Origin of the sequence: Blastomonas natatoria (genome assembly GCF_003201955.1) — a bacterium.
Lineage (GTDB): Bacteria > Pseudomonadota > Alphaproteobacteria > Sphingomonadales > Sphingomonadaceae > Blastomonas > Blastomonas natatoria.
This window is the reverse complement of sequence record NZ_QJJM01000003.1, coordinates 171128-227594: the sequence shown is the minus strand read 5'-3', so window position 1 is coordinate 227594 and position 56467 is coordinate 171128. Positions and strand designations below refer to the sequence as shown.

The 56467-nt window shown below is 64.7% G+C and carries 58 protein-coding genes (2 of these 58 cut by a window edge); 23 read left to right on the top strand and 35 right to left on the bottom strand.

Annotated features, from left to right (window positions below; translation table 11 throughout):
• The 3 genes from C7451_RS05280 to C7451_RS05270 form a co-directional block, all read right to left on the bottom strand.
• Positions 1-4144 carry part of the coding region annotated (locus C7451_RS05280; protein ID WP_167398425.1) for an MBG domain-containing protein on the bottom strand (this coding region is incomplete at its 3' end). Its footprint begins 8943 nt before the window's first position, so 4144 of the 13087 annotated nt are shown.
• A 38-nt stretch (positions 4145-4182) separates the two neighbouring features.
• Entirely contained in the window at positions 4183-5928 is a 1746-nt protein-coding gene (locus tag C7451_RS05275) for a ShlB/FhaC/HecB family hemolysin secretion/activation protein (RefSeq protein WP_110297906.1), read from the bottom strand.
• Positions 5929-6222: 294 nt separating this feature from the next.
• Complete coding sequence (locus C7451_RS05270; RefSeq protein ID WP_110297905.1) at positions 6223-6930, bottom strand: class I SAM-dependent methyltransferase; 708 nt, start codon at positions 6928-6930, stop codon at positions 6223-6225.
• A 152-nt stretch (positions 6931-7082) separates the two neighbouring features.
• On the opposite strand from C7451_RS05270, the gene C7451_RS05265 reads away from it, so the two are divergent.
• A complete protein-coding gene (locus C7451_RS05265; RefSeq protein WP_110297904.1) occupies positions 7083-7877 on the top strand; it encodes an enoyl-CoA hydratase/isomerase family protein in 795 nt (264 codons plus the stop codon).
• 38 nt (positions 7878-7915) lie between these two features.
• Here the strand turns inward: C7451_RS05265 and C7451_RS05260 are convergent, their stop codons facing one another.
• Positions 7916-9592, bottom strand: a complete 1677-nt coding sequence (locus C7451_RS05260; RefSeq protein WP_110297903.1) for an FAD-dependent oxidoreductase — start codon at positions 9590-9592, stop codon at positions 7916-7918.
• Positions 9593-9768: 176 nt separating this feature from the next.
• Between C7451_RS05260 and C7451_RS05255 the strand changes: the two genes are divergently transcribed.
• Both C7451_RS05255 and C7451_RS05250 read left to right on the top strand, forming a co-directional pair.
• Positions 9769-10944: an acyl-CoA dehydrogenase family protein gene (locus C7451_RS05255; protein WP_110298012.1), complete on the top strand. Its 1176-nt coding sequence runs from the start codon at positions 9769-9771 to the stop codon at positions 10942-10944.
• A 109-nt stretch (positions 10945-11053) separates the two neighbouring features.
• Positions 11054-12157, top strand: a complete 1104-nt coding sequence (locus C7451_RS05250; protein WP_110297902.1) for an acyl-CoA dehydrogenase family protein — start codon at positions 11054-11056, stop codon at positions 12155-12157.
• A 118-nt stretch (positions 12158-12275) separates the two neighbouring features.
• On the opposite strand, the gene C7451_RS05245 is transcribed toward C7451_RS05250, so the two are convergent.
• From C7451_RS05245 to C7451_RS05235, 3 genes are all read right to left on the bottom strand, one after another.
• On the bottom strand, positions 12276-13505 hold the full coding sequence (locus C7451_RS05245) for a threonine synthase (RefSeq protein WP_110297901.1): 1230 nt from the start codon (positions 13503-13505) through the stop codon (positions 12276-12278).
• A 90-nt stretch (positions 13506-13595) separates the two neighbouring features.
• Positions 13596-14396, bottom strand: a complete 801-nt coding sequence (locus C7451_RS05240) for a sterol desaturase family protein (protein ID WP_110297900.1) — start codon at positions 14394-14396, stop codon at positions 13596-13598.
• Positions 14393-15505: an alkene reductase gene (locus tag C7451_RS05235; RefSeq protein ID WP_110297899.1), complete on the bottom strand. Its 1113-nt coding sequence runs from the start codon at positions 15503-15505 to the stop codon at positions 14393-14395. Before C7451_RS05235 ends, C7451_RS05240 begins: the two co-directional genes overlap by 4 nt.
• A gap of 75 nt (positions 15506-15580) precedes the next feature.
• Between C7451_RS05235 and C7451_RS05230 the strand changes: the two genes are divergently transcribed.
• From C7451_RS05230 to C7451_RS05220, 3 genes are all read left to right on the top strand, one after another.
• Positions 15581-16501 (top strand): DMT family transporter, encoded by a 921-nt coding sequence (locus C7451_RS05230; protein WP_110297898.1) that lies wholly within the window; start codon positions 15581-15583, stop codon positions 16499-16501.
• Positions 16502-16528: 27 nt separating this feature from the next.
• Positions 16529-17206: a COQ9 family protein gene (locus tag C7451_RS05225; RefSeq protein WP_110298011.1), complete on the top strand. Its 678-nt coding sequence runs from the start codon at positions 16529-16531 to the stop codon at positions 17204-17206.
• A gap of 86 nt (positions 17207-17292) precedes the next feature.
• Positions 17293-17679, top strand: a complete 387-nt coding sequence (locus C7451_RS05220; RefSeq protein ID WP_110297897.1) for a limonene-1,2-epoxide hydrolase family protein — start codon at positions 17293-17295, stop codon at positions 17677-17679.
• A 16-nt stretch (positions 17680-17695) separates the two neighbouring features.
• Here the strand turns inward: C7451_RS05220 and C7451_RS05215 are convergent, their stop codons facing one another.
• The 18 genes from C7451_RS05215 to C7451_RS05130 form a co-directional block, all read right to left on the bottom strand.
• Complete coding sequence (locus C7451_RS05215; RefSeq protein WP_110297896.1) at positions 17696-18088, bottom strand: flagellar export chaperone FliS; 393 nt, start codon at positions 18086-18088, stop codon at positions 17696-17698.
• Between the two features lie 36 nt (positions 18089-18124).
• Positions 18125-19525, bottom strand: coding sequence for a flagellar filament capping protein FliD (gene fliD, locus C7451_RS05210; protein WP_110297895.1), 1401 nt, complete (start codon positions 19523-19525; stop codon positions 18125-18127).
• A gap of 60 nt (positions 19526-19585) precedes the next feature.
• Positions 19586-20728, bottom strand: coding sequence for an EscU/YscU/HrcU family type III secretion system export apparatus switch protein (locus C7451_RS05205; protein ID WP_110297894.1), 1143 nt, complete (start codon positions 20726-20728; stop codon positions 19586-19588).
• Positions 20729-20732: 4 nt separating this feature from the next.
• Positions 20733-21515 carry a flagellar biosynthetic protein FliR gene (gene fliR / locus C7451_RS05200; RefSeq protein WP_110297893.1) on the bottom strand — a complete coding sequence of 261 codons (783 nt, stop codon included), beginning with the start codon at positions 21513-21515 and terminating at the stop codon, positions 20733-20735.
• The gene (locus C7451_RS05195) at positions 21512-21784 is read right to left on the bottom strand and encodes a flagellar biosynthetic protein FliQ (protein ID WP_110297892.1); all 273 of its coding nucleotides are present in this window, start codon (positions 21782-21784) and stop codon (positions 21512-21514) included. Before C7451_RS05195 ends, fliR begins: the two co-directional genes overlap by 4 nt.
• A 129-nt stretch (positions 21785-21913) precedes the next feature.
• Entirely contained in the window at positions 21914-22804 is an 891-nt protein-coding gene (gene fliP, locus C7451_RS05190; protein ID WP_244181614.1) for a flagellar type III secretion system pore protein FliP, read from the bottom strand.
• Positions 22801-23154 carry a flagellar biosynthetic protein FliO gene (locus C7451_RS05185; RefSeq protein ID WP_110297891.1) on the bottom strand — a complete coding sequence of 118 codons (354 nt, stop codon included), beginning with the start codon at positions 23152-23154 and terminating at the stop codon, positions 22801-22803. The genes fliP and C7451_RS05185 overlap by 4 nt, the downstream gene beginning before the upstream one ends.
• A 75-nt stretch (positions 23155-23229) precedes the next feature.
• The gene (gene fliN / locus C7451_RS05180; protein ID WP_110297890.1) at positions 23230-23580 is read right to left on the bottom strand and encodes a flagellar motor switch protein FliN; all 351 of its coding nucleotides are present in this window, start codon (positions 23578-23580) and stop codon (positions 23230-23232) included.
• Between the two features lie 7 nt (positions 23581-23587).
• Entirely contained in the window at positions 23588-24514 is a 927-nt protein-coding gene (locus C7451_RS05175) for a FliM/FliN family flagellar motor switch protein (RefSeq protein WP_110297889.1), read from the bottom strand.
• A gap of 18 nt (positions 24515-24532) precedes the next feature.
• Positions 24533-25099, bottom strand: a complete 567-nt coding sequence (locus C7451_RS05170) for a flagellar basal body-associated FliL family protein (RefSeq protein ID WP_110297888.1) — start codon at positions 25097-25099, stop codon at positions 24533-24535.
• Positions 25100-25150: 51 nt separating this feature from the next.
• Positions 25151-27247, bottom strand: coding sequence for a flagellar hook-length control protein FliK (locus tag C7451_RS05165; RefSeq protein ID WP_110297887.1), 2097 nt, complete (start codon positions 27245-27247; stop codon positions 25151-25153).
• Positions 27244-27669: a hypothetical protein gene (locus C7451_RS05160; protein WP_110297886.1), complete on the bottom strand. Its 426-nt coding sequence runs from the start codon at positions 27667-27669 to the stop codon at positions 27244-27246. Before C7451_RS05160 ends, C7451_RS05165 begins: the two co-directional genes overlap by 4 nt.
• Complete coding sequence (locus C7451_RS05155) at positions 27666-28997, bottom strand: FliI/YscN family ATPase (RefSeq protein WP_208625145.1); 1332 nt, start codon at positions 28995-28997, stop codon at positions 27666-27668. Before C7451_RS05155 ends, C7451_RS05160 begins: the two co-directional genes overlap by 4 nt.
• Positions 28994-29674, bottom strand: a complete 681-nt coding sequence (locus tag C7451_RS05150) for a FliH/SctL family protein (RefSeq protein ID WP_110297885.1) — start codon at positions 29672-29674, stop codon at positions 28994-28996. Before C7451_RS05150 ends, C7451_RS05155 begins: the two co-directional genes overlap by 4 nt.
• Complete coding sequence (gene fliG, locus C7451_RS05145) at positions 29667-30695, bottom strand: flagellar motor switch protein FliG (protein WP_244181623.1); 1029 nt, start codon at positions 30693-30695, stop codon at positions 29667-29669. The genes C7451_RS05150 and fliG overlap by 8 nt, the downstream gene beginning before the upstream one ends.
• A 16-nt stretch (positions 30696-30711) precedes the next feature.
• The gene (gene fliF, locus C7451_RS05140) at positions 30712-32487 is read right to left on the bottom strand and encodes a flagellar basal-body MS-ring/collar protein FliF (protein ID WP_110297883.1); all 1776 of its coding nucleotides are present in this window, start codon (positions 32485-32487) and stop codon (positions 30712-30714) included.
• 3 nt (positions 32488-32490) lie between these two features.
• A complete protein-coding gene (gene fliE / locus C7451_RS05135) occupies positions 32491-32835 on the bottom strand; it encodes a flagellar hook-basal body complex protein FliE (protein ID WP_110297882.1) in 345 nt (114 codons plus the stop codon).
• A 22-nt stretch (positions 32836-32857) separates the two neighbouring features.
• Positions 32858-34168, bottom strand: coding sequence for a sigma-54 interaction domain-containing protein (locus C7451_RS05130; RefSeq protein WP_110297881.1), 1311 nt, complete (start codon positions 34166-34168; stop codon positions 32858-32860).
• A gap of 337 nt (positions 34169-34505) precedes the next feature.
• Here C7451_RS05130 and C7451_RS05125 point away from each other — a divergent pair, with 337 nt between their 5' ends.
• The 4 genes from C7451_RS05125 to C7451_RS05110 all read left to right on the top strand — a co-directional run bounded on the left by C7451_RS05125 (position 34506) and on the right by C7451_RS05110 (position 38291).
• Positions 34506-35339: a flagellin N-terminal helical domain-containing protein gene (locus tag C7451_RS05125; RefSeq protein WP_110297880.1), complete on the top strand. Its 834-nt coding sequence runs from the start codon at positions 34506-34508 to the stop codon at positions 35337-35339.
• A gap of 151 nt (positions 35340-35490) precedes the next feature.
• On the top strand, positions 35491-36306 hold the full coding sequence (locus C7451_RS05120; RefSeq protein ID WP_110297879.1) for a flagellin N-terminal helical domain-containing protein: 816 nt from the start codon (positions 35491-35493) through the stop codon (positions 36304-36306).
• A gap of 158 nt (positions 36307-36464) precedes the next feature.
• The gene (locus C7451_RS05115) at positions 36465-37283 is read left to right on the top strand and encodes a flagellin N-terminal helical domain-containing protein (protein ID WP_110297878.1); all 819 of its coding nucleotides are present in this window, start codon (positions 36465-36467) and stop codon (positions 37281-37283) included.
• Between the two features lie 159 nt (positions 37284-37442).
• Positions 37443-38291 carry a flagellin N-terminal helical domain-containing protein gene (locus C7451_RS05110; RefSeq protein WP_110297877.1) on the top strand — a complete coding sequence of 283 codons (849 nt, stop codon included), beginning with the start codon at positions 37443-37445 and terminating at the stop codon, positions 38289-38291.
• A gap of 177 nt (positions 38292-38468) precedes the next feature.
• Here C7451_RS05110 and C7451_RS05105 read toward each other — a convergent pair whose 3' ends face one another.
• The 8 genes from C7451_RS05105 to C7451_RS05070 all read right to left on the bottom strand — a co-directional run bounded on the left by C7451_RS05105 (position 38469) and on the right by C7451_RS05070 (position 44890).
• Positions 38469-39194: a sigma-70 family RNA polymerase sigma factor gene (locus C7451_RS05105; RefSeq protein WP_110297876.1), complete on the bottom strand. Its 726-nt coding sequence runs from the start codon at positions 39192-39194 to the stop codon at positions 38469-38471.
• Positions 39195-39239: 45 nt separating this feature from the next.
• A complete protein-coding gene (flhA, locus tag C7451_RS05100; RefSeq protein WP_110297875.1) occupies positions 39240-41351 on the bottom strand; it encodes a flagellar biosynthesis protein FlhA in 2112 nt (703 codons plus the stop codon).
• 5 nt (positions 41352-41356) lie between these two features.
• Positions 41357-42151 (bottom strand): lytic transglycosylase domain-containing protein, encoded by a 795-nt coding sequence (locus tag C7451_RS05095; protein ID WP_110297874.1) that lies wholly within the window; start codon positions 42149-42151, stop codon positions 41357-41359.
• Between the two features lie 242 nt (positions 42152-42393).
• Positions 42394-42702 carry a hypothetical protein gene (locus tag C7451_RS05090; RefSeq protein ID WP_110297873.1) on the bottom strand — a complete coding sequence of 103 codons (309 nt, stop codon included), beginning with the start codon at positions 42700-42702 and terminating at the stop codon, positions 42394-42396.
• Positions 42702-42989, bottom strand: coding sequence for a flagellar biosynthesis anti-sigma factor FlgM (gene flgM, locus C7451_RS05085; RefSeq protein ID WP_167398423.1), 288 nt, complete (start codon positions 42987-42989; stop codon positions 42702-42704). Before flgM ends, C7451_RS05090 begins: the two co-directional genes overlap by 1 nt.
• Positions 42990-43104: 115 nt before the next feature.
• Positions 43105-43653 (bottom strand): flagellar protein, encoded by a 549-nt coding sequence (locus C7451_RS05080; protein ID WP_110297871.1) that lies wholly within the window; start codon positions 43651-43653, stop codon positions 43105-43107.
• A 56-nt stretch (positions 43654-43709) separates the two neighbouring features.
• On the bottom strand, positions 43710-44192 hold the full coding sequence (locus tag C7451_RS05075; protein ID WP_110297870.1) for a hypothetical protein: 483 nt from the start codon (positions 44190-44192) through the stop codon (positions 43710-43712).
• A complete protein-coding gene (locus tag C7451_RS05070) occupies positions 44189-44890 on the bottom strand; it encodes a MotA/TolQ/ExbB proton channel family protein (protein WP_244181611.1) in 702 nt (233 codons plus the stop codon). The genes C7451_RS05075 and C7451_RS05070 overlap by 4 nt, the downstream gene beginning before the upstream one ends.
• Positions 44891-45128: 238 nt before the next feature.
• On the opposite strand from C7451_RS05070, the gene flgB reads away from it, so the two are divergent.
• The 13 genes from flgB to C7451_RS05005 all read left to right on the top strand — a co-directional run bounded on the left by flgB (position 45129) and on the right by C7451_RS05005 (position 55461).
• Positions 45129-45479: a flagellar basal body rod protein FlgB gene (flgB, locus tag C7451_RS05065; RefSeq protein ID WP_110297869.1), complete on the top strand. Its 351-nt coding sequence runs from the start codon at positions 45129-45131 to the stop codon at positions 45477-45479.
• A 3-nt stretch (positions 45480-45482) separates the two neighbouring features.
• Positions 45483-45887, top strand: a complete 405-nt coding sequence (flgC, locus tag C7451_RS05060; RefSeq protein ID WP_244181609.1) for a flagellar basal body rod protein FlgC — start codon at positions 45483-45485, stop codon at positions 45885-45887.
• On the top strand, positions 45884-46540 hold the full coding sequence (locus C7451_RS05055) for a flagellar hook assembly protein FlgD (RefSeq protein ID WP_110297867.1): 657 nt from the start codon (positions 45884-45886) through the stop codon (positions 46538-46540). Before flgC ends, C7451_RS05055 begins: the two co-directional genes overlap by 4 nt.
• A 53-nt stretch (positions 46541-46593) precedes the next feature.
• Positions 46594-47424, top strand: coding sequence for a flagellar hook-basal body complex protein (locus C7451_RS05050; RefSeq protein WP_110297866.1), 831 nt, complete (start codon positions 46594-46596; stop codon positions 47422-47424).
• Positions 47425-47473: 49 nt separating this feature from the next.
• Positions 47474-48217, top strand: a complete 744-nt coding sequence (locus C7451_RS05045) for a flagellar basal body rod protein FlgF (RefSeq protein ID WP_110297865.1) — start codon at positions 47474-47476, stop codon at positions 48215-48217.
• A gap of 24 nt (positions 48218-48241) precedes the next feature.
• The gene (flgG, locus tag C7451_RS05040) at positions 48242-49033 is read left to right on the top strand and encodes a flagellar basal-body rod protein FlgG (RefSeq protein WP_110297864.1); all 792 of its coding nucleotides are present in this window, start codon (positions 48242-48244) and stop codon (positions 49031-49033) included.
• A gap of 6 nt (positions 49034-49039) precedes the next feature.
• A complete protein-coding gene (locus C7451_RS05035) occupies positions 49040-49738 on the top strand; it encodes a flagellar basal body L-ring protein FlgH (protein WP_110297863.1) in 699 nt (232 codons plus the stop codon).
• 12 nt (positions 49739-49750) lie between these two features.
• On the top strand, positions 49751-50863 hold the full coding sequence (locus C7451_RS05030) for a flagellar basal body P-ring protein FlgI (RefSeq protein WP_110297862.1): 1113 nt from the start codon (positions 49751-49753) through the stop codon (positions 50861-50863).
• Between the two features lie 5 nt (positions 50864-50868).
• Entirely contained in the window at positions 50869-51222 is a 354-nt protein-coding gene (locus tag C7451_RS05025; protein ID WP_425266460.1) for a rod-binding protein, read from the top strand.
• A complete protein-coding gene (flgK, locus tag C7451_RS05020) occupies positions 51219-52550 on the top strand; it encodes a flagellar hook-associated protein FlgK (protein ID WP_110297861.1) in 1332 nt (443 codons plus the stop codon). Before C7451_RS05025 ends, flgK begins: the two co-directional genes overlap by 4 nt.
• 16 nt (positions 52551-52566) lie before the next feature.
• Entirely contained in the window at positions 52567-53430 is an 864-nt protein-coding gene (locus C7451_RS05015) for a flagellin (protein ID WP_110297860.1), read from the top strand.
• Between the two features lie 153 nt (positions 53431-53583).
• A complete protein-coding gene (gene motA, locus C7451_RS05010) occupies positions 53584-54447 on the top strand; it encodes a flagellar motor stator protein MotA (protein ID WP_110297859.1) in 864 nt (287 codons plus the stop codon).
• Between the two features lie 3 nt (positions 54448-54450).
• Entirely contained in the window at positions 54451-55461 is a 1011-nt protein-coding gene (locus C7451_RS05005) for a flagellar motor protein MotB (protein WP_110297858.1), read from the top strand.
• Positions 55462-55483: 22 nt separating this feature from the next.
• Here C7451_RS05005 and ribH read toward each other — a convergent pair whose 3' ends face one another.
• Positions 55484-55906, bottom strand: coding sequence for a 6,7-dimethyl-8-ribityllumazine synthase (ribH, locus tag C7451_RS05000; RefSeq protein WP_110297857.1), 423 nt, complete (start codon positions 55904-55906; stop codon positions 55484-55486).
• A 41-nt stretch (positions 55907-55947) separates the two neighbouring features.
• Positions 55948-56467: the 3' portion of an ABC-type transport auxiliary lipoprotein family protein gene (locus tag C7451_RS04995; protein WP_110297856.1), read on the bottom strand. The gene runs 74 nt beyond the window's last position; only the last 520 of its 594 coding nucleotides appear in the window; its start codon lies beyond the right edge, outside the window; it ends in the stop codon at positions 55948-55950.

Below are 56467 nucleotides of genomic sequence, written 5' to 3'. Positions count from 1 at the left end.
TATCGTTCAGCCCGTCATCGCCGCGCGCACCCACGACGAGCTGCTGCCCCCTGAGCGCCAGCGAACTGCCGAAAAAGTCCTCGTCGGTGGACCCGAGACCCAGGCCAGCGGGAGTGAAATCGAGGGTTCCGGGATAGGAAGCGCCGAAAATGGAATCGAGCGTGCCGCCGGAAAAATCGCTGCCCGCAAAGCTGAACAGGTAAGCGGCACCTGTATTGAAGAAATCGTCCTGGAAGCCGTCATCGCCAGGCGCGCCCACTGCGAGCCGCTGACCATCCAGGGACACTGCGCTGCCGAAACCGTCACCCGCGCCCAGATCAACCAGATTGATATTGCTGCCGCCATTATAGCCCAGACCGATCGTGGCGAGCAGCTGTGGCGCAAAAAAGCCCGGCTCGCCAATGTCGATGATATGGACCGCACCCGCACCGGGGATGGGCGACTGGGCATCGGCACCGCTGTCGCCGGTTGCTCCCACGGCGATGTCGATGCCTTGCAACGATACCGATGCGCCGAATGCGGCGCCCTCGCTGTTGATCGTGCCGGGCGCGAAGGACTCGTAATTGAGGACGCCCCTGAGAGCGCCGTTGTCGAACGCAAGGCTGTCGAAGCTGAAGACGTACACGGCGCCGGCATTGGATGCTGCATCGTTCGAACCGTCATCGCCGATGGCGCCAATGGCAAGCTGCAGTCCGTCGAGCGACACCGAGGTCCCGAACAGATCGCCCCCCTGCAGTCGATCCACCGCGATGTTGCGCCCACCGCTATAGCCGGCGCCGATGATGCCCTGGAGCGAGGGCGCGGCGAAACGCGCATCGCCGAAGGTGAAGAGATAGACCGCACCAGCATCGGCCAGGGTATTTTCGGCGCCGTCATCCCCGGGTGCACCCACCACGAGCCGGTTGCCGTCGAGCGAAACCGCCGTGCCGAACGCATCCTGCTGTTCCAGCCCCTTGCCGACCAGCGAAAATCCGCCAATCGGCATGTAATCCGCGCCCAGGGTGCCAACCTGACGCCCGCCGCCGAACCGGGAATCGGCAAAGCTGAACAGATAGACGGCGCCAGCATCGGACGCGCCACCATTGCGCCCGTCATCGCCCGACGCGCCAACAACCAGCCTGTTGCCGAAGAGGGAGACGCTCTGCCCGAAACCGTCGGCTTCCGAGAGCGTTTCCACCGCCAGATCGGGCGAAAGCGGATAGCCCCGGCCCAATCGCGCCTGAAGCTGGGGTGAGGAAAGATTGTCGGACAGCGAAAACAGATAGACTGCCCCCGCATCGTCAAAGACATTCTCGTTGCCGTCATCGCGCGGCGCGCCGACGGCCAGGCTGCTGCCGAACAGGGATAGCGAAAAGCCGAAGCGGTCGCCCGGATCGAGCACGCCGACATCCAGATCGTCCATGCCCATGTAACCGAGGCCGATCGTGCCACGCTGCAGACCGCCGTTGAAATCGATGTCGGCAAAGGTGAAGCTGTGCACGGCTCCGGCGCCGTCCGCGCTGTTGCCGGCGCCATCATCGCCCCATGCGCCGACCACCAGATTTCGCCCGTCCAGCGCCACGGATGCGCCGAACAGATCACCGACGTCGAGCGCGACCGAGAGATTCTTGGCCCCGGTATAGCCCGATCCGATAATACCTTCGAGATTGGGGCTCGAGAAGACGCTGTCCGCGAAGGAGAAGAGATAGACCGCGCCGCTATCGGTGTCACTGTCGCTGAAACCGTCATCCTGCAGCGCGCCGACCGCCAGCCGGTTGCCGCTCAGCGAAACGCCGCTGCCGAAAGCATCCTGCGCGGAAAGGTTGACGACATCGAACTCGCCAGGGCCGACAGCGGCCGAACCGAGGACTCCCCGCAACACTCCATTGGCAAAGCCTAAGTCGTCAAAGGTGAAGAGATAGACTGCGCCTGACCCGATCGCGCCGCCCCCCAGCGGCGAACCGCTCGCAAAAGGCGCACCGACAGCCAGCTGGTTATCGCTGAGCGAAACCGACAGGCCGAACCGGTCACCGTCGGCCAGCGCGTCGACCGATACGTTCTGGCCGCCGGTATAGCCCTTGCCGATGATCCCTGCGAGCGCCGGAGCGCCAAAATCGGGATTTGCAAAGGTGAAGAGATAGACCGCGCCGGTATTGACCTGCGCATTGTCGCCGCCGTCATCATTGGGTGCGCCGACCGCCAGGCGGTTGCCGTCCAGCGAAACCGCAGAACCGAACGCATCCTCCGTCGACAGACCCGATACAGGCGGGGTCGCGGCGGGGAAGCTGCTGGCAAAGGCCTGCAGCACCAGCGAATACTGGCTGGGGGCATTGCCGCCTTCGGCAATGATGATGTTCTTGGGGTCGAGCAGCAGCCTGCCACCGCGCTGACCATCGCGCGCAGTCTCCACCGTCCCGCGATAGATCAGGGTCTCCTTGCCGGAAATCTCGATATCGCCGCCAGTGCCGCCAACGAGTCCCCCTTGCGCGATCGCATTGCCGAGGAACGTGGTCTTCTCGTCCGACCAGATGACAATCTCGCCGCCATTGCCGCGCAGGCCGATCGCCGAAACGTCGATCGTCACCGCATCGGTTGCGACCAGCTTGAGCGCATTGGGCAGTTCGTCGGCGCTCAGCCCCTTGCCACCCTGGAACTCGCCGCCCAGCCGCACCCGACCGCCGCGAATGCCGCCCTGCGCATAGAATTGCGCCGAGAACAGGTCGAGCCGCGGCGCGCTGACATCGATGCTGCCGCCAAAGCCGTGGCTGCCCGATGCGCGGAACCTGCCCGACGAGATGATCTGGTCGTCCGAGACATAGCGGATAGATCCGCCATGCAGGCCGCTCGCATCGATGAAGGCATCGCCGGTGTCGAGCGCGCGCCGCGTGGTCCTGATGTCGACACTGCCGCCCTTGCCGAGCGCGGCATTGACCGTGATCCGCCCGGCGAGCGAGAAGCCGCCCGCATCGAGCTGGATCTTGCCGCCTGCGTCCACGCCGCTGGCCGAAAGGATCGAGCCGAAGGACAGGAAGTCGCTGCCGGTGATGTGCGCGGTCCCGCCGGACTTGCTGCCGTCGAGGTTGATCGTGCCGTCGAGGATCGTGCGCGCCGCGCTGATCGTCAGCGTGCCCCCTCTGCCATTGGCCGCCATCGCCTGGCCGGGCGCACCGCCATCGCCGTTCAGCGAACCCACCCAGCCGATATTGCTTTCGGCATTGTTGCCGCTCTTGTTGCCCTTGCCCTGACCGCTTCCGGTAGCAACGGCATTGGTTGCCGACGACAGATCCATCGCGACATTCCTGCCGACCTGAACCTCGCCCGGGGCAGCGATTGCCACTTTCGCAGCGACCAGCGAAACCTTGCCGTCAGCACCGACCTGCATGTTGGCCGCCTGTGGCGTGCCGATGCGCACCGACTGGTTTACCAGGTCGCGCGCTGCCGACGCCGTGATCAGCACCGATCCGCCGCGGGCATCGACCACTCCGTCAAGACCGACCAGCGCGCCCTTGTCGTCGAGCGTCGTCACCGCATCGCCGACCTGGAAGCGGATCAGATTGTCGCCATGCAGATCCAGCGTGAAGGCCTGCGCACCGCCGAAGGCAATGCGCCCCATATGCGCGGTGATGATGCCATCATTGGCGACCTGCGGCGCCACAAAGGCGGCGACGCCGGCATCGCGGACGGTGATCGTGCCATGATTGACGATCCGTGCCCCGGCGCGACCCGGCGAGCCGAAACGCAAGGCGCCCCCTGCCATGAACGCATCGTTGCCGATATCGGCGCTGGTAGCGATCAGGCCTGCGACATCGACCCTCGCATCCTTGCCGAAGACGATGCCATTGCCGTTGATAATGTAGATCTGCCCATTCGCGGTCAGATCGCCCATGATCCGGCTGATTTCAGGGCCGGTTACGCGGTTGAGTGCCACCGAGCGCGCATTGGGCTGGCGGAATTCCACCCCTTCGCCCAGATCGATCGAGAAATCGTCCCAGTTGATGATGACGCGGTCGCTCGACTGGTCGATCCGCATCCGGCCCGTGCCCTGGCCGGAAATGACGGCCTGGCCGCCGACCACCTGGCCGCCGCTGGGATTGGCATAGGCCGTCTGGGCCGCAACAAAGGCAAAGCCCGCAACGCCTGTCTTCAATGCGGCAGACCAGCTCATGCCAGCCTTCACCCCAGCCCGTCGCTTGCCCGGCATGGTCATCGTGTTGCCCCGATCGAGAAGAAGATTCGCGGATCGCTGCTGCCATCCGGCGTGAAGCGCGCCTTGCCGGGCCAGGCGGCATAGATTTCGCCGAACAGACCGTAGGGCAGCGCGATGCGCGATCCGCCGCCGGCTGACCACAATTCGGTCACGCGCAGTTCGGCAAAGTCCAGTGGTCCGCTCTGCCGCAGGATTCCGGCATCGACGAACAGGAACGGCTGGACGGTAACGCCGCCGATGCTCAGCCGATCATTGATTTCCAGCGCCACGTTGACGCAATGGTCGCCCCCTGCCGCGCCGTAATCATAGGCACGGCCAAAGCGATCCCCGCCGAAATTGCACTCGCGTGAGGCAGATGCACCGCCGTTGAGACCAATCTGCGCCTCTGCATTGACCCGGGCCCGCGCCGTTCCGATCAGCGGCGCCGTCCAGACCAGCGAACCATTGAGCGCGGTGAATTCCGGATCGCCCTGCGTGCGGCTGCGCAACGGATCGAACCGGCCCGTTGCACCAAGGCCGTTGATGCCCTGGCTGAGGCCCAGCCGGACGAGGCCGACACTGCCATCGGCAGCGGCCCAGTCGTAACTGCCGTAGAGTTCGTAGAAACGGCTGCGGTCGTCGACCAGCGTCACGCCGAAGATACCGCTCTGCGAGTTGATCGCGGTCCCCTCCAGCCCGACGATCAGGCTGGAGTTGCGCGTTCGACGCAGCGGATAGCTGAGCCCTGCACGGACGACCTCTTCCTCGCCGCGGAACTGCAGGATGGAGAGAAAACCGCGCACCGCGCGCGACCGTGCCCGCGAATAGCTCACCGTTCCGGTCAATCCGTCGTCGGTGATCGGCGCGCTGTACTGCACATAGCCCGAAACGAAGCCGTCGGTCGGTATCGTGGCGCGCACATCCGCCACCAGCTGGTCGCCGGGGACGAGCACCGAATTGGCGGTTGCCCCGGCCCGATAGCGACGCTCTCCCAGATTGTCACGGATCCGGTTGTCGAACTGCGCCTCGACCACGACCGGATCCAGACTGACCACGACCAGCAGATTGGCCGCGCCGGGCGTCGCTTCGGACGGACGCACGACCACGGAAACGTCCATGCCGCCAAGATCGCCGGTGGTGAGGATCGCCCGTTCGAGTTCGTCGACCATGACCGGCCCGCGCTTGATCAGCGGGGTGAACCGGCGACGGACCATCTCGGTCAGTCGCGTCTTGCCGACCAGTCCGGCGCTGGACTTGAGCTGGACCTCGAGCGCATCGACACTGCCTTCGACGACCTGCAGCACGACGACGCCGTCCTTTATCTCCTGTTCGGGCACGATCGCGAAGGAGAGAGCAAATCCGGCATCGGCATAGACACGTGTCAGCAGATCGGCGGCACGATAGATATCGGCCAGCGTCAGTTCTTGGCCAAGAAACGGCTTGAGCGGCGCCTGCAGCCGATCTTCATCGAGATAATTGAACCCGGTGATGCGGAATTTCGTGACCCGCACTTTCTGGGTATCGTCGACGCTGCTGGGGTCGGTGCGAGGACGATCGATGGTGAAGGGGGTGCGCGGGGTGGACAGCGGCGTATCGGCGTCGCGGTTTTCCCGTTCGAATGTGCCGGCAGGTGGCCGCACGGCTCCCGGCAGGGCCTGGGCCAGCACAGGCACGGGCAGAATCGCAACGAGAGCCGCAACCACGGCGCTGCCGAACACGGCATCGCGACCGCGCAACACATTCAATCTCCGCCAGATCGTCATGCGGTTTCAGGTTCCAGAACCCCGAAGGGATTGAGAGGGTGCGACCCCGTCTCGGAACGCCGGGAGTCAGTCTGGTCCCACCGCCTAGCAGCCAGCCAGGTCCGCCTTGTGCGACGGATCACAGCCAAATGCATCCGGACGCCCGGGCCACACCTTATCCCGCAAGGATAAACCGCTTCATTATGAAATCAGCAAACCTCGCCCCTGCATCCGGTTAAGCATCAGCGAAGAAAAAAGACAAGAGAATGAGGGTGATTTACAACCAATCTGGTGACGAATGGTGCCCTGCCCCCATCAGCGGCCAAGCGCTGCCGGGTTGCGCAGGACCAGATTGTCTACGCTGATGCCTTCGGCCCAGTGGCCGGACTTGCGGAACTGGCCGATGCAATGGGGCTCGAGATAGATGACCGATACCGGCTGGGCAAGCGCGGTCAGGCGCTCGGCCACCGGCGCCATCACGGTGTCATCGAAGGGATCGTAGAAGAAGCAGACGAGATCGAGATCCACAGGCGGCCGGTAGCGCGCCGCATCCATGCACAGGAATTCGACCGGTGCGGCAAGCGCGCCCCTCGCGGCCATGATCTCGCGGTTGCGCAGGGCAATGTCGACCAGTTCGGGCGCAAACTCGACCCCGATCACCCGCGCAAAGGGAAACCGCGCCGCCTCGAGCACGGCCCTTCCCTTGCCGCAGCCGTAATCGATGAATGCCGTGCGCGTGAAGTCCACGTTGAGATCCGCAAACCAGCTGGACATGTTGCCGCCATTGCTCGCCTGATAGCGCCGGGCATGGGCGGCCAGAGCGGGGTCCACGGTCAGCGTATGGAGCTCCCGCATTTCGAACGTGTCGGTGCCCCATTGTTCGTCAAAGGCGCGAAACTTGCGATTGCGGCGGCGCGCCTCAGGCGAAAGCTCGCGGGCATGATAGACGATATTGTGCCCGATCAGGCGGACGATCTCTCCGGCGGACCGGCCCTTGAGGCGATGGGCGAGGGAGGAGAGCATCGTTGCGGAATGCCTTTGACGGTTGACGAGGGGCAGCCAGGTTCGGCAGTCCGGTGCTCTAGCCCAGTCCGTCAGGGCTTAAAACCGGATTAACCACGATATGTCCGCCAAGCCTTCCGGGCGAATGCGCGGCCAGGCAGAGGATGCGAAACATGAGCGACCCCATTGTGATCACGTCCGGCGGTGCGGTGGAAACCGTCACGCTCAACCGTCCGGAATCCCTGAACGCCATGGACGAGCCGATGATCCTGCAATTGCAGGACTATTTCCGGGGGCTGCAGGACCGCGAGGCGGTGCGCGTCGTCATCCTGCGCGCCGAGGGCCGGGCGTTCTGCGCGGGGCTCGATCTCAAGGGCTGGCCGGTGCGCGAGGGCGAGGGCGCGGTGCATGGCGGCTGGCGCACCCAGCGCGCGATCGCCACGGTGATGCAGCTGATGCGTGCCTGCCCGCAGCCGATCATTGCCTGCGCGCAAGGTGCCGCGTGCGGCGGCGGCATGTCGCTGCTGCTGTCTAGCGACGTGCGCTATTGCACCCCCGATTTCCGCATGAACGCCGCCTATATCCGCATCGGCCTTGGCGGCTGCGACATGGGGTCGAGCTATTTCCTCCCCCGGCTGGTGGGCAGCTCGCTCGCCGCCGAGATGATCCTTTCGGGCCGTTTCGTCGGGGCCGAGCGCGCGTTCGCCGCCGGCTTCGTCAGCGAGATCGCCGCACCCGAAGAGATTGCAAGCAAGGCCGAGGCGCTCGCCGCCGACATGCTGCTCGCCAGCCCCATGGGCCTGAGGCTGAGCAAGGATGCGCTGGGCCGCAATATCGACGCGCCGGGCTTCGAAGCCGCGCTCGCGCTGGAGGACCGGCAGCAGATCCTGCTCAGCATGACCGAGGATTATGCCGAGGCGCGCCGCGCGTTCATGGAGAAAAGGGCGCCGGACTATAAGGACAGGTAGCCCACTAGAATCCTCCCCGAGCTTGTCTCGGGGAGGAATTAATTGTTTCCGCACCCCATCGCGTCGGTCTTTTGCCGTTCGATGAAGCGATGGACCGCCTGGATGACCACCGAACCCTCGCCGACGCCCGAGGCGACGCGCTTGACGGAACCCGAGCGGACATCGCCGACCGCGAACAGGCCGGGCCGGCTGGTCTCGAACGGCGAACAGCCATCGCCGGTGACGATGAACCCGGCATCGTCGAGCGTCGCACAGCCTTGCAGCCAGTCCGAGCAGGGCTGCGCGCCGATCATCACGAACAGCGCGCCTGCCTCGATCCGGGTCTCCTCGCCGCTGCGCCGGTCGCGCCAGACGAGCTCTTCCAGATGCGTGTCGCCCGACAGCGCGCAGACCTCGCTGAACGGGTGCAGCGTGATCGCGTTCGAGGCCACGATCCGGTCGATCAGATAGCTCGACATGGTCGCAGCCAGCCCCTCGCTGCGCACCAGGATGTGCACATGCGCGGCAAAGCGCGACATATAGACTGCGGCCTGGCCTGCCGAATTGCCGCCACCGACCACCACGACGGCTCGGTTCGCGCACAGCTGCGCCTCCATCGCGGTCGCGGCATAATAGATGCCCGCGCCCTCGAACCGGGCATAATCGGGCAGGTCGAGCTTGCGATAGCGCGCACCGGTTGCCGCCACCACCGCGCGCGCCTCGGCCACCGTGCCGTCCTCGAGCTGCAGCCGGAAATGGCCGCCGCTGCAATCCAGCCCGGTCGCAGCGCGCGAGACCGCAAGCCGCGCGCCGAATTTCTGCGCCTGGACCTGCGCCCGCCCGGCCAGCGCCTGGCCAGATATGCCGGTGGGAAAGCCCAGATAATTCTCGATCTTGCTGCTCGTCCCTGCCTGACCGCCTGGCGCGGTCGATTCGATGATCAGCGTGTCGAGCCCCTCGGACGCGGCATAGACGGCTGCGGCGAGGCCCGCCGGCCCCGCCCCCACCACGATCAGATCGTGCAGCCGCTGCTGGTCGATTGCCACCGCGACGCCCAGCGCATCGGCCAGATCGTGCGTGCTCGGATTGCGCAGGATCTGCTCTTCGGAAATCACCACCGGCAGGTCGGCAGCGCCGAGGCCGAAGCCTTCGAGGAACGCCGCCGCATCGGGATCGCTCGAAGAGTCGATCGTGCGGTGCGGATAGCCGTTGCGCGTCAGAAAGGCGTTGATCCGCACCGTATCCGCGCTGCGCGCCGGACCGACCAGAGTCACCGCGCCCTGCTGATGCTGCATCAGTGCAACGCGGCGCAGGATGAACGCGCGCATGATGATCTCGCCGATATCGGGCTCGGCGACGATCAGCCGCCGGAAATCGGCGCGGGGCACGCGGATCACCTCGGTCGGCCCCACCGCGCGCCCGCTGACCAGGATCTTGCGATCGTTGAACAGGTCGAGCTCGCCCGTGAACTGCCGTGCGCAATGGCGGTGGACGATGCCCTCCTCGCCATGATCGCCATGGTCAATGATCTCGATCTCGCCGGTCTGCACGAGGAAGAAATCGACTCCGCGCTCGCCGCGGTGGAAGACATGATCGCCGTCGGCCAGCGTCTCGCAATGGCCGAACCGCGCGATTCGTCCCGCCATGTCCTCGCTCAGCACCGGGAAGGTCTGTTCCAGCCGCGCATAGGGATCGCTGCTGTCGACCGGCTGCGCGTTCGGCGCCGAATTTCCCATGTTCCTGTTCCCTTCTGCCCGACCTTAGTGCGCCGTAGCGTCATCTCCGGTGCCGCATTGGCTAGCCTATCATGCTATCGCGGCAATGCGTCAGTTTCTTGGCGATCGCGCCTTGCATTTGGGTGGTGGCGGTGCAGATTAGCGTCAAATCAACCGTTCAGGACAAGGTGAGGATCATGACCGAAGACGAAGACCTGGAGAGCTTCCGCGCCGAGGTTCGCGCATTTCTCGATGCCGAGCTGCCGCCCGAAAAGCGCTTTGCCGCAGACGGCTTTGCCAATAGCAGCAAGGAACTGACCGCCTGGTGGCAGGGCGTTCGTGCCAAGCGCGGCTGGGGCGCACCCGGCTGGCCCAAGCAATATGGCGGCTGCGAATGGTCGCTCGCCAAGAAGCGCATCTTCGCCGATGAATCGACCAAGGCGGGTGCGCCTTCGTACAGCCCGTTCGGCCTGACCATGGTCGGCCCGGTCATCTACACCTTCGGCACCGAAGAGCAGAAGGCCGAGCATCTGCCGCACATCATCAACGGCACGCGCTTCTGGTGCCAGGGCTATTCGGAGCCCGGCGCGGGATCGGACCTTGCCAGCCTGAAGACGCGCGCGGTGCGCGATGGCGACCATTATGTGGTCAACGGCCAGAAGACCTGGACCACCCAGGGCCACTGGGCCGACTGGATTTTCTGCCTGGTGCGCACCAATACCGAGGTGAAGCAGCAGAACGGCATCTCGTTCCTGCTGATCGACATGAACACGCCGGGCATCGAGGTGCGGCCGATCCGCACCATCGACGGCATGCATCACCTCAACGAGGTGTTCTTCACCGATGTACGCGTACCGGTGAAGAACCTGGTCGGCAACGAGAATGACGGCTGGACCTATGCCAAGTTCCTGCTCGGCAACGAGCGCGCCGGGATCGCGGGTGTCGCCCGCACCACCGGCGACCTGATCCGCCTGCGCGAATGGGCAAGCTCGGTCGAGCATTTCATCAACCCGCCGATCAACGATCCGGTGATCGCGCAGCGGCTCGATTCGCTCGAACAGCGGCTCGCCAAGCTGGCCGCACTCGAGGCGCGTGCGCTCGAGGCACCGAGCCAGTCGGCCGAGGCGATGCGGCTGGTCGCGCCACTGAAGCTGCTCGGCACCGAGCTGTCTCAGGACGTGTCCGAACTGGCGCTGGATATCGCGGGCCCTGCCGCGCTGCCGCGTCCGGCGAACGATCCGGTCCATCCCTATGGCCAGGAAGGCGAGCACGCGATGTCGGTCTTCCTCTTCGGCCGGGCGCAATCGATCTATGGCGGCACCAACGAGGTGCAGAAGAACATTCTCGCCAAGATGATGGCCGCAGGGATCTGACGACCAGTCCCACCATCCGTTTGTCCCGAGCGAAGTCGAGGGACGTGCGCATCAGACCTGGCGCGGATCACCCGATCCGCGCCAGGCGGATATTCAGGATTTCACATCCATGTTCGCACCCAATGATGACCAGCAGTTGCTGATCGACAGCGCCCGCCGCTTCACCCAGAAACATTATGCCGATGATAAACTAGGCCAGATGGGCGAAGCTCCGCTCAACACCGCGCTCTGGGCCGAGATGGCCGAGGCCGGATGGCTGATGCTGCCCTTTGCCGAAGCCGATGGCGGCCTGCAGGCCGAGGGCCAGTCGGGCCTGGGCGATTGCGTCAGCCTGTTCGAAGTGCTGGGCGAAGGCCTGGTGGTCGAACCCGTGCTCGCCAGCACCATCCTTGCTGGCGGCCTGATCGCCGCGTCGCCGGAATCGCAGAGCCGCAGCGACCTGATCGAGGGCATCGTCTCGGGCGGCGCGCCGGTGGGCGTGGCACTCCACGAACCGCGCGCGCGGCACGACATCTGGTATTGCGAAGCCAAGGCCACGAAGAGCGCCGACGGCTGGACGCTCAGCGGCCACAAGTCGCTCGCCCATGGTGCGGCGGCGGCCGAAACGATCATCGTGCTCGCGCGGATCGAGGGCGAGCCGGGCAGCGGCTCGGCGGGCCTCGGCCTGTTCCTCGTTCCTGCCGATGGCGCGGGCGTCACCGTCACCCCCTATCGCTTGCGCGACGACCATTGGGTCGCCGATGTGAAGCTCGACGGCGCGACGCTGGGTGCTGACGCATTGCTGCTCGGCCCGGGCGCGGCGGCCGAGGCGCTCGAAAAGGTGATCGACAAGGCGCGGCTGCTGCTCGCGGCGGAAGGCACCGGCATCATGCGCCGCGTGTGCCTCGCCACCCAGGCCTATACCATGGACCGCAAGCAGTTCGGCGTGCCGCTCGCCTCGTTCCAGGTGCTGCAGCACCGCATGGTCGACATGCAGGTTGCCTTCGATCAGGCGCGTTCGCTGGTCTATGAGGCGGTCACGCACGATGCCGCTGGCGATGCCGCCGAAATGACCCGCGCCGCACGCGCCGCCTATCGCGCGGTCAGCGAAGATGGGGTCGAGGTCGGCAAGCAGGCGATCCAGCTGCACGGCGGCATGGGCATGTCGGAGGAACTGCCGCTCGGCCGTGCGCTGCGGCGACTTCTGGCGATCCGCCAGGCGTTCCCGCTATAACGATTTTAAGGCAATCCATGACCGTCACCCCCCCGAAGGCGGGGGTCCCGCTCCCGCGCAACGGTTGCAGGACAAGCGGGATTCCCGCGTTCGCGGGAATGACGGGAATGGGAGAAACCTAGAGCGCGTCGAAATCGATTCGCGCGTGGCGGTCCAGCGTGCGCGAATCGTCCGGCATCGGGTATTTGAGACCCGTCGCGCAGTTGAACAGCACCACCCGGTCGCCCTTGCTTACCAATCCGGCGGCAAGCGCGTCGTGATAGGCCGCCAGCGTCGCGCCGCCTTCGGGGCAAAGCAACAGCCCGTCCTGCTTGGCCGCCTGCACCACCGCGCGTTCGATCGCCTGGTCGTCCACCGCCAGTGCCTTGCCGCCGCTTTCACGCACGGCGCGCAGGATCAGGAAATCGCCGACCGCGCGCGGCACGCGAATTCCCGCGGCGACCGTTTCGGCATTCTCCCAGCGCTCGGCATGCTCGACCCCGTCGTCGAATGCCTTGACGATCGGCGCGCAGCCCGATGCCTGGACCGCGAACATCTTCGGGCGCTCAGGGCCGATCCAGCCCAGAGCTTCGAGCTCGTCGAACGCCTTCCACATTCCGATCATGCCCGTGCCGCCGCCGGTGGGATAAAAAATCGCATCCGGCAGGCTCCAGCCGAATTGCGCGGCGAGTTCCAGCCCCATCGTCTTCTTGCCCTCGATCCGGTAAGGCTCCTTCAGCGTCGAGACATCGTACCAGCGGCCTTGCTTCGCACCCTCGGCGACGATCGCACCGCAATCGTCGATCAGGCCGTTGACCCGCCAGACGCGCGCACCCTGCAGCGCGATCTCGCGCACATTGATCTCGGGCGTGTCGTCGGGGCAGAAGACCACCGTCTCGATACCGCAACGCGTTGCATAGGCGGCAAGCGCGGCCCCCGCATTGCCGTTGGTCGGCATGGCGATCCGTGTGACGCCCAGTGCCTTGGCCATCGACACCGCCATGACGAGCCCGCGTGCCTTGAACGATCCGGTGGGCAGCCTGCCCTCGTCCTTGACCAGCACGCTCGCCCCGCCCGACTTGGGCAGCGGAATCAGCGGCGTCTCGATCTCGCCCAGGCTGACGATATTTCGTGCGTCGCGCACCGGCAACAGCTCGCGCCAGCGCCACAGATCGGTATCGCGCCGCTCCAGTTCGTCGCGGTCCAGGTGTGCAGCGATCGCCGGCAGGTCGTAGCGCACCAGCAGGGGGCGGCCGACGCGCGAGAGGCCATGCGCCTTGTCAGCCTCGTAGCGCTCACTGGTCATCGAGCATTCGAGATACGTGACGAAGGTCCGGCGCTCGGCTGTGACGTTGCTCGGCAAAGGCATGAAATTCAGGCTCCCCTTTTCCGCATGACACGGATCATCATGCCGCTGACATGGGCCTTTCATGTTTCATTTCAATATTTTGCAACGCTCTTACCGAAACGGCAGGCGCATCGACCAGCCAAAGCGCGTGGTCTCCTGCCCCGGATAATCGGCGAGCCCGATGGTCATTGCGTCATGCCCGCCGCTGGGCCGAGCGCGATAGGTGCCGAAAAGCCGGTCCCAGATCGACAGGCAGAAGCCGTAATTGCTGTCATGCTCGATCCGCCGGGTGCTGTGGTGCACCCGGTGCATGTCCGGCGTGACGATGACCGATCGCAGCACGCTGTCGAGCCAGAGCGGCAGCGCCAGATTGGCGTGGTTGAACATCGGCAGCACCGCCAGCAGCAGTTCGAACACGACCAGGGCCCAGAGCGGCGCACCGAGCGCGAGCGCGACGCCCATCTTGAACAGCATCGACAGGCCGATTTCAATCGGATGAAAGCGCAAGGCGGTCGACATGTCGAGATCGCGATCGGCATGGTGCACCCGGTGCAGCCGCCAGAGCAGCGGAACGCGGTGGGTCGCCCAGTGCTGCGCCCAGACGGCCAGGTCGAGCAGCAGGATCGCCAGCACCCCCTGGGCCCAGCCGGGCAGCCCGGTCAGCGGCAGCAGCCCGAAATCGGGCTGCGGCGCGTAGCCCGTTACCGCGCCGAACAGCGCGATGAACACGAGCGCCTGCACCCCGCGCTCGACCGGCATGTTGACCAGCACGAACCCCAGATGCGCAGGCCAGCGCCGCACCACGGGCAGGCTGCGATGACGGCGTGGAAAGATAGCTTCGGCCAGCAGCAGGACGAGTGCCGTGCCGACCAGCACCGCACTGATCAGCCAGGGCTGGCCGCTGGCGATCATGACGCGGCAGCAGCCTCGGCGGCCAGTCCCTGCTCTTCCATTGTCGGATAGTCGGTATAGCCCTCGGGCGAGCTGCCGTACCAGCGCGCGGGATTGTCCGGGTTGAGCGGCGCGTTGACCGCGAGGCGCGCGGGCAGATCGGGATTTGCAAGGAAGGTGCGGCCGAAGCTGATCGCATCGGGAATGCCGCCCGCCATCGCCGCGACCGCCTTGTCGTGATCGTAATCGCTGTTGAGCACCAGAGGCCCAGCGAACACCTTGCGGATATGCGGGCTGACCGGCGGCACATCGCTCGCGCCGAAGGTGCCGTCCATCGGCGGCTCGCGCAGTTCGAGAAAGGCGATGCCGATCCTGTCGAGCAGCGCCGCCGCTGCAGTAAAAGTGTCTTCGGGAGTCGCGTCGTTCACGCCCTGAGTCTCGCCATTGGGCGACAGGCGGACAGAGACATGGTCGTGGCTCCACACCCCGACCAGGTGCTGCGCCACTTCGCCCAGCAGGCGGATGCGGTTCTCGATGCCGCCGCCATAATCGTCGTCGCGCAGGTTGGACGAGGAACGCAGAAACTGGTCGATCAGATATCCATTGGCGGCGTGGATCTGCACGCCGTCAAACCCGGCGCGTTTCGCGTTCTCGGTCGCACGCGCATAATCGTCCAGGATGCGCGGAATTTCTGCGACCTCCAGCGGACGCGCGGTCTCATAGGGCTTGGTCCCTTCATAGGTATGCGCGTGATAGTCGAACCGGGTCGCCGAGGCGGAGACCGGGGGCTTGCCACCGTTGAAATCGGGATGCACCAGCCGGCCCATATGCCAGAGCTGGCAGATGATCCGGCCGCCTGCCTGGTGAACGCGCTCGACCACCGGCTTCCAGCCTTCGACCTGCTCGTCGTTCCAGATTCCCGGCGCGTACGGCGTACCCAGCCCTTCGGGGCTGATCCCCGTCGCTTCCGAGATGATCAGCCCTGCACTGGCGCGCTGCGCATAATATTCGCCCATCAGCGGCACCGGAACATGCGCCCGGGTCGCACGGCAGCGGGTGAGCGGCGCCATCAGGATGCGGTTGGGGCAGGCGATCGCGCCAAGCTGGACAGGATCGAACAGGGTGGGCATGGGCGGCGTTTCTCCGGTCTCGGACTGGCGCGGAAGGGCCGCGACAGCGTTTAATCGAATGGCTAAAGGCCGATCATGACAAAAGCAACCGAGCGGGGCGGAATATTGGCCGTCGTTGCGCTGATCTTCGCCAATGTGGCGCTTGCCTTCGGCCCCTGGTTCGTGCGGATGGCCGATACCGGCCCGGTCTCTGCCGGGTTCTGGCGGCTGACGCTGGCGCTGCCGATCCTGTTCGTCATCGCCGTACAGCAGCGCGAGCCGCTGACCGGATATCGCTCCGCGATCTGGTGGCTGCTGGCGCTGAGCGGCATTGCCTTTGCGCTGGATATTGCCAGCTGGAATTTCGGCATCGAGCGGACCAAGCTCGCCAATTCGACGCTGTTCGGAAACATGGGCAGCGTCATCATGGTGCTCTACGGCTTCGTCATCAGCCGCGCCTGGCCTCACCGGGCTGAACTGGCCGCAGTCGCGCTCGCGATCGTCGGCGCGGCCATGCTGATGGGCAGTTCCTACGAACTCGATGTCCGCAACCTCATAGGGGACCTGTTCTGCCTGCTCGCCGGAATGCTCTACGTGGTCTATCTGCTGAGCATCCGCCGTATCCGCAGCGACCTCGGCAGCTGGTCGGTGCTGGTCTGGTCCACGGTTTTCGGCATCGGGCCGATGCTGGCCATCGCCCTGCTGCTGGGCGAACCGGTCTGGCCGACCGACTGGACGCCGGTGCTGCTGCTCGCCCTGGTCTGCCAGCTTCTGGGCCAGGGGGCGATGGTCTATGCGGTCAGCCATTTCTCGCCGGTGGTGCTGGGCATCGCGCTGCTCAGCCAGCCGGCGATCGCCGCGATCATCGGCTGGCAGGCCTTTGGCGAAACCCTTTCGCTGACCGATACCATCGGCATGGTCGCGATAGGCGCCGCGCTGGTGCTCGTCCGCTTGCCCGAGGCGCGGTGCGCAGCGCGGCGCGCAGCGCGGCTTGCAGCTTCGCCCCCGGCTTCCTAATTGAAGGACATCCAAGGAGGCACCTTCATGTACCGCCCGACCAAGCTCGACACCCTGCCCGCCGATCCGACCATGGACGAGGTGCGCCAGTTCCTGCCGCCGTTCATTGCCGAGGAAGCCGTATTCGACGGCTGGACGCCTGCCGCGCGCGATGCCGCCGCCGCTGCACAGGGCGTGGAGCCGGGCCTCGCGACGCTGGCCTTCGACAAGGGCCCGATGGACATGATCGATGCCTGGATCGGCCATATCGACGCGCAGATGATCGAGGCGTTTCCGCCCGAGCGTATCGCCGCGATGAAGATCCGCGAGCGCATTCGCGCGCTCGTCGCCTTCCGGTTCGAGGCGGTGGCGCACCAGCGCGAGGCGCTGCGCCGCGCGACCGCGATCATGGCGCTGCCCGCCAATCTCGCCCGTACCGCCCGCATATCGTGGCGCACGGCGGACCTGATGTGGCGGCTCGCCGGCGATGCCGCGACCGATTACAACCATTATACCAAGCGCATGATCCTCTCGGGCGTCTATGGCTCGACGCTGATGGCGTTTCTCGACGACGAGAGCCCCGATTTCGCCGACACCCATGCCTTTCTGGAGCGCCGCATCGATAATGTGATGCAGTTCGAGAAGGCCAAGGCAAAGTGGACGAACAAGGGCGAGACATTGAGCCTCTCGCGCTTCCTGGGCAGGCTGCGCTACCCGGCACGGTAATCTTCTCAGGCCTTGACCTGCGACGTAATTGAGCCGCGATCGCTCCTGTTCCACGCTGACCGGCATCAGCAACAGGAGCACGCGCAATGACCACCATCACCGACCCGTTTTCGGTCGTTCAGGCCTTTCTCAAGGCCATGGAACCGCTGGATTACGATGCTGCGCTGCGATGTGTGGCGCCGCTTTGCGAATATACCAATCCGCCGCCGCTCGGAACGGTGCACGGCCCCGACGGTATCCGGGCGGTGCTCGAGCCTTTCTTCTCGCCGACGCTGGAAAACGAGTTCCGCGTGCTGCGATCTGCCGTCGATGGCAATATCGTGATGCTCGAACGGCTGGACCGGCACCGGCTCGCCGACAAATGGGTCGAGCTGCCGGTGGCGGGCGTGTTCGAGGTGGAGAATGGACTGATCCGCTATTGGCGCGACTATTTCGATGTCGCGACGATCATGTCCGAATGGCCGGCGGCCTGAGCCGCCTTTCCGCGCCTCATTTCGGCGCGATGCGCTTCCAGGCTTCGGCGATTTCGGCGAGCATCTGGCGGGCGGACTTGAGCACATCGACCTTGTCGGGGCTCAGGGCCGCGTTGATGCGGCGGCTGGCCTCGCGATAGATGCGGGCAAGCGCGAGCGCCAGTTCACCGCCCTTTTCGAAGTCGAGGCTCTCTTCCAGCGCCATCACGATGGCGGATGCCCTGGCGCGGGCCTGGATCATCGGTACCGCCTCGCCGCGCTCGGCATGGCGGATGGCCGCATCGAGGCGCAGCAGCAGTTCGTCGAACAGGATGACGACCAGCTGGTGCGGGCTGGCGCCTTCGACACGGCTGACCGTATCGACGGCCTGATAGCTGCCCATGTGGCGACGCGGAGAGATGAAGCTCATGCGGTTTTCCTTGTCATTCGCTATGTTTTGATTGTCTTAATTGTCGCCGCTGTTGGTCCAGACCGACACCTGCTGCTCGATATAGCTCTGGGTAGAGCGCAGCACGGTCAGCTGGCGGTCCATGGCGGCAAATGTCTGTTCCAGCTGCTCGCGATATTTGGCGCTGTCTTCCTCGACCTTTTCCATCAGCTTGGTGAGATCGGTCGCAATCTTGTTCAGCCGGTTCTGGGCGCCGATCAGCGAGCCATTGGGATCCTTCAGGCTCGTCTTGACGTCCTCGAACGCCTTGGCGAGACCGGGATTGCCGGCTGTCGGGGTGGCCGGCTCCAGCATCCGGGCGATGCCTTCGGGATCGGCAGCAAGCGCACGATCGAACCGGGCATTGTCGAGCGACAATGTGCCGTCGCGATTGGTCCGCACGCCGATATCGGCGAGCGAGCGATAATCGCCGGAATCTGAGAGCTGCTTGGTGGTCAGCGACGCCATGGCGCGCATCATGTCGCGCGCCGCCCGTTCACCCGCCAGCGGCCCGCCGCTGGTCCCGTCCACGCCGGGCGCGGTTGCGGAGTTCAGCGCGCCGCGCAGATCGTTATAGGCCTTGATGAACTCGTTGACGATGTCCTTGGTCGAGGAGGTCGGCTGGTCGCCGCTGATGACGACATTCGTGCCCGGGGCTGCGGTCAGGAGGTTGATGCGTACGCCGGGAACGGCGGTGTCGATCTGGTTGCTCGAGTTGGTCAGCTGGATGCCATTGACCTGGACGATGCTGTTGGCAGCGCTGGTGACCGAATTCATCCCGGCCCCACCGACAGGCGGAAAGGCGAAGGCATCGAGCGCAGCCGAGCCACCCGAACCGGTGACGGTAAAGCTGTTGGCCGCGCCTTCCGCGCCGCGCATCACCAGCCGCGAGCCGGTATTGTCGGTGACGATGCTCGCCGTGACGCCGCTGTTGGTGCCGTTGATCGCATCGCGCAGGCCGGTCAGCGAGTTGTTGGTGGAATCGATGGTGACGTTGAAGCTGCCCGCCGCCGTAGTGATGGTCAGCGATCCCTCGCCCACCGGCGCACCGCTGGCCAGGCTGGTCGCCGATACCATGGTCTGCGCCGAAGCGAGCTGGGTTACCTGAACCGTCGCCGGCAGGCCCTGCGGCTTCTGCCCCGGAATGAAGCTGGCCGCAACCAGATCGCCGCGGGTCGAAACGAGATTGCCGGTCAGCTGACGACCGTTGAGCACTTCGCTCAATGCGGTGGAAAAGGTTTCGAGCGCCGACGAGGCCGAAGCCAGTGCCGAGATGCGCGCCTGGTTCAGGTTCTGCTTGTTGCGAACCTCCGACTGCTTCGGCTGAAGCTGTGCCGTGACGAGATCATTCACCAGCTGGGCGCTGTTGACCCCCGTAAAGCCGCTGATGACATTTGAAATTCCGCTGTTCGTGACCATCACCAGTTCCTTCTGAAAGGATTAACGGCTGGTGCGTGGCCGCATTAAGAGGTTTCGGGATCATTTCTGCGGTTTGCCGTCCATATCAAATCGCAGGTCCTTGGGCACGTCGAGCTCGGGCTGGCCAAAGCCGACATCCATCTTCTCGTTGATGCGGAAAACGAAGGCGAGCAGCGTCGCGGCGGCCAGGTACAGCCGCTCGTCGATGATCGCCCCGGGCTTGGAGGTGAAGTAGATCGCGCGGGTCAGTTCCGGGTAGCGCAGGATGGTGAGGCCGCGCTCCATCGCGAGTTCGCGCATCGCCTGGGCAATCGCACCGCGCCCGCGCGCCAGCACCACCGGCGCGGGATCGCGCTCGCGGTCGTAGCGCAGCGCGATGGCGAAATGGGTCGGGTTGACCAGCAGCACGGTCGCATCTTCCACCGCCTTGCGGGTGGAGCCGTTCAGCATCTCGTACTGGCGCCGGCGCACGGCCTGCTTGAGCTCGGGCGAGCCTTCGACCTCCTTGTGCTCGTCCTTGACCTCCTGCTTGGTCATCATCAGCTTCTGGTTGCGCTGGAACCACTGGGCCGGAACATCGATCATCGCGATCAGGCCCAGCGCCCCCGCCATGGCCATCAGGGTCATCGAGAACAGATCGCCGAATGCGGCGATGCCCTGGCGAACGTCGCCATGGCCGAGCTGCGCCATCTCAGGCAGCATCGACATGACCATGACCACGCCGATCGTGCCCATCAGCACGACCTTGGCGATCGACTTGACCAGCTCGATCAGCCCGTGCGTGCCGAACATGCGCTTGAGGCCCGATGCCGGATTCATCTTGGAGGCCTTGGGTGCAACCGCACTCCAGCGAAAGCCGAGCGAACCGAGCGAAGCGGGTGTCGCGACGCACGCCACCAGCAGGAACAGGAACAGCCCGCCGAACGGCAGGGCAAGCGGCATCAGCAGTGACAGCGTTCGCTCCCCGACATTGAAATCGGTCGCCTGATAGATGTCGAACACCAGAGCCGCGCGCAGCATTCCGGCGATCGAGGACACCATCATGTCGCCGAACAACACGAAGGCCATCGTGCCGCCGATGATGATCATCGCGGTGCCAAGTTCCTTGGACTGAAGGACATCCCCTTTCTCCCGCGACTCCCTGAGCCGCTTTTCGGTAGGGAGTTCGGTTTTTTCGCCACCACCGGATGGGCCGTCTGCCATAGCGTCAGCCCTCCCCCGCCATGATTTCGGACTGTTCGATCCCGGCTTCCATCGCGCGCATCACGCCATCGGCCAGCACGGGGGCTGCCATGGCCAGCAGGATGATGCCCGCCAGCACCGCGACCGGAATGCCGACCGAGAAAAGGTTGAGCTGAGGCGCGGAGCGCGCGAGCATTGCCATCACCAACTGGACAATGATCAGCGCCGCACCGACCGGGAGCGCGATCACCAGACCCATCGAGAACAGCGAGCCGCCGAATTCGACCAGATCCATGATCAGCCGGGGCGACAGCCACGCAGCGCCCGGCGGCAGCGCCTCGTAGCTGTGCACGATGATCGCGATCAGCATGAGGTGCCCGTCCATCGCCAGCAGCAGCAGCACGGCGATGATGGAAAGGAAGCTGCCGATGACCGGGCTGGACTGGCCGCTTTGCGGATCGGCCATCGATGCAAAGCCCAGGCCCATGGCGTTGCTGATCAGCTCGCCCGCGACGAAGGCGGCAGAATAGCCGATCTGCAGCGCAAAGCCGATGGCGACGCCGCAGACGACTTCACCGATGATGAAGAGCAGGCCGGCATAGCTGACCAGGGTGCTGTCCGGCAGATCGATCTGGACCGAATTGGTGGCCGCAATGCCGATCATCGCCGACAGGATGATGCGCACCTGCAGCGGTACCGCCGTCGCACCGAAAACCGGGGCCGCCATCAGCGCTGCGCCGGGCCGGATCATCGCCATGATCCAGATCCACAATTGCGCTTCGACAGAGGCAAAGCCCGGTGCGATCACAGCAGCAGGTCCGGAATGCGGCTGAAGATTTCCACGGTGAAGTCGGCGATCAGATAGAGGATCGAGCCGCCGAACAGCGCCAGGATCACGCCGAGCACGACCAGCTTGGGCACGAAGCTCAAGGTCGCCTCGTTGATCGAGGTCGCAGCCTGCACCATGCCCAGCAGCACGCCGACCAGCAACGCCGGGATCAGCAGCGGGGCCGAGGCCAGGGCCGTGATCCATAGCGTCTGCTGCGCCAGGCCAATGAAATAGTCGGTCTGTTCCATATCAGCGTGCGATCCAATCAGGTCCCCGTTTGTCCCGAGCGTGTCGAGGGACGTCTGTGCCGCCCTTTCCGATCACGTCCCTCGACTTCGCTCGGGACAAACGGGAGGGGTGAGCGGGGACCGGTTTAACTAATTCACGAACGATCCGGCGAGCGAGCCCATGGTGAGCGCCCAGCCATCGACCAGCACGAACAGCAGCAGCTTGAACGGCATCGATATGATCGTGGGAGAGAGCATCATCATGCCCAGCGCCATCAGCGTCGAGGCAACGACCAGGTCGATCACCAGGAACGGCAGGAAGATCATGAAGCCGATCTGGAACGCGGTCTTGAGCTCGCTGGTCACAAAGGCCGGCAGCAGGATCGAGAACGGAATGTCCCTGGGTGCAGCGACCGGCTTGGCCTTGGCCATGTCCATGAACAGCTTCAGGTCCGTCTGGCGGGTCTGCTTGATCATGAACTTGTGAAACTCCTCGCCCGAGATCTGGATCGCGGTTTCCAGCTCGATCGTGTCGGCAGCATAAGGCGCGACTGCGCGGTCGTTGATCTGGGTGAAGGTGGGGGCCATCACGAACATCGACAGGAACAGCGCAAGCCCGATCAGCACCTGGTTGGGCGGCGTCTGCTGCAGGCCCAGTGCCTGGCGCAGGATCGACAGCACGATGATGATGCGCGTGAAGCTGGTCATCATCAGCACCATCGACGGCAGGATGGTGAGCAGACCCATGACGACGAGGATCTGTAGCGACAGCGTCAGCGGCTTGCCGTTGCCCGCGACATCGTCGAGCGCCTGGGAGAGCGCTTCGGGCGCACCGGGCGTGCCGGTGGCGGAGCCGGTGGCGCGTTCGGCAGGTGGCGGAGTCGTGGTCGCCGTGGGCGCTGGCGCGGCCGGGGCAGCCGGCGCCGCCTGGCCGGTTTGCGCGGCGGCAGGTGCCTGCTGCGCAATGGCGGGCGCGGCAAGGCTCGCAATCGTGAGGCCCAGCGCGATACACAGGCCTGTCTTGCGGACAAATCCGATCATGCGCCGCGCTCCCGCAGGGCGGCAAGCAGATCGCGATTATGTCCGGCCAGCGCCGCCGGGGGAGGTGTAACGCTGGCCGAACCATTCCCGGCATCGGCGCAGGCGATCGTGTCGATCCGCGCGCGCGTTACCGAAAGCAGGATTTTCTGTCCGGCAAACTCGACCACCGCGAGCTTGCCCGAGACCCCCATGCTGACCGTTTCCGTGACCTTCAGCTCGCGCTGGGGCCCCGCCATGTCGAGCCGGGCCATCATGCCGGGCTGATATTTGCGGTACAACCAGAGGCTGCCATAGATCATGCCGCCCATGATCGGCAGCATGATCAGCAGTTTGATGATGTAATAGGTCATGACGGTCCGCTTCCAAATCCCTGTGCCGTGCCGCCGGATGATCCGGCGCTGGCGACAGGGGCAGAAGGGACCCTGTCAGACGCGCCGTTCGACCCGTGCGTGGCCGACGTTTTTCGACACCACTTCGGCCACCCGGATTCCGAACCGGCCATCAATGGTCACGACTTCGCCTCTTGCAACCAGCGTGCCATTTACGTTGATGTCGAGCAGTTCATTGGCCTGGCGGTCGAGTTCGACCACCGATCCCTCGGCCAGCTCCATGATTTCCGCGAGGCGCAGCGACGCGCTGCCGACCTCGACCGACAGGCGCACGGGAATGTCGGCCAGAAAGCGGTAATGATTTGCCGCCTCATGCAAGCCATTGCCGCCCATATCGATGGCTTCGGCCTGCATGCCCAGCATCGGGGCTTCGGTCATGTCGCTCATATGGGGCTTATCCTCTTTCTATGGTTTCGATGCGGAACGCGGCCAGGCCGTTCTGTTCACCCAGGCTGCCGCGCGCGAAGATGCGGTCGCCGATGATCAGCGGCAGGTTGCGCGCCGGTGGAATGGGAATGATGTCGCCGGGCTTGAGATCGGCCAGCTGCGGCAGCGTGAGCACGGGGCGCGCCAGCACCGAGCGCGCGGGCAGCGTGACATGCGCCAGCGCCTGGCTCATCTGGTCGCGCCAGGCAGGATCAGGCAGGGACTCGTCCGAGAAACCGGCAGGTGTCAGGCATTGCTCGGCGGCCTGCAGGCCATCGAGCGGATAGACGAGCTCCAGCTCATAGCGGACATTGTCCGGCAGGGTGATGCGGAAGCGCTGTGCCACCATGCGGGCCAGCGGGCCAGCGACACGGGCGCCATCGACCGTGGTCGAATGTCCTGCCGCATGGCAGGAAAAGCTGCCGACCTCGTTCCACGCCGCGCCCAGCCGTTCGCCGATGGCCCGTGCGATCCGGCCGATCAGGCGGATATCGGTCTGGGTGAATTCCTTCTTGGGGGCCGCCATCTCGCGCGGGGCACCGCCGAAGAACGCATCGAGCATGGCCGAGACGAACACCGGCTCCATCTTCAGCAGCACGCGTCCCTGCATCGGAGCGAGCTGGAACTGGCTGATGCTGACCAGCTCGGCCTGGCGATCGCACCAGACATCGAACTGCGTGAATTCGGCATCGGGCGCATCGATGCGCAGCTTGACCCCGGCAATCGGCTCGAGCGCGGTGCGCAGTCCGGCGCACATGACCCGGGCCACCCGGCGCAGCACGGGCACGACCGTCTTCTGGTCGGCGTCCGCCTTGGCAAAGCTGTGCTCGGCCGGGCGGCGCTCGGTCTGCGACAGGGTGCCGGCTGCGGCATCAAGACTGGCAGGGTTGTTCATCTGCGTATCGGCCCTGACTTACTGAACCACGAAGCTGGTGAAATAGACGTCCTCGACGCCGGCAAATCCGGTCTTGTCGACCAGCACGTCGTTGATCACCTTCTTGAGCTGGCCCTTGAGCTGTTCCTTGCCCTCGATCGTTTCGAGCTGGATCGGATCATATTCGCTGATCGCCAGCAGGATTGCGGACCGGATCGCGATATTGTGCTCGGTCAGCGCAGCAGGCACCTTTTCATCGAAATAGGTCGATACCGCGAGCGACATCTGGGCAAAGCCGCCGCCACCGCGCAGATTGGCCGTGAACGGCTCCTCGATCGGCAGATAGGTGACCTTGAACTTGGCATCCAGATGGCTGCCCGAGGCGACCTGCTTCAGGCCTGCGGCCTTGGCAGAGACGGTCGTCCCGTCCTTCAGCACCACCTTGGGTGCATTGGGGTCCTCATGCTCGCCGCCGCCGATCATGCCGGCAGCGAAAAAGCCTGCAGCAGCGCCACCGCCGCCCAGAACGATCACGGCAACAAGCGGAATGACCAGCTTCTTGACCAAGCCGCCCTTCTTTTTCGGTTCCTTTTCGGTTTCAGCCATTTCTCGGTTCCCTCAAGAGAATTTCATGCGTCAGAAAATTCGGGCAAAAGTTCATGCGTAACGGACATTGCCGCGCGGGCGGCGCTGGACCGGCGCCGCATCGGCAGCTGTATCAGCCGGTGCCTGGCGCTGGGCAGCCTCGCGGGCCGGGGCGCTTTCCGCGCCTGACTGGCCGCGCTGCTGCTGCTGTGCCGATCCGTTCTGCGTGCCGGGCGACTGCTGGCGCAGTTCCACGGTCACTTCGGTATTGCGCTGGCCGCTGTTGCGCAGGTCCTGTTCAAGCCGCTGCTGCGAATTGATCAGGGTATCGCGCACGGCATCATGCTCGGTCACGATGCGCACCTGGTCACGATCGGGGCCGGCCAGCATCTCGATATCGATGCGGCCGAGATGCTCGGGCATCACCTGAATCTTCACCATCTGGCCGCCATCTGCCAGCTTGGCGATCTGGCTTTCGATCCCCGCGACAAAGCCTGCATCAAAGGCGAGCGAGTGCAGCGGAACCTGTGCCGGACCCGTGGCCTGCGCAGCGGCGACGTTGCCGGGCTGCTGGACCTGCGAATTGACCGCGTTGAGCGCGGCGGCCCAGGCGGGTGGCACGGCGTCGATCGATAGGCCCACGCCCTGCTCGACATTCAGGCTGCTGGCCGCTGGCTGCAACGTCGGATCGGCGAGGTCGAAAAGGGTAGAAAGGGCTTCGGCCGGACGCGGGGACTGGATGGCGGTATCGATCGTGCGGCGGGCGGTCGCACTGATCGGCGCGCGCGACGCTGCAGGTGTCGACGTGCGTGCACCGGGCGTCACGGTCTGGCTTCGGGTTGCAGAGGTCATCACCCCGATAGCGGCTTCGGCTGCGTCACCAGCCTCGGTCGAAGCTGGCTGCTGCAGGACTTCTGCGCGCGCCGGGGGCTGAACGGCAGCCTGCGCCCTGTTCTCGTTCAACGGCAGCGGCGATGCGGGCTGCGCGACGGGTCCGGCCTCGGCAAAGGTCGACGGATCGACTACCTTTGCGCTGTCCATTGGCGCGCTGGTCCCCTTCGAATCGGCATTCTGGGCGGATGAAGACAGGTTCTGGGCGCGCGGCATCGTCGGAGAAACGGGAGCAGCCGGCGTCCGGGCATCAGATGCTTCCGCTACCACGGGCGCAGGCGCAGCGGGCACGGCAGGCGAAGCCATCGTGGTGGCGGGCAGCGTCGGCTCGGCTGTGGTCTCTACCTCGCGGGTCTTGCGCGCCTGTCCAGCCTCGGCCGGCATCGGAGCAGTCTCGAAAGCGGGTGCGCCATCCACCTGAAGCGACTTGTCGTCAGCGGGCGAAAGGTTCGGCACTGCTGGGGCGACCGTCCGGCTCGGTGCGGCAACGATCGGTGCAGGTGCAGCCGGGCGCGAAGCTTCGGGCGCTGCCTCGGCAAGAATGCGGGTGCTGCCCAGATCGGTCACCGGAGCGTCGGGACGCTGGGCCGGGCTGGGCAGCGGCGCGATGATCACCGGCGCGGAGGGCGCAACCGGCACCTCGACGGGCAAGGCGGTGTCTTCACCACGCAGCCGGATGCGCGGGTTCGCGGCATCGGGGCTGACGGGTTCCGCATCGGCAGTATCTGTCTCGCCGTTCAGCGTCACGCGGACCGGCATTGCGGCATCGGCGCGGATCAGGTTCCTGAGATGTGGAACATTGGCCGCATGCGGCAACGGCTGAACTGTCAGTGCTGCCTCCTGTTCCGGAAGAGCGGCCATTTGCGGCGCGCGGGTGTCCTGGTTGATGGTGGCAGCACCGGTCAGAGCGGCCTCGATCAGCTGCAGGGTGCTGGCCTCTTCGGGCAGAGCAGCAACGATCGGCGCTTCCGGCGTCGCGGGCAGCCTGGCGGTCTGCGGCAAGGCAGGCACGGCAACATCACCAGCAGAAACGGTATCCCCTGCAGGTCCGGCCATGTCATCCAGCGTCGCGGCAAAGGCCCCCTCATCCGTCCCCTGTACGACCGCGACAGGCACGGCCATGCCCGAGGCGGCTGCGTCCGTTCCGGTCATCAGCGCCAGCTGGCTGGCAAAGGGGTTGGCGTCGAGGTTCATGCCCCCTTTCGAAGCAGGAAGCGTGCCAACTGAAAGCGAAAGCAGCGACGACCCTGAAAGGGCCTGCATCATGTCCTGGCTCATTCCTCTGCCTCCTTGGGGTATTTTCTCTTGAGCGGCAGGCGTGCGGCCTTGCGTTCGGCGGTCTCGTCCGCCGCTGCAATGGCTCTGCCCAGCAGCTTTGATGTCGTTTCTCGGTCAATATAGGCGGCAGTGCGTTGCCGCTCTGCCTGGGCAAGCTGTTGCCGCGCCCGCCCGAGCGCGACGGCGATCTCGCCATCGGCGCGGATCAGCCGCTGGGCGAGTTCGAGTTGGGCGTGCAAGGCCGCACCATCCTGGCAATGGCCGGCATCGAACGCACTGTCGCGCAAGCGCTTCAGCCGCTCGGCATTGTTCTGCAGGGTCGCCTCGTTGCGCTGCGCGGCGGCCGCTGCGCCGATGGCGAGCTTGACTTGCGCCTCGCGCACCGCGTGCACCCGCTTCCAGGATTTGGGCTTCAGGCTCATGCCCCGAAGCTCTGCAGCAGTTCAGCGACGCTCTCGTCGAGATCGATCCGGTCGTGCGGCCCCTGGCGGATGAACGCCAGCAGGTCGGGCCTGCGCCCCACTGCCTCGTCGATATTGGCGTCCGAACCCTCGCGATACGCGCCCATCAGCAGCAGGTCGCGATTTTCCTCATAGGCCGACCAGATGCGGCGGAAATTGGCCATCGCACGGCGGTGCTCGTCGCTGATGATGTCGGTCGCGACGCGGCTCAGCGACTTGCCGATGTCGATCGCGGGGAAGATGCCCTGCTCGGCCATCGAGCGCGACAGGATGATATGGCCGTCGACGATCGCACGCGCGCCATCGACCACGGGGTCATCGAGATCGTCGCCATCGGCCAGCACCGTGTAGAGCGCGGTGATCGATCCGCCGCTTTCCTTGTCGTTGCCCGCGCGCTCGACCAGCTTGGGGATCAGCGCCAGCGCGGAAGGGGGATAGCCCTTCATCGTCGGCGGCTCGCCCAGCGCCAGCCCGATCTCGCGCTGCGCATGCGCGACGCGGGTCAGGCTGTCGATGATCAGCAGCACCTTCTTGCCCTGCTTGCGGAAATATTCGGCGATCGCGGTCGCGCGAAACGCGGCGCGCAGGCGGAGGATCGGACTGTGGTCCGCCGGGACAGCGACGGTCACGGTGCGCGACTTCATCGGGCCTGACATCTTGGTCTCGACGAAATCGCTGACTTCGCGGCCGCGCTCGCCGATCAGCCCGACGACGATGACGTCGGCTTCAGCAAAGCCGATGATCTGGCCGATGAGAACCGATTTGCCGACGCCCGAGCCTGCAGCCACCGCGATGCGCTGGCCATGGCCTGCGGTGAGCAGCGCGTTGATCGCGCGCACGCCGAGATCGATGGTCTTGGTAACGCGCCCCCGGTTGAGCACGTTCTCGCGCTTGCCGGCCAGCGGCCAGCGATCATGCGCGATGATCGGACCCAGCCCGTCCAGCGGTTCGCCCATCGGGCCGATGATCCGGCCGAGCAGCGCATCGCCGACAACGGCCATGTTCGCCTGGGCATCGGGTTCCACCCGCGCCCCGCTGCGCAAGGCGGCATCACTTTCCAGCGGCACCATCATTGCGCGCGATCCGCGAAAACCGGCAATCTCGGCGCGGATCCGGCGGCCATCGGCAGCGCGGACCGAGCCGCCATAGCCGATCGGATAGTCGAAACCGGTGACTTCGAGCATCCCGCCTTCATGCGCGACGAGACGGCCAACGCGGCGGGGGCCTGCCTCGAGCGCGGCAATCTTGTCGGTAAACTGGCGGACAGCCTCTTCCTGTGCGGCGATCACTGGTCGCCCTCCAGATCGTCGATCAGGCCCTGCAGGGCATCGAGCATCGGCTGCGTTCCCTGCTCGATCCAGCCATCGGCATGATTGAGCGAGACCGTCCCCCGGCGGATCGATGGATCGGCGGTGAGCACCAGACCGCATTCGGCATCGCCGAGCAGTTTCAGGTCATCGGGGTGCAGGTGCAGCGCGCTGCCGCGCATGTCGCGCGTGACCAGGGTCGCGAGTGACCGGCAATGCTTCTCCAGGACGGCGGCATCGGGCTCGGCAAAGCCGCTCGAGCGCTCCAGCATCTGCTTCATCGCGTGGAGCAGCATGGTGCACAGGCCCTGCGAGAGTTGCGGGCGCAAGGCGGTGATCGCCCTGGCCAGGGCCTCGGTCGCGCCCTCGCTGGCCTGCATTTCCGCCTGAGCCTGCGCGATTCCGTCGGCGACGCCCTGGTCATAGGCCTGGACCAGAAGCTCTTCCTGGCTCGGGCCCTCGTCGACCAGCAGATCAGCGGCGAAATCATCCTCGTCGCCGAAATCCAGAGGCGCAGGCTGATCGTCGGCGCTGGCAAATTCTTCCATCGACGCGAAGATCGGCGACGGGCGGAAGGCGCTGGCCGAGGCCTGCATCTGCCAAACGGGCAGAAACTGCGCTTCCCCGGCCGGCGTGATCGAGATCGGGCGATCAGACATATTCGTCGCCTCCGCCACCGATCACGATATCGCCGGCATCGGCCATGCGCTTGGCCGCCTGAACGACCGCACGCTGCGCCTCGATGACTTCGGACATCGGCATTGGGCCACGATCGGCGATTTCGTCGGCGATCGACTGCGCGGCACGGCTCGACATGCAACCGAACATCTTGTCGCGCAGCTTGTCTTCCGCGCCCTTGAGCGCAGGCACCAGCAGCTTGGATTCGATCGAGCGGACCAGCGTTCCCAGATCCTTGGCATCCAGCCGGATAAGATCGGCAAAGACGAACATCTCGTCCTCGATGCGCCGGGCAATATCCTTGTCGCGCTTGGTTACCGCCTTGATGATGCGCTGGCTTTCGCGCTTGTTGATGATGTTCATGATCGCCGCCGCATCGGACGTGCCGCCCGACGAAGACGATCCGCCGCCACCGCGCGATGTCGCGCCCTGGCTGACAAGCAGCGCCTCGATCGTCTCGATCGCATCCTGACTGACCGGACCCAGCGTCGCGAGGCGGAAGACAACGTCCTCCTGCGCTTCAGGCGGAAGGAGCTGCAGCACATTGGCAGCGACTTCGGGCTTCAGGAAGGACAGGACCACGGCTGCGATCTGGGGATGCTCGTGCTCCACCAGCAGCGCGATCTCCACCGGGTCCATCCACTTGAGGGCCTCGATACCGCCACCGGGCTTTTTCGGGGCGATCTTGGTGAGCATGGTCTCGGCCCGGCGGTCACCCAGCGCGCGCTTGAGCATGCCCTCGATCTGCACTTCGGCCTTGTACCCCAGCATGGTGCGGTTGCGGGCCTTGTCGATGAACATGTCCAGCACCTCGTTGATGTCCTCGGCGCCGATATCGGCGACGGTATACATCATCTCGCTGAGCTGGCGGACTTCCTCCGGCTCCAGCCGAGTGAGGATTTCCGCAGCCTGTTCCTCGGAGAAAAGCAGCATCAGGATGGCAGCGGCCTGCTGGCCGGGGATCGGGCGGCGACCTTCGGGGGCAGCGGCGCCGTCTTCCATCACGGTGTCGGTTGCATCAGGCATTGGCGGGCTCCTTGCCGGCATCCGCATTGCCCTTCAGCAGTTCGCGGACCACCAGCGTGGCATGATCAGGATTCTGGCGGACGAAATTCTGGATCAGCAGCGCACGTTCCTGATAGGTCGAAGCGGCGTTGATCATGTCGAGCGTTACAGGCTCGTTCTCCTTGGGAGGACGAGCGGCCGCGCCGCCATTGCCATCCTTGCCTTCATTGGCGAGCGCCTGGGTCAGCAGTGCACCGGTCTCTGCCGCCTTGGCCGCTTCGGCTGCAGCCTTTTCATCGGCCTTCTGGCGGGTGTAGCGCTTCAGCAGCGGGCGGCCGATGCCGAAGATAAGCGCCAGCGCAACCAGCAGCGCAGAAACGTTGCGCACCACCATGTTGAACCAGCTTGCCTCGTAGAACGGCTCTTCGATTTCCTTGACCGGCTCGAAATTCCGCGACGAGATGGCGACCTGGTCGCCGCGTGCGGTATCGAAACCGATCGCGCCCTTCACCAGTGCCTCGATCGCGGCGATTTCCTGGGCGCTGCGCTCCTTGCCACCGGGCAGGTTCTTGACCGCGACGGCGACCGAGATGCGGGTGACCTTGCCCGAAGGCTCCTTGGTCACGGCGATCTGGCGGCCCAACTCGAAATTGCGGTTGGTCTGCTCGTTGCGGGTGGTGACGGCGCCGCCGGCTGCGGCCTCCTGACCCTGAAGCTGTGCGCCGGCTTCGGGCGTCAGATTCGGGTCGGCGGGGGGCTGGTTGGCGATCGCACCGGGAACACCGCCTGCAGGCGCAGGATTGGCTTCGGTCGAGATCATCGTCTGCTCGCTCTTCACCCGTGCCTCATCGGCGGGGAAGCTTTCGGTCGTCGCCTGACGCTCGGTCATGTTGATCTCGGTCGAAACTTCGGCGACGAAATTGCCGGCACCCAGGACCGGGGTCAGCAGCGCGTTGAGCTGCCGGCGATAGCGTTCCTCGATCGCCTCCTTCATCTCGATCTGCTGTTCGACGCCGTTCATCCCGGCCTTGCCATCGCCAGAGAGCAGGCGGCCGTTCTGATCGACCACCGAGACATTGTCGGCAGACAGACCGGGGACCGAGCTGGCAACCAGATGGACGATTGCCTGCACCTGCGATTCAGGAAGGCGACCGGCATTGGCGAGCTGCAGCACGACAGACGCGGCGGGTTCGTTGCGGTCGCGGATGAACACGCTGGGCAGCTCGACCGCAAGGTGCACACGCGCCGAGACGACCGATTCCATCGCTTCGATGCTGCGCGCCAGGTCCAGTTCGCGCGCGGCGCGAAGCTTTTCATTCTCGACCGCACGGCTGGCACCCATCGGCATCGCGGAGATCAGCTCGTCGCCGCTCGGTGCGCTCTTGGGCAGGCCCTGCGCGGCCAGCGCGATCTTCGCCTTGTGATAGTCCTCTTCGGACACCATGATCGTGCCCGAGCTTTCCTCGAAGCTGTATGGAATGGTCGAACTGTCGAGCGCCGAGATGACCGCAGCCTTGTCGCTGTCGGGAAGTCCGCGAAACAGATCGCGCTGCGGCGGTTCGCGCAAGGCGGCCCAGGCCAGCACCGATAGCAACACGACACCCATGAAGCCGACCAGCGGCATAGCCTTGGCGACGGCGGGCTGGCTCATGAAGTTGCGGACCTGCGCCGGGATGGCGGTGCCGTTCAGCACGCGCGCCGAAGCGCCGGCGCCAGTTCCGGGGGTTCCGGGGATCACGGCGGGGGCGGAACCGTCGACCGAATTCGGGGTGATGGTGATATCGGACATGGATTACACCGGCATGTTCATGATGTCCTGATAGGCGGACAGCAATTTGTTACGGACCTGCAGCGTCGCTTCGAAACCGATCGACGCCTTCTGCTTGGCCATCATCACCGCTGCGATGTCGGTGGTCTGGCCCATTTCATAGGCGGTTGCGGCCTGCGAAGAGACATGCTGCACCTGATTGACCTGATCGAGCGCAGTCTTGAGCGTGCCCGAAAAGCCGTCCGAATTCGTCTCGGTCGGCTCTGTGCCCAGCATCGGCGATTTCTTGCTGATCTGCTGGAGCGCGCTGTTCTGCTGGAGAATGGCGTTGCGCGCGGCCATGATGGAACTGCTGATATTGGTGCTCATGCGTGTTGCTTCCCGTTATCAATCAGGCGGCTGCGGCCAGCTCGCGCATATTGGCGAGGCGGTAGCGCAGGGTGCGTTCCGAGATGCCGAGCATCTTGGCGGTTTCGCGGCGGTTGCCGCCATTCTCGTCAAGCGCGCGCTGGATCGCGTCATGCTCGACCGCGCGCGACAGGCTGTGCAGATCGCTGCCGCGCATCAGTCGGACCGACCCTGCAGCAGGCACGGGATCGGCGCGGGGGCTGCTGATCACGGGCTGCGGGGCTTCGACCGGCTGGACGGGCGCGGCAGCAAAGGCGCGAACCGGGGCGAGACCCAGATCCTCGGCCTCGATGCAATCGCCCTCGCGCAGCACCAGCGCACGCTGCAGCACATTGCCCAGCTCGCGGGCATTGCCCGGCCAGCTATGCGCCTGTAGCGTTTCAAGGGCACCGGCGCTCAGCCAGGCAAAGTCGTCGCCTGCATTCTGCATGCGCAGCAGCATGGCAGCCGCGATGGCGCGGACATCCTGACGGCGATCGGCAAGGCGGGGGAGTGCGATCGGCATCACGTTGAGGCGCCAGTACAAGTCTTCGCGGAACTCGCCGGCAGCGACCAGGGCTGCGGCATCGCGGTTCGCGGCAGTGACGATGCGGACATCGACCTTGACCGCGCGGGTTTCGCCGACGGGCAGGACTTCGCCTTCCTGCAGCGCGCGCAGCAGCTTGGCCTGGAGCGCCAGCGGCAGCTCGGTGATCTCGTCGAGGAACAGCGTGCCGCCGTCCGCAGCGCGGAACAGGCCTTCGCCATCGGCCGATGCGCCGGTAAAGGCGCCCTTCTTGTGGCCGAACAGGATGGCCTCGACCATGGTTTCGGGCAAGGCGGCGCAGTTGACCGCGATGAACGGTCCCTTGGCGCGCGGACTTTCATCATGCACCAGACGGGCCATGCCTTCCTTGCCGGTGCCGGTTTCACCCTGGATCAGCACGGCCGCCTCGCTGCGGGCGATGCGGGCTGCATAGCCCATCAGCTTGGCCATCGCGGGTTCGCCGACGGCGGGGCCGCGTCCGGCGCGCAGCAGTTCCGCCACCAGAGCCAGGCCCAGCGCCATATCTTCAAAGCCGAAGGCGATGCGGGCAGGCAGGCCATTGGCGGCGCGGACGAGCGACGGTGCGCCGTCGCGGAAGTCGACGAGAATGTCACGATGGCTGGCCGATGCGATCTCTGCGGCCATCAGCACCTTGGGGCTTTGGGCGGCGGCACCTGCTGCAACCGGCTTGATCCAGGCCGATGCGAGCCAGCTTTCCAGCATGGGCAGATTTTCACGAACCGCCTCGCTGATTGTGCATTCGATCATTTTTCAGTCCCCCGACTTAATGGATCGCCGGGGCAGCCGTTAAAGCGAGCCCCCGCTCATCCAGACAAAGCAATCGCCGTGCCAAATCGGGAAAACGGCAGAAAATGGCCGCTTACACCCCCCTATATATATAAGGCCCGCCGTCACCGCCAAAAATTTGACGGGTTTTGCCGTGCCGAAGCGTCGGAAAATTGACGCCTGTCGGCGAAATGACAACCAACTCGAAAGGTGTGTGAAAACTTCTTAATCGCTTCCCAACTGCGCCGTTAACCATGTCGAGGCCGCTGACCGACCGATGCCAGCGGACTGCTTACCTGACGTAGCAAAGGAAAGACTGATGACTGTTATTGGAACCAACGTCCCGGCTATCCGAGCCGCAAACGCTTCGACCGCCGCCCAGTCCATGCTGTCGAAGGCGATCGACCGCCTTTCGACCGGCAAGCGCATCAATTCGGCTGCTGACGATGCCGCCGGCAACGCGATTGCCACCCGCATGACCTCGCTGATCCGCGGTCTCAACCAGGCCGTCCGCAACGCGAATGACGGGATCTCGCTGGTGCAGACCGCAGAAGGCGGCATGAACGAGATCATCAACATGGTACAGCGTATGCGTGAACTGGCCGTGCAGTCGGCTTCGGGCACGCTGAGCGACCAGGACCGCACCAACCTGCAGGCGGAAGTTGCCGCGCTGCGCCTTCAGGTCGACGAAGTCGCGACCAAGACGACCTTCAACGGCGTCCAGCTGCTCGATGTACCGCAGACGCCGGCACCCGCACCGACCATTTCGATCCAGACCGGCGTGGGTTCGGGCGAAATCGTGGAAATCGCGACCGCCAACGTCACCCCGACCGGCCTTGGCATCGCCACCGTCGATATCGGCACCGCTGCTGGCGCCGGCACCGCCCTGGGTCTGCTGGACACCGCGCTCAACAACATCACCACGCTGCAGGCCCGGCTTGGCGCCAACCAGAACCGCCTGCAGGCCACCGTGTCGAGCCTGATCAACCGCGCGACCAACCTGTCGGAAGCCCGCTCGCGCATTCAGGACGCCAACTTCTCCGAGGAATCGACCAACCTCGCCAAGGCCCAGATCCTGAGCCAGGCATCGACCGCGATGCTGGCCCAGGCCAACCAGAGCCAGCAGGGCGTGCTCAGCCTGATCCGGGGCTAAATCCGGAAGTGAAACTGATAACAGCATCGTCGGGAAAATGACGGGCGTCAAAACTCTGGTCAGATTTTGACTTAAAGCCCGTCATTCACCGCCGTTAATTCCATTCGAGGCCGCTTAGGAGGGACCGAGCGACCATCGAAAGGAATATGAGATGACTGTTATCGGAACCAATGTATCGGCGCTTCGCGCTGCCAATGCTTCGACCTCGGCCCAGATGAGCCTGTCGAAGTCGATCGACCGCCTTTCCACCGGCAAGCGGATCAACTCCGCTGCCGACGATGCCGCTGGCAATGCCATTGCCACCCGCATGACCTCGCAGATCCGTGGCCTGAACCAGGCCGTTCGCAACGCGAATGACGGGATCTCGCTGGTTCAGACCGCCGAAGGCGGCATGAACGAAATCGTCAACATGGTGCAGCGTATGCGCGAACTGGCCGTTCAGTCGGCTTCGGGCACGCTAGGATCGAGCGACCGTACCAACTTGCAGGCGGAAGTCAGCGCCCTGATCGGTCAGGTTAACGACGTAGCAAACCGCACGACCTTCAACGGTGTTGCCCTGCTGAACGTTGCGACCCCGCCGATCGCTATCCAGACAGGCACCAATTCGGGCGAGACCGTTGAAGTCCCGACCTCGAACGTAACGGCAGCCGGCCTCACGATTGCCGCAGTCAATATCGATACCGCCGCTGGTGCAGGCACCGCGTTGGGTCTGCTCGATACCGCACTCGGTACGCTGACCACCGCACAGGCGAACCTCGGTGCCAGCCAAAACCGCCTGCAGGCAACCGTATCGAGCCTGGTCAACCGTGCGACCAACCTGTCCGAAGCGCGCTCGCGCATTCAGGACGCCAACTTCTCGGAAGAATCGACCAACCTTGCTCGCTCGCAGATCCTGAGCCAGGCGTCGACGGCAATGCTCGCCCAGGCCAACCAGAGCCAGCAGGGTGTGCTGAGCCTCATCCGATAAGCGCCGGGGGCTAGGTCGACGAAGCGACCGTCAATTACCTGACGGGTCCGACATTATTTTGACGCTTTTTGCTTAATCCACCGTCAGCCCGACCGTCAACAAGCTTGAGGCCACCCCTTTGCGGGGTGGCCACAGGGAAGAAGTGAAAGGATGTACAAATGACTGTTATCGGAACCAACGTTTCCGCGCTTCGGGCGGCCAACGCCTCGACCACGGCCCAGATGAGCCTGTCGAAGTCGATCGACCGCCTGTCGACCGGCAAGCGCATCAACTCGGCAGCAGACGACGCGGCCGGCAATGCCATCGCTACCCGCATGACCTCGCAGATCCGCGGTCTCAACCAGGCCACCCGCAATGCCAATGACGGTATCTCGCTGGTGCAGACCGCTGAAGGCGGCCTCAACGAAATCGTCAACATGGTGCAGCGCATTCGCGAGCTGGCCGTGCAATCGGCCTCGGGCACGCTCGGCACCAATGATCGTACCAATCTGCAAGCGGAAGTCACCGCACTGACAACCCAGATTACCAATGTGGCTGACCGTACCACGTTCAATGGCGTGAGCCTGTTGAACGTTGCAACTCCGACGCCGATCGCCATCCAGACCGGCACGGCGGCAAGCGAAACGGTTGATGTCCAGACATTCAACGTGACCGCTACTGGCCTTGGCCTTGGCTCACTCTCCATCGCGGATGCATCCACGGCCAGCACTGCGTTGACCACTCTGGATACCGCACTTGGAACGCTGACCACCAATCAGGCGAATCTCGGTGCCAGCCAGAACCGTCTGCAGGCCACCGTCTCCAGCCTGGTCAATCGTGCGACCAACCTGTCGGAAGCGCGCTCGCGCATTCAGGACGCCAATTTCTCGGAAGAGTCGACCAACCTCGCTCGCTCGCAGATCCTGAGCCAGGCATCGACCGCGATGCTCGCCCAGGCGAACCAGAGCCAGCAGGGTGTGCTGAGCCTCATCCGGTAAGGAATGAAGGCGGGCTGACGCTGGGGCCGTCAACAAAATGACGCTCTCGCCAGAAATTTGACGGTTTTCGCTTAATCGCCCGTCAGCCCGCCCGTCAACGTTCTCGAGATCGTCCTTGGAAGAGGGATGATCGAAGGGAAGAAGTGAAAGGAACCAACCATGACCGTTATTGGAACGAACGTTTCAGCCCTACGGGCTGCAAACGCTTCGACTACGGCTCAGGCAAGCCTGTCGAAGTCCATTGACCGCCTGTCTACCGGCAAGCGCATCAACTCGGCGGCCGATGATGCCGCTGGCAATGCGATTGCCACCCGCATGACCTCGCAGATCCGCGGCCTCAACCAGGCCGTCCGCAATGCGAATGACGGGATCTCGCTGGTTCAGACCGCCGAAGGCGGCATGAACGAAATCGTCAACATGGTGCAGCGCATGCGCGAACTGGCCGTTCAGTCGGCGTCGGGCACGCTGGGATCGAGCGACCGTACCAACCTGCAGGCGGAAGTCACCGCGCTGATGGGGCAGGTCAATGATGTCGCGTCGCGTACCACGTTCAACGGTGTCTCGCTGCTCAACGTGCCGCAGACCCCGACGCCAGCACCGACCATTGCCATCCAGACCGGTGTCGGCTCCGGTGAAACCGTCGAGGTCGCAACCGCGAACGTCACCACGGTCGGCCTGGGCCTGGCGGTTAGCGCAACGCCTACCCTTCTCGACATCGACGATGCCACTGCAGCGAGCAATGCGCTTACTGCCCTGGACAATGCGCTTGGCATCCTGACCACTGCTCAGGCAAATCTCGGTGCCAGCCAGAACCGTCTGCAAGCTACCGTCTCCAGCCTGGTCAACCGTTCGACCAACCTTTCGGAAGCGCGCTCCCGTATCCAGGACGCCAACTTCTCGGAGGAATCGACCAATCTTGCGCGCTCGCAGATCCTGAGCCAGGCATCCACCGCGATGCTCGCCCAGGCCAACCAGAGCCAGCAAGGCGTCTTGAGCCTGATCCGTTAAATGATCAGGAACCGATATCCGGTTCAGCCGTAATGGCTGACGCAACGGCCGTTACCGACAACTCAATGGCCTGAGCTGATATTCGATCAACCCCCTTTCCGCATGGCGGGAAGGGGGTTTTTCGTGTCGGCCGTCAGATCGCCCTCTCCCCTTCACCGGGCGAGGGCAAAGCCAGGATCAGCGGGAACTGGCCAACCGCTTGCGCAGCGTTTCCAGCGCCGATTTCTTGATCTGGCATACACGTGCGGCGGTAATGCCCAGCACCAGACCGATTTCGTCGAGGTTCATTTCCTCGATATAATGCAGCTGCAGGATCAGCTGCTCGCGCTCCTTCAACGTGCCGATGCTGGCGTTGAGCAGCTTCTTGAGATTGTCCGCTTCCAGGCGGTTCTCGACCGATTCCTCGCTGTCGGCAAACCACATCGAATGTTCGGAATAGACCTCGTCCATCGATTCGAACTTCACGTCCTGCGCCGCATCGGAACGCATGCGGAAATCGGCCGCATCCATGCCCATCGCGGCGGCCAGCTCCTGCTCGGTCGGGTTGCGGCCCAGCTCGCGCACCAGCTTCTCGCTCGCCCGGCGCAGCTGCTTGCGGAAATCCATCGCGGATCGGCACATGTTGCTGTTCGCGCGCAGATGATCGATCAGCGCGCCGCGTATGCGCATGCTGGCATAGGTGGCAAAGCCATGGCCACGGTCCTCGTAATGGTTTGCCGCCTCGACCAGCGCGACCATGCCGATCTGGACCAGGTCCTCGATCTCTATCACGCCGGGCGCCATGCCGCGCACGTGCCAGGCGAGCTTGCGGACCAGCGGCAGATGCGCCTCGATCAATTTGCCGGGCGGCACGGCAGCGGGCTTGCGGCCGTAGGTGATCGTCTCGATGGGAAGATGCTGCATGTTATGTGTCCAGCTTCATGAGAATGGTCAGGGTCGGCGTCTGCATCAGCCGCGCGAGAAGGAATGTTCGGCCTGGGGCGTGCGGTATCCCGCCTGCCCGCCAACGGTGGCGACGACCTCGACCGGCTTGTCGTCGGGCAGCTCGCGGAACGAGAGCACCGGCGTATCGGGGAAGCGCGGGCGCAGCAGATCGGCCAGCGGCTTGCGCGCCTGGGGCGAGGTGACGAGCGCATAGTTGCGCTGTTCCAGCATCAGCGGACGCGCCGCCTGCTCGATGGCGCCCAGGATGCGCTGCGCCAGCCCCGGCTCGATCGGGAAGGCGGCATCTCCCGCGACGCGCAGCGACTGGGCAAGCAGCGTTTCCAGCTCGGCATCCAGCGTGACGACCGGCAGCGGCAGGTTCACCGGCACCAGCGACTGGATGATGATCGATCCGATCCGCTGGCGCACACCCTCGACGATCTGCGCGACGGTGGTGCCTTCGGCCGCCGCCTCGACCATGGCCGAACAGATGCGGCGGAAGTCCTTGAGCGGCACGCCTTCGCGCAGCAGCTCGCGGCAGACCGCAGAGATGGTGAACAGCGAGAGCGGTTGCGGGGTGAGGTTCTCGACCAGCTGGGGCGAGTTTTCCTTGAGCGTTTCCAGCAGCTTCTTGGTCTCGTCCATGCCGAACAGCTGCGCGGCATTGAGGCGGACCATCTGGTTGAGGTGCGTCGCCATGACGGTGGCGGCATCGACCACGGTATAGCCTGCGACGATGGCTTCGGCGCGCTTGTCGGCGCTGATCCACACCGCGTCCATGCCGAAGGTCGGATCCTTGCAGGCGCGGCCTTCGACCGGCGTGTCGATGTCGCCGCTGTCGAGCGCGAGCAGGTCCTCGGGCCAGATCTCGTCTTCGGCGACGATCGTGCCGCCGATGGTGATGCGATAGCTGTTGGCGGGCAACGCCATGTCATCCTTGATGCGAACGAGCGGGATGACGAAGCCCAGTTCCTTGGAGATCTGCTTGCGGATGCCGGTGACGCGGCGCATCAGCGGGGCATCGCGGCGCTCGTCGACCAGGGGAACCAGGCCGAAGCCGACATCGATTCCCAGCATCGCGCCGTCCGACACGTCCTCCCACTCGATGGCATTGGGGTTTTCGGGCGCGGGGGGCGCGATATTCTCGACCACCGGCGGCTTGGGACGCGACAGCTTCCAGGCAATGAACCCGGCGGCAGCAGCGGCAGGCAGAATGATGAGATGCGGCATGCCGGGCAGCACGCCCATGATGCCAAGGATTACCGCGACCGGCGTCCAGGCCTTGGCAATGGCGAACTGGCCCGAGATCTGGCCAGGCAGGTCCTGCGCAGAGTTGACGCGGGTCACGATCGACGCGGCAGCGATCGAGAGCAGCAGCGCGGGCACCTGCGCGACCAGCGCATCGCCGATCGCCAGCATTGTGTAGTTGGATGCAGCTTCGGCGATCGGCAGGCCGTGGCTTGCCATGCCCAGGATGATGCCGCCGACGATATTGACGACCAGGATCAGCACGCCTGCGACCGCATCGCCCTTAACGAACTTCGACGCACCGTCCATCGAGCCGTAGAAATCGGCCTCGGTCGCGACTTCGGCACGGCGGGCCTTGGCTTCTTCGGGCGTCATCAGACCGGCGTTGAGATCGGCGTCGATCGCCATCTGCTTGCCGGGCATCGCATCCAGGGTGAAGCGGGCGGACACTTCGGACACGCGGCCCGCGCCCTTGGTGATGACGACCAGATTGATGATCATCAGGATCGCGAAGACGAAGATGCCGACGACATAGTCGCCGCCGATCAGCAGGCTGCCGAAGGCCTCGATGACATGACCGGCTGCCGCTCCGCCCTCATGCCCGTGCACCAGCACGACGCGGGTCGAGGCGACATTGAGGCCGAGGCGCAGCAATGTCGCGAACAGAAGCACGGTAGGGAAGCTCGAGAAGTCGAGCGGCTTGGTGACATTGAGCGCCACCATCAGCACGGCAAGGCTGATCATGATGTTGAAGATGAAACCGATATCCAGCACCAGGGCAGGAACGGGCAGCACCAGGAACACCACCAGCAGCAGGGTGGCGAGCGGCAGGATCGAGCCGCGCGACATGTTGAGGAATTGGCCAAATTTGCTGGGCGCAGGGGTCATCGAGTTCAGGCTCCCATCGCGGCGAGCAGCATGTAAGCCAGCCGCGCATTGTCGTTTCCGCTGAGGTTCGCGGTCATTTCGGGTCGGGTGGCCCGCGCGCTGGCGAGCCGGACGTAATCGGCAGGCTGAACCTGCGGCAGGTCATTGCCATCGCGCGGCAAGCGGCTGCCGCCCGTTGCCGCCCCGCCAAGCTTGTCGGCAAAGCGGGTGCGAATTTCGGCAAAGCTGCGCGGGGCGCCCGAGCGATCGTAGAAGATGGAACGGTTGGCGCCGGCGGCGCGCGCGAACATCGGCGCTGCCGCGGCATCGGGGTTGGCATCATGCGCGGCCAGAAACTGGCGGGCGCCTTCGGGGCCCAGAAAATGCGCGAGATACAGGTCAACCGGCGCTGCGGAGCGGCCCAGGCTGTTTTCGAGATAGGCGCGATTGTCAGACGCAAATTCGCCCGCCATCAGCGCCGCAATCTCGGGATTCTTGCGCAATGCCAGAATGGACTGGCGGGTTTCCGGATCGGCGACGCGGTACCGGCCGCGGCCATCGCGCTCGATGGCATTGGCTGCCCATTGCATGCCGTGCTTCGACCCGTGTTTCTCGACGACGCCGAGCCAGCTCTGGTCGATGAACTGGTACAGGCCGGTCGCCGACGAGGTGCCGGCCTTGGCTTCAGGGTTCAGCCCGCTTTCGATGCGCGCCTGGCCCATGAGATAGTCGAAATCCACGCCGGTGCGACGCGCCGATGCGGCAATCGCGCGAGTGACGCGATCTCCACTGCTGCCGACACTGCCAAGATACGAGGACAAAGGGGTTCTCCAGAGTTACTGGAGACGTTCAAAGCAAAAGCTGTGCCAATTTGGGGATGTTGCCGCTTACCACTTGCGGGCGGCAATGGGGATGCGATGCTGGCGATGCCAGGCTCGCTCAACCCGAAAGCCCTCCCCTTGATGGTGGAGGGCTGAGGCTGGCCTTTGCACCCGGCAGGCAAACAAAAAGCCCCCCGTCCGCCAGGGACGAAGGGCCGAATTGAGGTCTTTCGGGGAGAAATTCAGCGGCGGCCTACCCGGCCTCCATAAGTCGCGACCGCCTGCTCGCCCTGGATGGCGGCGACACGGCGTTCGACATGGTCGCGCAGGAAGCGCAGGCGCTGCGCGGCGGCCGCGTTGAACTTCATCAGCGTTTCCAGCTGGCTGCGGGTGCTGGCGTCGGCGCGCAGCACACCCTGGGTACGCAGGGCATCGGTGATGACGCCCAGATCGCGGGTGTGCGCGATCATGGCTTCGGTGTCTCCGGCGTCCAGCGCGGCGATCAGCGCGGTTTGCGTGTCCGCAAAGCGCTCAAGCAGTTCGCCCTGCATCAGTTGACTACTACGCCGAGATCGAGCTCCATCATCTTGGCGGCAAGCTTTTCCGCATCGATGACATAGCTTCCATTGGCCAGCGCATCGCGGATCGCGGCGACGCGGCCCTCGTCGATCGGTGCAGAGGCAGATGCGGTCTGCAGGAAGCTGCTGACCGACGGCGCGTTACGCACGGTGTTGTCGGTCGGCGACGCTGCAGCGCTTGCGCCGACGGTCTTTTCGGTGCTGCCGCCCTTACGGGTCGCACCGACGGTCGGGCTGCCATAGGCTGATATGCGGGACATGGAATAAAGACCTCGTTCTAGCATGACTTACGTCCTTTAACGGCCTTCGCACGGGTTGCTTAAGGCGATTTTTTGACAAAGGGTTAACGCGATCTTGCACGCGCTGGTAAACGGCTCAGTTACTGAGGATGGTGGCCCGGCCGGGTTCGACGATGCGCACGAAGATGGGCTTGCCCCTGGGATCGTCACGCACCGGAATGACTTCGCCCACCCGGCCGTCCTTGTCGGCGATCATCACGCGCGAGAGCGAGAACATCGGCCGGTCGACGGTGAGCAGGATGGGTTCGCCGCGCTTGACCGCTTCTGCGCCCTGCGCTGCTGCTGCACGTCCCTGGCCCGGGCGCGCCACGGACACGGACTGCTGCCGTTCGGCGGCCAGATCGAGCGGAACGCGAATGCGCCAGCCCAGCGCCGGGCAGCGCACCGCGGCAGCGCCCAGATCGGGGCCCGTCACTTCAAGCGCCACCGGACATGCCTTGAGCTTGAGCCGACGATCCACCGGAGCGCGAGCGCCGCCGGGTTCGCCGATGCCCGCGCCCATGGTCGCTGCGACCAGCACGTCGATTTCGCTCAGATCCTGAATGGCCTGAGCCTGGGCCACCGCAGACAGGGTCAGCAGGGGCACGGCAAGGCTGAACGCCAGGCGAGGTTTGAAATGGGGCATGGACGGTCCTTTGATGACTGTGCCCCGGTCACAGCAAGGTCCGTGCCAGAAACTGATCAACGATGGGCCGGGCGCGCCCGGATGGTGATCCGTACCGCCTGCGCCGCGCCCCCTGCCCTGCCGCCCGGTCGCGCCAGATCGGGCACCATGGAACTGTCGCCGACGCCCTGGTCGGCCAGAGCCCGCATGATCGCGGCGGTGCGCGCTGCGGCAAGTTCCCACCGATCAAGCCGGGAGACACCGCTCGCGGCAACCACCGGCACGGCAATGGCGAATTCCGCCTGCCGGTTCTTGCCGCCCAGGGCGGCAATCGCCTGCCTGCCCTTTGCCGTCAGCCGCGCGTCCTGCGGCTCGAACAGGCTTGCGAGCTGAAGCTGCACCTGCCGGGCGCGCCTGGCTTCGGAAGGCTCGAACCGCTCCGATATCGCCTGCGCAACCGCCGGATGCCGATCGCCGACGCTGGCGATCATCGCCATCACGCCGGTCATGATCAAGGCCAGGTCCAGAAACGACAAGGTGGTCCGCTGCGCAGGCGTCATATATGCTCCGCCGGACGCGCAGCCCTGGCTTCGGCCTCTTCCTGGCGTTTCTGCGCAGCGGCGGCGATATCGGCATATTCCCGTCGGCCGATCTCGACCAGCCGCCTTGCCGCGTCCTCTTCCCAGCCCAGTTGTTCGCCCGCGATCCGCGCCAGCCGCTGCGCGATCGGCCCGGCGATCACGTTGGCGAGTACCAGGCCATATAAGGTGGTCAGAAGCGCGACCGCCATGGCCCGCCCGATCGAGGCAGCGTCGCTTACATTGCCGAACAGCAGGATCAGGCCGATCACCGTGCCCAGCATGCCCATCGCGGGCGCGCAATCGGCGACGTTCTCCCAGAAACGCACCATGGCGGTCAGGCGCGCACGACGATGCGCCGCCAGCCGGATGATCGCAGCCTGAAAGCCATCGAGCGAATGGTGATTGGCCAGGGCATCGGCTGCGGCAGAGACGAAGGCTCCGCCCGACTTGACGCGGTCGGCGCAACTCAGGCCACGACTTTCGACGACATGCTCGATGCGCAGCACGGCCCGATGGCCTTCATCGGCCTGTTCCTGCACCTTCAGCCACAATTCGCGGCGCAAGGCGGAAAGGCCGCTCATCGCAGCGGTAGTGCCGTTCTGCGCCCAGGCGACGGCAAAGCTGGTGCCCGCCACGCCGAGCAGAGCGACAGGATCGAGAAAAGCGGCAATCGACATTGCGTATCCGTTCAAACCCCCGGTCGCCGGATGCAGCGGCAGAAAATTGCCGCCGGGATGGCAGAAAATTGCCACCCACCCACGGTTTGTTGACGCAGGACCCGGACCCCGCGCGTCAAGAACCGCAGATTTCCGGCGCTTGCAGCAATTGGCACAGGCTTTGCTTCTCCCTTGGGCGACGCATTCTGTCCATCGCTTAAGACGGCAGGTGCAGCCACAGGTTAAGAGGAATGGTCCCATGGGGGCAGACAGGATCTTCGGAATGCACGGCACGGCGCTGCAGCTGCGATCGCAGCGGCTGTCGATGCTGGCATCGAACATCGCCAATGCCGGCACTCCCGGATACAAGGCGCGTGACCTGGATTTCGACAAGGCCATGCAGCGCGTGCAGAGCGGCGACACGCTGGACGCTGCGCTGGGCGACAATGCCGGCTATCGCGTGCCGCTGCAGCCTTCGATGGACGGCAACACGGTGGAACTGTCGACCGAACAGACGCTGTTTGCCGAGAATGCCATCGGCTATTCGACCACGCTTTCCTTCCTTGAGGGCCGCGTCGCGACGCTGACCCGCGCGATCAAGGGAGAATAAGCCATGCCCGGTCCCATGAACATCTTCGACATTTCCGGCCGCGCGATGTCGGCGCAGCTGTCGCGGATGAACACGACCGCATCGAACCTGGCGAACGCGCGCACCACCTATGCGAGCGAGGCCGAGGCCTATCGCGCTATCAAGCCGGTTTTCAAGACGATCGAGGAACGCCCCGGCGTCGCCACCGTGCAGGTGGAAAAGGTCATCCAGTCGGACATCAAGCCGGTCAGACGGCACGATCCGACCAATCCGCTGGCCGATGGCGAAGGCTATGTCTGGGATGCCGGGGTCGATGAGACCGCCGAGCTGATCGATATGCTGGAAACCGCCCGGCAGTACCAGAACAACGTGCAGGTGATGCAGACGGCCAAGTCGCTGATCCTCGATACCGTGAGGATGGGCAAATGACGACGATCACCAATGACTTCGTATCGAGTCTGCAGAAGAAGACCGAGCCGGTTGCCTCGAAGAACAGCCAGGAATCGCTCGGTCAGGCATCGTTCCTGCAGCTGATGACCGCCCAGCTGAAGTTCCAGGATCCGTTCGATCCGGTCGACAACCAGGCAATGGTCGCGCAGATGGCGCAATTCAGCCAGGTGGCCGGCATCACCGAGATGAATGCGTCGCTCAAGGCGATCGCAGGATCGTTCGGGACGTCGCGGCTGGCCGAAGCCTCGAACTTCATCGGCCGGTCGGTGCTGCAGGATGGCGACACCGCCTATTCCGATGCGCAGGGCCGCTACGCCGGCGAGTTCACGCTCAACACCCCGGCGAGCAATGTCTCGCTCGAATGGCTCGATAGCGCAGGCAACGTCATCCACACCCAGGCCATGGGCGATCTGCAGGCGGGCAAGGTTCCGTTCCAGCTGATCAGCGAGGACGATAATGGCAACCCGGCCGATATCGGCCCGCTCAAGGTGCGCATCAAGGGAGCGGCACCCTCCACCGTTTCGACCTGGCTGCCGGTCACGGCCGTCGAATCCAGCAGCGTCGGCGCCGACGCCATGCTGGTCACGCCTGCCGGTTCCATCTTAGCCTCCAGCGCCAAGCGCATCGCCTGACGCATCCGCCTTCAACAACCCGATCCACGCAATTACACTGAGGAGTAGCCCAAATGTCCTTCATCACCTCTCTCAGCGGCCTGAAAGCGGCCCAGACCGATCTCGCGACCGTTTCGAACAACATCGCCAACAGCAACTCGACCGGCTTCAAGAAGAGCAAGGCCAATTTTGGTGACCTGTTCGCTTCCGCTCCGACCCAGAGCACCCGCTCCGTGGCGGGACAGGGCGTGCGCCTGACCGGCATCATCCAGCAGTTCACGCAAGGTTCGCTCAACACGACCGATCGCACGCTGGACCTCGCGATTGCCGGTGACGGCTTCTTCGTGGTGGAAGGTCCCGCACCGCGCCAGGTGCAGAGCTATACCCGCAACGGTTCCTTCTCGGTGAACGTCAACCGCGAGGTCGTCGACAATATCGGCAACAAGGTTCAGATGCTGCCCGTCGACGCAAACGGCCAGGTGACGGGCAATACCCAGGCCGACATGTTCGACTTCGTGCTGCCGCAGAACGACCCCAATGATGCCACTGCAGTGCTGTCCAACATCACGATCGGCGATGAAGGCGTGGTGACCGCCACCTTCTCCAACGGCAGCTCGACCCGTCTGGGGGCCATCGCGATGGCCAGCTTTGCTGCAGCCGAAGGCCTTCGCCCGATTGGCGATGCGCATTGGCAGGCGACCGGCATTTCGGGGACCGCACTGCTCAACCAGGCAGGCAACGGCCCTCTCGGCACGGTGCGCTCGGGTACGCTGGAAGCGGCCAATATCGACCTGACCGAAGAGCTGGTGAGCCTGATCGCCGCCCAGCGCAACTTCCAGGCGAACGCCCAGGCGCTCGAAACCGCCAACACGCTGACCCAGACGATCGTCAACCTGCAGGTCTGATGACCGGCGCTTAACCCGATTGTAAAGCAAAACACCAAGGTGCCCTGACATGGACAAGATGATCCACATCAACCTGAAAGCCATGCAGGGCATCATGAACCGCCAGACGGCGATCGCCAACAACATGGCGAATGCCGACACGACAGGCTTTCGTGCAGAGATCGTCAATGCCCGTGCGCTCTATGTGCAGGGCGACGGTCTGGCCAGCCGCGCCTCGACCAGCGAGGCCGTGGTCGGCGCAGACATGAACGCGGGCACGGTCGAGATGACCGGCGGGGCGCTGGACATCGCGCTCAATGGCGACGCGCTGCTCGGCGTCCAGGCGCCCGACGGTGCAGAGGCCTATACCCGGCGCGGCGACCTGATGGTCAACGAAAGCGGGCTGCTGACCACCGGGGACGGGCATCCCGTTCTCGGCCAAGGCGGCCCCATCACGCTGCCCCAGGCGGACAAGATCAGCATCTCGTCCGACGGCGCGATCTCGATCGTGCCAGCCGGCGGCGATCCCAACCAGCCGATCGAGGCGGGCCGGCTCAAGCTGGTCAGCCCGCAAGGCAGCGACATCAAGAAGGGCCTTGATGGCCTTTTCCGGGTGCCGAATGACGGCGCCCTGCCCGAAGATCCCGATGCCACGGTAACCACCGGGGCGCTGGAAGGATCGAATGTGAACATGACCCAGGCGCTGGTCGACATGATCGAGGCCAGCCGTGCCTGGGAAACCCAGGTCAAGATGCTGACCACCGCGCAGGAAATGGACGATGGCGGCGCATCCATCATGCGGATGCCGAGCTGAGCCTGACGAACGGAGAATGAAGAGATGAGCAACGGAGCCCTTCAGGTCGCCCGCACCGGGCTGGACGCACAGAACACCAAGATGCGCGTCATCGCCAACAACCTGGCGAACGTGAACACCACCGGTTTCAAGCGCGACCGGGCCAATTTCGAATCGCTGGCCTATCAGCAGCAGATTGCTCCGGGCGCCCGCGCCGATGCGCAGAACCGCTATGCCACCGGCCTTTCGGTCGGCACCGGGGTCCGGGTCGCCAACACAAGCCGCATCGAAACCCAGGGTTCGGCCCAGATCACCAACAACGCGCTCGACGTGATGATCGAAGGCAATGGCTATTTCCAGCTGCAGCTGCCCGATGGCAGCTTTGCCTTCACGCGCGCCGGCAATTTCACCCAGACCGCAGACGGTCTGCTGGTCACGCAGGAAGGCCTGCCGGTCGTCCCCAACATCCAGATCCCGCCGGGCGTCACCAGCATCACCATCGGCTCGGACGGCATGGTTTCGGCAACGCTTGCCGGGCAGACCGATCCCAGCGAACTGGGCCAGATGGAGCTTGCCAGCTTCGTCAATCCCGCCGGCCTGCAGTCGATCGGCAACAATCTGCTCACCCAGACTGCCGCCAGCGGCCCGCCGGTCACCGGCGCAGCCGGCATCGAAGGCCGGGGCACCATCCGCCAGGGCGTGCTGGAAGGATCGAACGTCAATATCGTCGAGGAGCTGGTCGACATGATCGAGACGCAGCGCGCCTATGAGGTCAATTCCAAGATGATCAAGGCGACCGACGAGATGCTCCAGTTCGCCAACCAGCAGGTCGGCTGAGGATAGATGACAATGCTTCGCACCTCTCTTCGCCACGGCCTGACGGCAGCTCTGGTTGTCGCGCTCTGCGCGGCAACGCCGGCGCTTGCCAAGAAGAAGAAAGCGCCGATCCAGCCCGATCCGGACTATGCGCCGACCCTGTCGATGCCGCAGCCGGCGCCTGCCGTGCCCAATGGCGCGATCTTTCAGGCCAGCAACGGCTATTCGGCGCTGACCAATGGCGCACGTGCCGCGATGGTGGGCGATGTGCTGACCATCGCGCTGGTCGAACGCACCCAGGCGGCCAAGTCCAACGGCGCCAATACCGAACGCAATGGCACCATCGGCCTGACCCCGCCTGCGACCGGCCCGTTCAGCTTCTTCAGCCCCAGCGATATCGGCGCCGGAGGCAATACCAGCTTCCAGGGTACGGGTACGGCGCAGCAATCCAACTCGCTGCAGGGCCAGATCACCGCGACCATCGCGGAGGTCTATCCCAACGGCACGATGCTGGTGCGCGGCGAAAAGCTCATCAGCCTCAACCGCGGCGCAGAGCATATCCGCTTCAGCGGCATCGTCCGCGCGGTCGATATCAGCGCGGAGAATGTCGTTCCCTCCTCTCGCGTTGCCAATGCGCAGATCATCTATGGCGGCACCGGCGAGATCGCCCGCGCCAGCCAGAAGGGCTGGTTGCAGCGCTTCTTCGAAATCATCAGCCCGTTCTGAAGGCCCTTTGACATGACCCTTGCCTCAACCTTCCGCATGTTCGCCGCGCTGCTGCTGGCGCTGTGTGCCGCGACACAGCCTGTCCAGGCCGAACGGATCAAGGATCTTGGCGCATTCCAGGGTCTGCGTGCCAACCAGCTGACCGGCTATGGCATCGTGGTCGGCCTGCCCGGAACCGGCGACGACAATCTGCAATATGCCACGCTCGCCATGCGCGGCGTGACCAACCGCTTCGGCCTGACGCTGCCGCCAGGCATCAACCCGGCCACCCGCAACGCCGCTGCGGTCATGGTCACGGCCGAGCTGCCGCCGATGGCCAAGCCGGGCCAGCGCCTCGATGTGACCGTTTCCGCCATAGGCCAGGCCAAGTCGCTGCGCGGCGGCACGCTCATCATGATGCCGCTGCTGGGTGCCGATGGACAGATCTATGCCATGGCCCAGGGCAATCTGGCGGTGGGCGGACTGGGCGTGACCGGCGCGGACGGATCCAACACGGTGGTCAACATTCCGTCGGTCGGTCGCATCGCCGGCGGGGCGACGGTGGAACGCGCCGTGGACACCGGGTTCGACCAGAGCCCGCACCTGCTGTTCAACCTGAACGATGCCGACCTGACCACCGCGATGCGCGTGGCAGACGCGATCAACGGCCAGTTCGGCTATGCGCTGGCAGTCGCCAATGATGCCGTGTCGGTGCGGATCGCCGCCCCGGTGACGCCGCAGGAACGCGTGCTGATGATGTCCCGAATTGAGAACATTCCGGTGACCCCGGCCGAGGCTGCGGCGAAAGTAATTGTTAACGCGCGCACGGGTACGGTCGTTATCAATGGCGCGGTGCGGATCGGGCCTGCGGCGGTAAGTCATGGCAAGCTGACGGTGAAGGTGCAGGAAGCCCCCACGGTCGTGCAGCCCGCACCGTTCAGCCAGGGTCAGACCGCTGTCGAACAGCGCAGCCAGGTAGAGATCGAGGAAGAGACGAACCCGGCATTCGAAATCACGAAAGGTGCCAACTTGTCCGAGATTGTCGAGACCATCAACGCGATCGGCGCATCGCCCAGCGATCTGGCTGCGATCCTGGAAGCGTTGAAGCAATCCGGTTCGCTCAAGGCAGAGCTGGTGATCCTGTGACCGTGATGCACGCCTCCGCCGCATTCCCGCTGGCCCGGACCAGCGCCGCGATGCCGCTCGCAAAGCCTGCAAGGGCGCTGACCGACGCTGCCAGCGCACCCGATGCTGCCGCGCCCGGCAAGAGCGAGGCGGAGAAGGCAGATCTGCGCAAGGCGGCGCAATCGTTCGAGGCCATCTTCCTGCGTCAGATGATCGGCGCCATGCGCACCGCCACCGATGGCGATACGCTGCTCGGCTCTTCGGCGACCGACCAGTTCCGCGACCTGATGGACGCGCGCGTCGCCGACGACATGGCCAAGAAACAGAGCTTCGGCATCGCCGACATGGTGCTGAAGCAGTTCGGGATCGACAAGCCATGAGCAACCTGCTGACCATCGGCCGATCGGGCCTGCGCGCATTTTCACGATCGATGGAGGCGGTGTCGCACAACATCGCCAATGCCGAAAATCCCGATTATGTCCGCCGCACCGTGCAGATGAGCGATGCCACGGTCTCCAGCTCGCTGAACCCTGCCTACAAGGCCCAATCCGGGCTGAATGGCGTGAAGATATCGCAGACCGTCCGCGCGTCCGACGAGTTCATCGAGGCGCAGGTTCGCCAGAGCGGCGCCGCACGCATCCGCGCCGAAACCCAGCTGACCTGGATGGAGCGGCTGGAAACCAATCTCGACAATGCCGGATCCAATGTCGGATCGCGGCTCAACACGTTTTTCAGCCGCGCCGAAGAGGTGGCTGCTGCCCCGTTCGACAATTCGCTGAAGCTTACCCTGCTGAGCGAGCTCGACGCGGTGGTCGATGCATTTCGCCGCACCGCCGGCAACATGACGCTGACCGCGCAACAGGTGAGCCAGGGCGCGACGCAGGAAGTCGATACGCTCAACGCCGCGCTCGAAAATCTGAACAAGATCAATCTCGACATCACGCGCACCATGGAAGGCACCGACGCCCATGCCGGCCTGCTCGACGCGCGCGATGCGATGCTGGCCACGATCACCGAAAAACTGAATGCCACCATCACGCTCGCCCCCAATGGCACGGCAAGCCTGACCTATGGCGGCGAGCAGCTGGCAGCGGTGAACTTCTTTGCCAATGTGGCGGTTGCGAGCAATACCGATGGCAGCCTGGCGCTGCAGGTCAACGGTGTCGCGGTCGCGGTGCCGAGCGAAGGCTCGCTGGCAGGTCTGAGCCGCGCCGGAGCGACGGCGCAGGGCAGGCTGGACGATCTGACCGCGCTGGCGCAGCAGTTCGTCACCGACATCAATACATGGCAGGCCAATGGTCGCACGCTGGCTGGCGCTCCCGGCGCGCCACTGCTCTCGATGCCCGGCGGAATCTCGACACTGACGGTGACCACCACCGACATCGCGCAGCTTGCAGTTGCAGCGGCCGATGGCACGCCCAATGGCAACCTGCTGAACATTCCCGATTTGCGCACCACCGATGGCGTCGAGACCAAGTGGAACAATTTCATGGCTGGCTTTGCCACCAACCTGTCGGCGCTGCGCAGCGAATCCAATGCCGCGACCGCGCTGGATGAGGGCGCACGGCGCCGCCGTGATGCGATTTCGGGGGTCGATCTGGATCGCGAGGCAGGCGATCTGATCCGCTTGCAACAGGCGTACGAGGCGTCCGCCCGGGTCATTCAGGTCGCGCGCGAAACCATGCAATCCATATTGAACGTGTTCTGAGGTCGGAAGAAATCCCATGGTCCAGTCCGTAAACCGCTATCGCGCCCCACAGGATGTCACCCGTCAGGTGCGGCTGAGCCAGCAGATCGCCGATCAGCAGGCGCTGGTGGGCGGCGAAAGCCGCATTGCCCGGCCTTCGAACGACCCCAAGGCCTGGCTGGAAGCGTCCAACATCTCGCGCTTTCAGGGCGACGAAGCCGCGTGGGTCAACAATCTTGGCCGCGCAGACACCCGCGCCAACCAGGCGGAGGCAAGCCTCAACACGATCGTCAGCGGCCTGATCCGCACCCGCGAGCTGCTGCTCCTGGCCAATACCGGAACGATCAGCCCGACCGACCCCGAAGTGCTCGCGCTGGAAGTCGAAGGCATCAATTCGGACTTCAACGACGCCCTGGGCCAGCGCGACAATTTCGGCGGGCAGCTCTTCGGTACCGGACCGGCGATCCGCATCCCGATGGGCGATGCACGCTTCGTTGTGGCAGCGCCCAATCTCGACGAGGTTCAGGCCAATATCGATATCGGCGGCGGAGCGACCAGCAGCCTCGGGCAGATCATGGCTGATACGGCAGCCGCCATTCGCGATGCAGACCCGACCACTGGTCCTGCGACCCGCGGCGCCCAGATCGCGGCGCTGGACGGCGCCATCGACCGGATGACGCAGCTGCTCACCCGGCAGGGCGTCGTGAAGGGGTCGATCGAGTTCGCCCGCGAGGAATTGAAGCAGAGCAATCTTGCCCTCGCCTCGCGCCGGTCGGAACTGGTCGATGCGAATGTGGCCGAGGCGCTGACCCGGCTGCAGACGCTGCTCACCAACCTGCAGGCAACCCAGGCCGTCTATGCCAAGATCTCGCAGCAGTCGCTGCTCGACTATCTGCGCTGATCGCGCACGCGGTTAACGGGCAGGCTCGATCCATTAACCCTGTTTTGCGCTTAACCACGTTCAGCAAAAGCCGTTCTACGATCTGAACGGGCCGGTTTGGGCCCGCATTGTGCCACCGTCCGGTGCGCATGGACCACGATCAAGGGAACCGCGATGTTCGCAGCAATTGGCTTTGTCGTCCTGATTGTCATGGTGTTCGGCGGCTTCATTCTGGCCGGGGGCAGCATGGGCGTGATCCTTCACGCACTGCCGCTCGAAATGATGATCATCGGCGGAGCTGCTGCCGGATCGATGCTGATCGGAAATTCGGGCCCGCACATCAAGGCGATCGGCGGCGGCGTCAAGACAGCGTTCAAGGGTGCCAAATACAAGAAGCAGGACTTTCTCGACTGCATCTTCCTGGTATCCAAGCTGATGAAGATGCTGCGCACCGAAGGTCCGGTGGCGCTCGAGCCGCATATCGAGGATCCGAAAAGCTCTTCGGTCTTCTCCGAATATCCCACGCTGCTGAAGGACACGACGCTGATCCACCTGATCTGCGATTCGCTGCGGCTGGTCGTCGTCTCGTCGGGCCAGCTCGATCCGCATGCGGTGGAGGACGTGGTCGACCAAGCCATCAAGACGCATCACCACGAAGCTGTGGGGCCCGCCGACGGGCTACAGAACCTGGCAGATGCCCTGCCCGCGCTCGGGATCGTCGCGGCCGTTCTCGGGATCGTCAAGACCATGGGCTCGATTGACAAGCCGCCGGCCATTCTGGGTGAGATGATCGGCTCGGCGCTGGTCGGAACGTTCCTCGGGATTTTCCTCGCTTATGGCCTGGTCGGACCGCTGGCCAACCGCTGCAAGCAGGTGATCGAGGCCGATGGCGCGATGTATCACGTCGCCAAGCAGATCATCATCGCATCGCTGCACGGCCATCCGCAGCCGCTGGTGATCGAGGCCGCACGCTCGAGCCTGGGCCATGCCAACCAGCCAACCTTTGCCGACGTGTTCGACGGCATGCGGGGCCGCTAAGCCATGGCGAAGCGCAAGCCCGATCCGGTCGAGAATGTCCGTCCGATCATCGTCAAGAAGATCATCGAGGAAGGCCATGGCGGCCATCATGGCGGCGCGTGGAAGGTGGCCTATGCTGACTTCGTGACGGCAATGATGGCGTTCTTCCTGCTGATGTGGCTGCTCGGTGCGACCGAGGAAAAGGACCGCAAGGCGATTGCCGACTATTTCGCGCCGACGATCGTCGAGCTGAAATCGGGCAGCGCCGGCTCCAACGGGCTGTTCGGCGGGGAATCCATCGTCGGCCGTGACGATTATCCCAACCGGGCAGGTCAGACCGGCACCCGCACGATCACCATTCCCCAGGATGCCACCGGCACGGCCGACGAGGCTGGCAAGAGCGCCTACAGCACGATGACCGAAGAGCAGCGTGCCGCGATGAAGCAGGCGCAGCAGGCGCAGAAGGCTGCCGAAAAGGAACAGTTCGAGAAGCTCAAGAAGCAGCTCGAAGAACGTCTGGGCTCGAGCGGCGGTCTGGAGAAGCTGCTGAAGAACGTCCGCTTTACCGACACCCGCGAGGGTCTGCGCATCGATCTGGTGGACGAGGCCAATTTCAGCATGTTCGCGCTGTCGACCGACAAGCTGGTGCCCAAGGCGAACGAGTTGCTCAAAGAGGTGGCGCAGGCGATCAACGGCATGCCCAACCCGGTGATCATCCGCGGGCATACCGACTCGCTGCCTTATGCATCGGGCAAGACGATGAACAACTGGATGCTCTCGACCAGCCGCGCGGAAGCGACGCGACGGGCGCTGGTGATGGGAGGGATCAATCCCGGCCAGGTGCATCGCATCGAGGGCGTGGCGGACAAGGAGCCCTACAACCCGATGGACCGGAACGATCCGGCCAACCGGCGCATCTCGATCACGCTGGCCTTTACCGATGCGGCGAAGGGCGAAAGTGCCCCGCCCCGATCGGTGAGCGCCCCCGGCGCCATGCCGTCACGTCCGGTGCCGCCGCCGCTTCCCGTGAAATAAGGGAGCGGCAGCGCGCAGCGGTTCAGCCGGCGAGCTTTTCGGAAATCTCGAGCATGGTGATGGCGGCGCGGGCAGCGTCGCCACCCTTGTCCTTCTCGTCCTTCCTGGCGCGGGTCAACGCCTGGGCCTCGTTCTCGACCGTCAGGATTCCGTTGCCGATCGGCAGGCCATCGAGGGTCAGCGCCATGATCGCACGCGCGCTCTCGTTCGAGACGACCTCGAAATGATAGGTTTCGCCGCGAATGATCACACCGATCGCGACATAGCCGTCAAAGCGCTGGGTTTCCGATGCCATGGCGATGGCCGCGGGAATCTCCAGCGCGCCCGGCACGGTGAGCGTCTCGTGGGTGTGCCCCGCCGCCTTGATTGCGGCGCGTGCGCCTTCAAGCAGCAGGTCGTTGAGATGGTCGTAGAAGCGTGCCTCGACGATGAGGAAATGCGCCATGGTTCGGAAATCCTGTGTGTAATGGAAAAGGGGTGCGATCGTCAGCCGACGGTCCAGGCCGCGACCTGCGCCGCGACAGCGTTTGCCGCCTGGTTCAATGCCGCACCCACCGTGACCGCGTCAACCGTCGCTACCGGCACGCTTGCCTCGAAGCGCTGCTTGCGCAAGGGGCTGCCCGGCTTGCGCACGACGGCATCGAAGCGCACGATGGCGGCGCGCGCATCCTCGTCATAGCCGAAACGGTGGAGCTGGCCTGACAGCATCGTGCTGCGCTCGGCGCCGGTCTCGACCTGATCGAGCACCAGCCGCCCGCTCCCGGCCGCAAGTGTTTCCGCCAGCACGGTGCGGAACAGTCGCGCGGGCTTGTCCGCCCAGACCGCATCCTTGACATAGGCGATGGCGCTGTCGCTCACCTGCACCGGCACGCGGACCTGATCCAGGGTGCGCTCGACTGTCGGCACGTCAACGACGATCGCATCGGTCACCGAGGCGGAAGCCATGGCGCCGGCAGCCGGGGTCGCGTTCGAGGTCAGAGTCAGCAGCTGCGGCGGCGCTTCGGAC

Coding starts and splice junctions, on each gene's coding strand:
- C7451_RS05015 (WP_110297860.1), top strand. CDS start 52,567: ATGGTCCAGTCCGTAAACCGCTATCGCGCCCCACAGGATGTCACCCGT.
- C7451_RS05170 (WP_110297888.1), bottom strand. CDS start 25,099: ATGGCTGAAACCGAAAAGGAACCGAAAAAGAAGGGCGGCTTGGTCAAG.
- C7451_RS05195 (WP_110297892.1), bottom strand. CDS start 21,784: ATGGAACAGACCGACTATTTCATTGGCCTGGCGCAGCAGACGCTATGG.
- C7451_RS05225 (WP_110298011.1), top strand. CDS start 16,529: ATGTACCGCCCGACCAAGCTCGACACCCTGCCCGCCGATCCGACCATG.
- C7451_RS05090 (WP_110297873.1), bottom strand. CDS start 42,702: ATGCAGGGCGAACTGCTTGAGCGCTTTGCGGACACGCAAACCGCGCTG.
- fliE (WP_110297882.1), bottom strand. CDS start 32,835: ATGAGCACCAATATCAGCAGTTCCATCATGGCCGCGCGCAACGCCATT.
- fliN (WP_110297890.1), bottom strand. CDS start 23,580: ATGAGCGACATGACCGAAGCCCCGATGCTGGGCATGCAGGCCGAAGCC.
- C7451_RS05175 (WP_110297889.1), bottom strand. CDS start 24,514: ATGAACAACCCTGCCAGTCTTGATGCCGCAGCCGGCACCCTGTCGCAG.
- C7451_RS05150 (WP_110297885.1), bottom strand. CDS start 29,674: ATGTCTGATCGCCCGATCTCGATCACGCCGGCCGGGGAAGCGCAGTTT.
- C7451_RS05080 (WP_110297871.1), bottom strand. CDS start 43,653: ATGCCCCATTTCAAACCTCGCCTGGCGTTCAGCCTTGCCGTGCCCCTG.
- C7451_RS05075 (WP_110297870.1), bottom strand. CDS start 44,192: ATGACGCCTGCGCAGCGGACCACCTTGTCGTTTCTGGACCTGGCCTTG.
- flgK (WP_110297861.1), top strand. CDS start 51,219: ATGAGCAACCTGCTGACCATCGGCCGATCGGGCCTGCGCGCATTTTCA.
- fliG (WP_244181623.1), bottom strand. CDS start 30,695: ATGGAAGACGGCGCCGCTGCCCCCGAAGGTCGCCGCCCGATCCCCGGC.
- motA (WP_110297859.1), top strand. CDS start 53,584: ATGTTCGCAGCAATTGGCTTTGTCGTCCTGATTGTCATGGTGTTCGGC.
- C7451_RS05240 (WP_110297900.1), bottom strand. CDS start 14,396: ATGATCGCCAGCGGCCAGCCCTGGCTGATCAGTGCGGTGCTGGTCGGC.
- C7451_RS05275 (WP_110297906.1), bottom strand. CDS start 5,928: ATGACGATCTGGCGGAGATTGAATGTGTTGCGCGGTCGCGATGCCGTG.
- C7451_RS05245 (WP_110297901.1), bottom strand. CDS start 13,505: ATGCCTTTGCCGAGCAACGTCACAGCCGAGCGCCGGACCTTCGTCACG.
- flhA (WP_110297875.1), bottom strand. CDS start 41,351: ATGACCCCTGCGCCCAGCAAATTTGGCCAATTCCTCAACATGTCGCGC.
- flgG (WP_110297864.1), top strand. CDS start 48,242: ATGAGCAACGGAGCCCTTCAGGTCGCCCGCACCGGGCTGGACGCACAG.
- C7451_RS05105 (WP_110297876.1), bottom strand. CDS start 39,194: ATGCAGCATCTTCCCATCGAGACGATCACCTACGGCCGCAAGCCCGCT.
- C7451_RS05215 (WP_110297896.1), bottom strand. CDS start 18,088: ATGAGCTTCATCTCTCCGCGTCGCCACATGGGCAGCTATCAGGCCGTC.
- C7451_RS05070 (WP_244181611.1), bottom strand. CDS start 44,890: ATGTCGATTGCCGCTTTTCTCGATCCTGTCGCTCTGCTCGGCGTGGCG.
- flgM (WP_167398423.1), bottom strand. CDS start 42,989: ATGTCCCGCATATCAGCCTATGGCAGCCCGACCGTCGGTGCGACCCGT.
- fliD (WP_110297895.1), bottom strand. CDS start 19,525: ATGGTCACGAACAGCGGAATTTCAAATGTCATCAGCGGCTTTACGGGG.
- C7451_RS05235 (WP_110297899.1), bottom strand. CDS start 15,505: ATGCCCACCCTGTTCGATCCTGTCCAGCTTGGCGCGATCGCCTGCCCC.
- fliP (WP_244181614.1), bottom strand. CDS start 22,804: ATGATCGGATTTGTCCGCAAGACAGGCCTGTGTATCGCGCTGGGCCTC.
- C7451_RS05055 (WP_110297867.1), top strand. CDS start 45,884: ATGACGACGATCACCAATGACTTCGTATCGAGTCTGCAGAAGAAGACC.
- C7451_RS05220 (WP_110297897.1), top strand. CDS start 17,293: ATGACCACCATCACCGACCCGTTTTCGGTCGTTCAGGCCTTTCTCAAG.
- C7451_RS05230 (WP_110297898.1), top strand. CDS start 15,581: ATGACAAAAGCAACCGAGCGGGGCGGAATATTGGCCGTCGTTGCGCTG.
- C7451_RS05265 (WP_110297904.1), top strand. CDS start 7,083: ATGAGCGACCCCATTGTGATCACGTCCGGCGGTGCGGTGGAAACCGTC.
- C7451_RS05110 (WP_110297877.1), top strand. CDS start 37,443: ATGACCGTTATTGGAACGAACGTTTCAGCCCTACGGGCTGCAAACGCT.
- C7451_RS05005 (WP_110297858.1), top strand. CDS start 54,451: ATGGCGAAGCGCAAGCCCGATCCGGTCGAGAATGTCCGTCCGATCATC.
- flgC (WP_244181609.1), top strand. CDS start 45,483: ATGCCCGGTCCCATGAACATCTTCGACATTTCCGGCCGCGCGATGTCG.
- C7451_RS05045 (WP_110297865.1), top strand. CDS start 47,474: ATGGACAAGATGATCCACATCAACCTGAAAGCCATGCAGGGCATCATG.
- C7451_RS05160 (WP_110297886.1), bottom strand. CDS start 27,669: ATGAGCCTGAAGCCCAAATCCTGGAAGCGGGTGCACGCGGTGCGCGAG.
- C7451_RS05270 (WP_110297905.1), bottom strand. CDS start 6,930: ATGCTCTCCTCCCTCGCCCATCGCCTCAAGGGCCGGTCCGCCGGAGAG.
- C7451_RS05030 (WP_110297862.1), top strand. CDS start 49,751: ATGACCCTTGCCTCAACCTTCCGCATGTTCGCCGCGCTGCTGCTGGCG.
- C7451_RS05250 (WP_110297902.1), top strand. CDS start 11,054: ATGTTCGCACCCAATGATGACCAGCAGTTGCTGATCGACAGCGCCCGC.
- C7451_RS05205 (WP_110297894.1), bottom strand. CDS start 20,728: ATGGCAGACGGCCCATCCGGTGGTGGCGAAAAAACCGAACTCCCTACC.
- fliF (WP_110297883.1), bottom strand. CDS start 32,487: ATGTCCGATATCACCATCACCCCGAATTCGGTCGACGGTTCCGCCCCC.
- C7451_RS05025 (WP_425266460.1), top strand. CDS start 50,869: ATGCACGCCTCCGCCGCATTCCCGCTGGCCCGGACCAGCGCCGCGATG.
- C7451_RS05130 (WP_110297881.1), bottom strand. CDS start 34,168: ATGATCGAATGCACAATCAGCGAGGCGGTTCGTGAAAATCTGCCCATG.
- C7451_RS05260 (WP_110297903.1), bottom strand. CDS start 9,592: ATGGGAAATTCGGCGCCGAACGCGCAGCCGGTCGACAGCAGCGATCCC.
- flgB (WP_110297869.1), top strand. CDS start 45,129: ATGGGGGCAGACAGGATCTTCGGAATGCACGGCACGGCGCTGCAGCTG.
- C7451_RS05185 (WP_110297891.1), bottom strand. CDS start 23,154: ATGACCTATTACATCATCAAACTGCTGATCATGCTGCCGATCATGGGC.
- C7451_RS05035 (WP_110297863.1), top strand. CDS start 49,040: ATGACAATGCTTCGCACCTCTCTTCGCCACGGCCTGACGGCAGCTCTG.
- C7451_RS05115 (WP_110297878.1), top strand. CDS start 36,465: ATGACTGTTATCGGAACCAACGTTTCCGCGCTTCGGGCGGCCAACGCC.
- ribH (WP_110297857.1), bottom strand. CDS start 55,906: ATGGCGCATTTCCTCATCGTCGAGGCACGCTTCTACGACCATCTCAAC.
- C7451_RS05165 (WP_110297887.1), bottom strand. CDS start 27,247: ATGAGCCAGGACATGATGCAGGCCCTTTCAGGGTCGTCGCTGCTTTCG.
- C7451_RS05125 (WP_110297880.1), top strand. CDS start 34,506: ATGACTGTTATTGGAACCAACGTCCCGGCTATCCGAGCCGCAAACGCT.
- C7451_RS05255 (WP_110298012.1), top strand. CDS start 9,769: ATGACCGAAGACGAAGACCTGGAGAGCTTCCGCGCCGAGGTTCGCGCA.
- C7451_RS05050 (WP_110297866.1), top strand. CDS start 46,594: ATGTCCTTCATCACCTCTCTCAGCGGCCTGAAAGCGGCCCAGACCGAT.
- C7451_RS05120 (WP_110297879.1), top strand. CDS start 35,491: ATGACTGTTATCGGAACCAATGTATCGGCGCTTCGCGCTGCCAATGCT.